Annotated in this window: 41 protein-coding genes and 7 pseudogenes (2 of these 48 cut by a window edge); 30 read left to right on the top strand and 18 right to left on the bottom strand. The window is 58.7% G+C overall.

The window, feature by feature from the left end:
- A pseudogene (locus ACYZTM_RS29310) lies at positions 1 to 203 on the top strand (MFS transporter) (it extends 966 nt beyond the left edge of the window).
- Positions 204 to 206: 3 nt separating this feature from the next.
- Here ACYZTM_RS29310 and pssA read toward each other — a convergent pair.
- The gene (gene pssA, locus ACYZTM_RS29305; protein WP_461986163.1) at positions 207 to 1,550 is read right to left on the bottom strand and encodes a CDP-diacylglycerol--serine O-phosphatidyltransferase; all 1,344 of its coding nucleotides are present in this window, start codon (positions 1,548 to 1,550) and stop codon (positions 207 to 209) included.
- Between the two features lie 245 nt (positions 1,551 to 1,795).
- Between pssA and ACYZTM_RS29300 the strand changes: the two genes are divergently transcribed.
- Together ACYZTM_RS29300 and ACYZTM_RS29295 are read left to right on the top strand one after the other, a co-directional pair.
- On the top strand, positions 1,796 to 2,359 hold the full coding sequence (locus ACYZTM_RS29300; protein ID WP_461989254.1) for a TetR/AcrR family transcriptional regulator: 564 nt from the start codon (positions 1,796 to 1,798) through the stop codon (positions 2,357 to 2,359).
- Between the two features lie 56 nt (positions 2,360 to 2,415).
- Positions 2,416 to 2,892 (top strand): nuclear transport factor 2 family protein, encoded by a 477-nt coding sequence (locus tag ACYZTM_RS29295; RefSeq protein ID WP_461986161.1) that lies wholly within the window; start codon positions 2,416 to 2,418, stop codon positions 2,890 to 2,892.
- A 145-nt stretch (positions 2,893 to 3,037) separates the two neighbouring features.
- On the opposite strand, the gene sfnG is transcribed toward ACYZTM_RS29295, so the two are convergent.
- Positions 3,038 to 4,132: a dimethylsulfone monooxygenase SfnG gene (gene sfnG / locus ACYZTM_RS29290; RefSeq protein WP_131062131.1), complete on the bottom strand. Its 1,095-nt coding sequence runs from the start codon at positions 4,130 to 4,132 to the stop codon at positions 3,038 to 3,040.
- 355 nt (positions 4,133 to 4,487) lie between these two features.
- On the opposite strand from sfnG, the gene ACYZTM_RS29285 reads away from it, so the two are divergent.
- Together ACYZTM_RS29285 and ACYZTM_RS29280 are read left to right on the top strand one after the other, a co-directional pair.
- Complete coding sequence (locus ACYZTM_RS29285) at positions 4,488 to 5,726, top strand: acyl-CoA dehydrogenase family protein (RefSeq protein ID WP_461986159.1); 1,239 nt, start codon at positions 4,488 to 4,490, stop codon at positions 5,724 to 5,726.
- Between the two features lie 196 nt (positions 5,727 to 5,922).
- Positions 5,923 to 6,702 carry a TSUP family transporter gene (locus ACYZTM_RS29280; RefSeq protein WP_109631768.1) on the top strand — a complete coding sequence of 260 codons (780 nt, stop codon included), beginning with the start codon at positions 5,923 to 5,925 and terminating at the stop codon, positions 6,700 to 6,702.
- Here the strand turns inward: ACYZTM_RS29280 and nudC are convergent.
- From nudC to ACYZTM_RS29265, 3 genes and pseudogenes are all read right to left on the bottom strand, one after another.
- On the bottom strand, positions 6,670 to 7,500 hold the full coding sequence (nudC, locus tag ACYZTM_RS29275) for an NAD(+) diphosphatase (protein ID WP_461986157.1): 831 nt from the start codon (positions 7,498 to 7,500) through the stop codon (positions 6,670 to 6,672). The genes ACYZTM_RS29280 and nudC overlap by 33 nt on opposite strands.
- Before the next feature lie 6 nt (positions 7,501 to 7,506).
- On the bottom strand, positions 7,507 to 8,319 hold the full coding sequence (locus ACYZTM_RS29270) for a crotonase/enoyl-CoA hydratase family protein (protein ID WP_461986155.1): 813 nt from the start codon (positions 8,317 to 8,319) through the stop codon (positions 7,507 to 7,509).
- A gap of 195 nt (positions 8,320 to 8,514) precedes the next feature.
- A pseudogene (locus ACYZTM_RS29265) lies at positions 8,515 to 8,616 on the bottom strand (class I SAM-dependent methyltransferase); the annotation flags it as partial.
- 277 nt (positions 8,617 to 8,893) lie between these two features.
- Between ACYZTM_RS29265 and ACYZTM_RS29260 the strand changes: the two are divergent.
- From ACYZTM_RS29260 to ACYZTM_RS29250, 3 genes are all read left to right on the top strand, one after another.
- Positions 8,894 to 9,424, top strand: a complete 531-nt coding sequence (locus ACYZTM_RS29260) for a tetratricopeptide repeat protein (protein ID WP_461986153.1) — start codon at positions 8,894 to 8,896, stop codon at positions 9,422 to 9,424.
- Positions 9,425 to 9,490: 66 nt separating this feature from the next.
- Positions 9,491 to 9,976, top strand: coding sequence for an RNA polymerase sigma factor (locus ACYZTM_RS29255; protein ID WP_256656986.1), 486 nt, complete (start codon positions 9,491 to 9,493; stop codon positions 9,974 to 9,976).
- Positions 9,973 to 10,740: an anti-sigma factor family protein gene (locus ACYZTM_RS29250; RefSeq protein ID WP_461986151.1), complete on the top strand. Its 768-nt coding sequence runs from the start codon at positions 9,973 to 9,975 to the stop codon at positions 10,738 to 10,740. The genes ACYZTM_RS29255 and ACYZTM_RS29250 overlap by 4 nt, the downstream gene beginning before the upstream one ends.
- Before the next feature lie 171 nt (positions 10,741 to 10,911).
- Here the strand turns inward: ACYZTM_RS29250 and ACYZTM_RS29245 are convergent, their stop codons facing one another.
- Positions 10,912 to 12,213, bottom strand: a complete 1,302-nt coding sequence (locus tag ACYZTM_RS29245) for an ATP-binding protein (protein WP_131062124.1) — start codon at positions 12,211 to 12,213, stop codon at positions 10,912 to 10,914.
- 3 nt (positions 12,214 to 12,216) lie between these two features.
- Positions 12,217 to 12,918 carry a response regulator gene (locus ACYZTM_RS29240; RefSeq protein WP_109631796.1) on the bottom strand — a complete coding sequence of 234 codons (702 nt, stop codon included), beginning with the start codon at positions 12,916 to 12,918 and terminating at the stop codon, positions 12,217 to 12,219.
- A gap of 260 nt (positions 12,919 to 13,178) precedes the next feature.
- Here ACYZTM_RS29240 and ACYZTM_RS29235 point away from each other — a divergent pair, with 260 nt between their 5' ends.
- From ACYZTM_RS29235 to ACYZTM_RS29215, 5 genes are all read left to right on the top strand, one after another.
- Complete coding sequence (locus tag ACYZTM_RS29235) at positions 13,179 to 14,336, top strand: efflux RND transporter periplasmic adaptor subunit (RefSeq protein WP_131062123.1); 1,158 nt, start codon at positions 13,179 to 13,181, stop codon at positions 14,334 to 14,336.
- Positions 14,337 to 14,350: 14 nt separating this feature from the next.
- Positions 14,351 to 17,449: an efflux RND transporter permease subunit gene (locus ACYZTM_RS29230; protein ID WP_131062122.1), complete on the top strand. Its 3,099-nt coding sequence runs from the start codon at positions 14,351 to 14,353 to the stop codon at positions 17,447 to 17,449.
- 192 nt (positions 17,450 to 17,641) lie between these two features.
- Complete coding sequence (locus ACYZTM_RS29225) at positions 17,642 to 18,283, top strand: DUF1345 domain-containing protein (RefSeq protein WP_131062121.1); 642 nt, start codon at positions 17,642 to 17,644, stop codon at positions 18,281 to 18,283.
- Positions 18,284 to 18,359: 76 nt separating this feature from the next.
- Positions 18,360 to 19,199 carry an AraC family transcriptional regulator gene (locus ACYZTM_RS29220; protein ID WP_131062120.1) on the top strand — a complete coding sequence of 280 codons (840 nt, stop codon included), beginning with the start codon at positions 18,360 to 18,362 and terminating at the stop codon, positions 19,197 to 19,199.
- A 49-nt stretch (positions 19,200 to 19,248) separates the two neighbouring features.
- Positions 19,249 to 19,863 (top strand): LysE family translocator, encoded by a 615-nt coding sequence (locus tag ACYZTM_RS29215; RefSeq protein WP_461986147.1) that lies wholly within the window; start codon positions 19,249 to 19,251, stop codon positions 19,861 to 19,863.
- A 328-nt stretch (positions 19,864 to 20,191) separates the two neighbouring features.
- On the opposite strand, the gene ACYZTM_RS29210 is transcribed toward ACYZTM_RS29215, so the two are convergent.
- Positions 20,192 to 21,448: an IS256 family transposase gene (locus ACYZTM_RS29210; protein ID WP_461964636.1), complete on the bottom strand. Its 1,257-nt coding sequence runs from the start codon at positions 21,446 to 21,448 to the stop codon at positions 20,192 to 20,194.
- A 33-nt stretch (positions 21,449 to 21,481) separates the two neighbouring features.
- On the opposite strand from ACYZTM_RS29210, the gene ACYZTM_RS29205 reads away from it, so the two are divergent.
- On the top strand, positions 21,482 to 21,895 hold the full coding sequence (locus ACYZTM_RS29205) for a hypothetical protein (protein ID WP_461986145.1): 414 nt from the start codon (positions 21,482 to 21,484) through the stop codon (positions 21,893 to 21,895).
- 71 nt (positions 21,896 to 21,966) lie between these two features.
- Here the strand turns inward: ACYZTM_RS29205 and ACYZTM_RS29200 are convergent, their stop codons facing one another.
- The 3 genes from ACYZTM_RS29200 to ACYZTM_RS29190 all read right to left on the bottom strand — a co-directional run bounded on the left by ACYZTM_RS29200 (position 21,967) and on the right by ACYZTM_RS29190 (position 27,371).
- A complete protein-coding gene (locus tag ACYZTM_RS29200) occupies positions 21,967 to 24,201 on the bottom strand; it encodes an autotransporter outer membrane beta-barrel domain-containing protein (protein ID WP_461986144.1) in 2,235 nt (744 codons plus the stop codon).
- 217 nt (positions 24,202 to 24,418) lie between these two features.
- The gene (locus tag ACYZTM_RS29195; RefSeq protein WP_461986142.1) at positions 24,419 to 26,446 is read right to left on the bottom strand and encodes a hypothetical protein; all 2,028 of its coding nucleotides are present in this window, start codon (positions 26,444 to 26,446) and stop codon (positions 24,419 to 24,421) included.
- Positions 26,447 to 26,543: 97 nt separating this feature from the next.
- Positions 26,544 to 27,371, bottom strand: a complete 828-nt coding sequence (locus tag ACYZTM_RS29190) for a hypothetical protein (RefSeq protein WP_461986140.1) — start codon at positions 27,369 to 27,371, stop codon at positions 26,544 to 26,546.
- Positions 27,372 to 27,587: 216 nt separating this feature from the next.
- On the opposite strand from ACYZTM_RS29190, the gene ACYZTM_RS29185 reads away from it, so the two are divergent.
- The 5 genes and pseudogenes from ACYZTM_RS29185 to ACYZTM_RS29165 form a co-directional block, all read left to right on the top strand.
- A complete protein-coding gene (locus tag ACYZTM_RS29185; protein ID WP_461986138.1) occupies positions 27,588 to 28,616 on the top strand; it encodes a LacI family DNA-binding transcriptional regulator in 1,029 nt (342 codons plus the stop codon).
- A gap of 154 nt (positions 28,617 to 28,770) precedes the next feature.
- A pseudogene (locus ACYZTM_RS29180) lies at positions 28,771 to 29,551 on the top strand (sugar phosphate isomerase/epimerase family protein).
- Positions 29,544 to 30,503, top strand: a pseudogene (locus ACYZTM_RS29175) (sugar kinase); the annotation flags it as partial. The pseudogenes ACYZTM_RS29180 and ACYZTM_RS29175, both read left to right, overlap by 8 nt.
- Before the next feature lie 147 nt (positions 30,504 to 30,650).
- Positions 30,651 to 31,436: pseudogene (locus tag ACYZTM_RS29170) on the top strand (MFS transporter); the annotation flags it as partial.
- Positions 31,436 to 31,546, top strand: a pseudogene (locus ACYZTM_RS29165) (bifunctional glyoxylate/hydroxypyruvate reductase B); the annotation flags it as partial. The pseudogenes ACYZTM_RS29170 and ACYZTM_RS29165, both read left to right, overlap by 1 nt.
- 129 nt (positions 31,547 to 31,675) lie before the next feature.
- On the opposite strand, the gene ACYZTM_RS29160 reads toward ACYZTM_RS29165, so the two are convergent.
- The 4 genes from ACYZTM_RS29160 to ACYZTM_RS29145 form a co-directional block, all read right to left on the bottom strand.
- Positions 31,676 to 32,863, bottom strand: a complete 1,188-nt coding sequence (locus tag ACYZTM_RS29160; RefSeq protein WP_461986136.1) for a pyridoxal phosphate-dependent aminotransferase — start codon at positions 32,861 to 32,863, stop codon at positions 31,676 to 31,678.
- A 43-nt stretch (positions 32,864 to 32,906) separates the two neighbouring features.
- Positions 32,907 to 34,532: a methyl-accepting chemotaxis protein gene (locus ACYZTM_RS29155; protein ID WP_461986134.1), complete on the bottom strand. Its 1,626-nt coding sequence runs from the start codon at positions 34,530 to 34,532 to the stop codon at positions 32,907 to 32,909.
- A 366-nt stretch (positions 34,533 to 34,898) separates the two neighbouring features.
- Positions 34,899 to 36,041, bottom strand: coding sequence for a glycerate kinase (locus ACYZTM_RS29150; protein WP_461986132.1), 1,143 nt, complete (start codon positions 36,039 to 36,041; stop codon positions 34,899 to 34,901).
- Positions 36,042 to 36,265: 224 nt separating this feature from the next.
- On the bottom strand, positions 36,266 to 37,378 hold the full coding sequence (locus tag ACYZTM_RS29145; RefSeq protein ID WP_461986130.1) for a sugar diacid recognition domain-containing protein: 1,113 nt from the start codon (positions 37,376 to 37,378) through the stop codon (positions 36,266 to 36,268).
- A 170-nt stretch (positions 37,379 to 37,548) separates the two neighbouring features.
- On the opposite strand from ACYZTM_RS29145, the gene ACYZTM_RS29140 reads away from it, so the two are divergent.
- Complete coding sequence (locus ACYZTM_RS29140) at positions 37,549 to 38,859, top strand: MFS transporter (RefSeq protein WP_131061883.1); 1,311 nt, start codon at positions 37,549 to 37,551, stop codon at positions 38,857 to 38,859.
- Positions 38,860 to 39,121: 262 nt separating this feature from the next.
- Here the strand turns inward: ACYZTM_RS29140 and ACYZTM_RS29135 are convergent, their stop codons facing one another.
- Both ACYZTM_RS29135 and ACYZTM_RS29130 read right to left on the bottom strand, forming a co-directional pair.
- Positions 39,122 to 39,484 (bottom strand): DUF6124 family protein, encoded by a 363-nt coding sequence (locus ACYZTM_RS29135; RefSeq protein WP_131061884.1) that lies wholly within the window; start codon positions 39,482 to 39,484, stop codon positions 39,122 to 39,124.
- A 465-nt stretch (positions 39,485 to 39,949) separates the two neighbouring features.
- Positions 39,950 to 42,685, bottom strand: a complete 2,736-nt coding sequence (locus tag ACYZTM_RS29130; RefSeq protein WP_461986127.1) for an Ig-like domain-containing protein — start codon at positions 42,683 to 42,685, stop codon at positions 39,950 to 39,952.
- Between the two features lie 380 nt (positions 42,686 to 43,065).
- Here ACYZTM_RS29130 and ACYZTM_RS29125 point away from each other — a divergent pair, with 380 nt between their 5' ends.
- From ACYZTM_RS29125 to ACYZTM_RS29115, 3 genes are all read left to right on the top strand, one after another.
- The gene (locus ACYZTM_RS29125) at positions 43,066 to 44,451 is read left to right on the top strand and encodes an IS4 family transposase (RefSeq protein ID WP_461986125.1); all 1,386 of its coding nucleotides are present in this window, start codon (positions 43,066 to 43,068) and stop codon (positions 44,449 to 44,451) included.
- A 327-nt stretch (positions 44,452 to 44,778) separates the two neighbouring features.
- On the top strand, positions 44,779 to 45,216 hold the full coding sequence (locus ACYZTM_RS29120; protein ID WP_461986123.1) for a hypothetical protein: 438 nt from the start codon (positions 44,779 to 44,781) through the stop codon (positions 45,214 to 45,216).
- A complete protein-coding gene (locus ACYZTM_RS29115; RefSeq protein ID WP_461989252.1) occupies positions 45,176 to 45,547 on the top strand; it encodes a reverse transcriptase domain-containing protein in 372 nt (123 codons plus the stop codon). Before ACYZTM_RS29120 ends, ACYZTM_RS29115 begins: the two co-directional genes overlap by 41 nt.
- A gap of 126 nt (positions 45,548 to 45,673) precedes the next feature.
- Here the strand turns inward: ACYZTM_RS29115 and ACYZTM_RS29110 are convergent, their stop codons facing one another.
- Entirely contained in the window at positions 45,674 to 49,582 is a 3,909-nt protein-coding gene (locus ACYZTM_RS29110; protein ID WP_461986121.1) for a hypothetical protein, read from the bottom strand.
- Positions 49,583 to 49,761: 179 nt separating this feature from the next.
- Between ACYZTM_RS29110 and ACYZTM_RS29105 the strand changes: the two are divergent.
- The 7 genes and pseudogenes from ACYZTM_RS29105 to malQ form a co-directional block, all read left to right on the top strand.
- Positions 49,762 to 49,923: pseudogene (locus ACYZTM_RS29105) on the top strand (LysR family transcriptional regulator); the annotation flags it as partial.
- Between the two features lie 69 nt (positions 49,924 to 49,992).
- Entirely contained in the window at positions 49,993 to 51,006 is a 1,014-nt protein-coding gene (locus tag ACYZTM_RS29100; RefSeq protein ID WP_461986119.1) for an aldo/keto reductase, read from the top strand.
- A gap of 191 nt (positions 51,007 to 51,197) precedes the next feature.
- On the top strand, positions 51,198 to 51,470 hold the full coding sequence (locus ACYZTM_RS29095; RefSeq protein ID WP_131061886.1) for a type II toxin-antitoxin system Phd/YefM family antitoxin: 273 nt from the start codon (positions 51,198 to 51,200) through the stop codon (positions 51,468 to 51,470).
- On the top strand, positions 51,467 to 51,793 hold the full coding sequence (locus tag ACYZTM_RS29090; protein ID WP_131061887.1) for a type II toxin-antitoxin system RelE/ParE family toxin: 327 nt from the start codon (positions 51,467 to 51,469) through the stop codon (positions 51,791 to 51,793). The genes ACYZTM_RS29095 and ACYZTM_RS29090 overlap by 4 nt, the downstream gene beginning before the upstream one ends.
- A 540-nt stretch (positions 51,794 to 52,333) precedes the next feature.
- A complete protein-coding gene (glgA, locus tag ACYZTM_RS29085) occupies positions 52,334 to 53,920 on the top strand; it encodes a glycogen synthase GlgA (protein ID WP_131061888.1) in 1,587 nt (528 codons plus the stop codon).
- Between the two features lie 15 nt (positions 53,921 to 53,935).
- Positions 53,936 to 55,732 carry a malto-oligosyltrehalose trehalohydrolase gene (gene treZ, locus ACYZTM_RS29080; protein ID WP_461986116.1) on the top strand — a complete coding sequence of 599 codons (1,797 nt, stop codon included), beginning with the start codon at positions 53,936 to 53,938 and terminating at the stop codon, positions 55,730 to 55,732.
- Positions 55,729 to 57,671, top strand: partial view of a 4-alpha-glucanotransferase gene (gene malQ / locus ACYZTM_RS29075; protein WP_461986114.1) — the 5' portion only. It continues 136 nt past the right edge of the window; the window shows 1,943 of its 2,079 coding nt (coding positions 1-1,943); its start codon is at positions 55,729 to 55,731; the stop codon falls past the right edge of the window. Before treZ ends, malQ begins: the two co-directional genes overlap by 4 nt.

The raw sequence follows: 57,671 nt of genomic DNA, 5'->3' as shown, positions 1-57,671 counted from the left end.
TCGCCGCCTTGGCCGCCAACGCGGTGGACGCCTCGGAACAAGGCGCCACCGCTGGCTCGATTGGTGCCGCGCAAGGCTTTGGCGTGGTCATCGGACCGTTGGCGGCGACGCTGATCTACGACATCGAACCGCGCCTGCCCTATCTGGTGGCCGCTGCGCTGTTGCTGCTGGTAGCGGTGTGGCCACAGCCCCGGCAGCACTGAGCCTTACAGAATGCGATAGAGCAATCGCTCGATGCGTACCCGACTGACGCGCTTGAGGAACTTGGCCACCGCCGCCGGGTATTCCAGCAGGGTTTCCAGGTCCTGATAGCGCTGGATACGCGTGGTGTTCTGGAAAATCTCGCCCAGTTCTTTACTGCGCGGTTCCAACAGTTCGCCTTTCGGGTCGTCGATCAACAGTGCGTTTTCCAGATCGAGACGGAACGCCCGTGGATTGAGGTTATTACCGGTCAGCAAGGTGTAGCGCTGGTCGATCCACATGCCTTTGAGGTGGTAGGTGTTGTCGCCGTCCTTCCACAAATGCAGGTTCAGCTTGCCGCTGTCGATGCTGTGCTGATGGCGTTTGGCGAAGCGCCGCAGGCTGATCTCGTAGAGATACGGCAGCGCCGCGATCACCTTGAACGGCTCGCTCGGCGGGATGAAGAAGTCATTGGCGGTCTTGTCGCCGACCACGATATCGATCTTCACACCACGGCCCAGAGCCCGGTTGATTTCCCGGGTCACCGCCAGCGGCAGGTTGAAGTACGGCGTGCAGATGGTCAACTGATGCTGGGCGCTGGCGATCAATTCGCAGATCACCCGGCTTAACGGGTTGTTCTTGCCCACACCCAGCAACGGGCTCACCGACAAACCACCCTTCACCGTGCTGCCGGCCGTGGTGTCGTACGCCGCGTGCTTGAGGCGGCTGCGCAAGTCACCAATATCGTTGCGCAGGCTGCGGGTGGTCGGCAGGTTCGGCAGGTCGAGGCGATGCACCGCTTTGGAAGCGACCAGGCCATGCTGAATCAGGTGCTGCATGGAATCGGCCAGCGCGTGGTTCTGCAGCAGGTGATAACGGTCGTAGCGGTATTTGTCGAACTTGTGCAGGTAAACGTTGTTCAGGCTCGCGCCGCTGTAGATCACGCAGTCGTCGATTACAAAGCCTTTCAAATGCAGCACGCCAAACAGCTCACGTGTCTGCACCGGCACGCCGTACACCGGCACTTCACTTGCGTGGGTGCGCGTCGTTTCCTGATACCAGGCCGAGTTGCCCGGTTGTTTACCGGCGCCGATCAGGCCGCGCTGGGCGCGCAGCCAGTCCACCACCACGACCACGTCCAGATCCGGACGTGCCAGTTTGGCGGCGTGCAACGCATCAAGGATTTCCTGACCGGCCTCGTCCTGTTGCAGGTACAGCGCGACGATATAGATGCGCTGGGTGGCACTGGCGATTTTTTCCAGCAGGCAACGACGGAACTCGGCAGCGCCGGAAAGAATGGTGACGGCATCGGCGGTCAGCGGAAAACTGCGCAGTTTAGGCAGCAGAGAGCGTTTGAAAAGCGACGGCATAGGGCTCGCAAAGGGTCAATTCCGAATAGCCCGAGAGCTTACACCATGGATCAGCTTGGGTCTTGTGAGCGTCTGTAAAGACGCCTTCGCGGGCAAGTCGAATCGTCGCACCGCTCGCTCCTACACAGATCGCATTCCTCTGTAGAAGCGAGCGGTGCGACGATTCGACTTGCCCGCGAAGGCGATTTCACAGAATGAAAAATATCAGCTTGACCAAGGAGAACGATCGTTCTACTGTTCGCCACATGAACGAAATCACTAGCAACGACACACGAGACATCATTCTGGATGTCACCGAAAAGTTGATCTACAAAAGTGGCATCGCTGCCACCGGAATGGACCTTCTGGTGAAAACCGCCGGCGTCTCCAGAAAGAGTATCTACCGCTACTTCGCCAACAAGGAGGAGTTGACCGTCGCCGCCCTGCAACGCCGCGACGTGCGCTGGATGCACTGGTACAAAAGCGAGGTCGATCAGGCTGAAACCCCGGCAGACCGCCTGCTCAACCTGTTTACCGTGCTCAAGGCCTGGTTCGCCTCCGAAGGCTTTCGGGGTTGCGCGTTCATTAACACCAGCGGTGAAACCGGCGACCCGCAGGACCCGGTTCGCCTGGTCGCCAAAGACCATAAGCAAAAGCTGCTCGACTACGTGTGCGAGCTCTGCACCGAACATGGCGCTACCGACCCGGAGAAGCTGGCCAAACAGCTGCTGATCCTGATCGACGGAGCCATTACCGTGGCGCTTGTCATGGGTGATCACAGTGCCGCCGATAATGCGCAATGCATGGCGCGAAAGTTATTGGACCTGTAACACTTTAACCAAGCCCGACAACTTGCTTGAACTTTAATTTGAGAGGGAGACTTTAAATGTCCAACACCGACGTTCGTCCGCCATTGCCGCCCTTCACCCGTGAATCGGCCATCGAAAAAGTTCGCCTGGCCGAAGATGGCTGGAACTCCCGCGACCCGGAACGCGTGTCGCTGGCCTACACCCTGGACACCCAGTGGCGTAACCGCGCCGAGTTCGCCTACAACCGCGAAGAGGCCAAAGGTTTCCTGACCCGCAAATGGGCCAAGGAACTGGATTACCGCCTGATCAAGGAACTCTGGGCCTTCACCGACAACCGCATCGCCGTGCGTTACGCCTATGAATGGCACGACGATTCGGGCAACTGGTTCCGTTCCTACGGCAACGAAAACTGGGAGTTCGCCGAGAACGGTTTGATGGCTAACCGGTTTGCCTGCATCAACGACATGCCGATCAAGGAAAGCGACCGCAAGTTCCACTGGCCGCTGGGTCGTCGCCCGGATGATCATCCGAGTTTGTCCGACTTGGGTCTGTAAACACAGTCCCCTATAGGAGCGAGCGGTGCGGCGATCCGACTTGCCCGCGAAGGCGATGTATCAGGCAACTTATTTGTTGACTGTGAATCAGCCTTCGCGGGCAAGTCGGATCGCCGCACCGCTCGCTCCTACAGGGGTTGGGTGTTCAGGCGACTGCGGGTTGCTGCTTAGCCGCTGCTTTTGCTTCAAGCTCGCGCACTAACGGCAGCACCCGCTTGCCGAAATACTCCACCTCTTCCTGGAAGTGCAGGAACCCCGCCAGCACCAGGTCCACGCCCACCGCTTTCAACGCCACGATGCGCTCGGCAATCTGTTGCGGCGTGCCGATCAAGTTCGTCTTGAAACCATCGTTGTACTGCACCAAATCCTCAAACGTCGACTTGGCCCAGTTGCCCTCGCCCTCTGGCGATGCCCTGCCCGCTTGCTTCGCAGCATCACCAAAGGCATTCACCGCTTCCGGATCGGCCTGATCGATGATTTGCGCCAACACTGCCCGCGCTTCTTCTTCCGTATCCCGTGCGATGACAAACGCATTCACTCCGACTTTCACCGAGTGATTGTTGGCCGCCGCCTTAACGCGAATGTCGTCGACCTGAGCCTTGATGCCTTCAGGCGTGTTGCCATTGGTGAAGTACCAGTCCGACACCCGCGCCGCCATGTCCCGGGCTGCGCGCGAACTGCCACCCTGGAAGATTTCCGGCTGGCCCAGTGGCTTGGGCTTGAGGCTGTAGTTGTCGAAGCGGTAGAAGTCGCCGCGAAAGGTGAAGTTGTCCTGACTCCAGATCCCTTTGAGCGAGCGGATGAACTCCTCTGAACGACGATAGCGTTCGTCGTGCTCCAGCCAGTGTTCACCAATCGCCTGGAATTCGCCCTTGAACCAGCCGCTGACAATATTCACCGCCACCCGACCATTAGTCAGCTGATCGATGGTCGCCAGTTGCTTTGCCGCCAGCGCCGGTTGCCAAGGTCCCGGCAGGATCGCCGCGATCACTTTCAGTTTGGTGGTAGCGGCCAGCAATGCATGGCTGAAGGCGACCGATTCGTGCTGGAACTCGGCACCGTAACCGGCGGTGAATCGAATCTGGGTCAGGGCGTATTCGAACCCGGCCTCTTCGGCCAGTTGCGCCAGTTTGCGGTTGTAGTCGATGCCCCAGTGGGTGCGTTGTTCGATTTTGCTGACCACCAGCCCGCCGCTGACGTTTGGCACCCAGTAGGCAAATTTGACGGCTTGCTGACTCATTGGCATGTCCTCGGGACGTTGGGAAGTCCTTGGGTCAGAGCAGCAACCGTGCCAGTGCTGAATTGTGGTTGGTGACAACACTGCCTCAAGCCAAGTGAAATCCCTGTGGGAGCGGGCTTGCTCGCGAAAGCGGTATGTCAGCTAACGAAGATGTTGAATGGCACACCGCATTCGCGAGCAAGCCCGCTCCCACAGGGATCCGGGTGTGTCTGGGGCAATTTGCTGATGCAGTGTTGGCGCAACAACAGCTGCGGTCGGGACAAAACCGGGCAAGCCAGCAATGGCGGGGCTTTGAATTTCGGCATGGACCGTGCAATCCCCCTTGGCATCCACTGCCGTTCCAAGGAACCATCCCATGACCGAACACCAGGTAATCAATCCTCTGTCCATTGGCACTGACTATGAGGCTCTGGCCTCGAGATTCCACCCGATATTCCAGCGCATCGCCGCCGGTGCCGTCGAGCGCGAGCAGACCCGCAGCCTGCCATTCGAGCCGATTCAATGGCTCAAGGAAGCCGGGTTCGGCGCCGTGCGGGTTCCGGTGGAATATGGCGGTGGCGGCGCGTCGCTGCCGCAGTTGTTCGAGTTGCTGATCGAGCTGGCCGAAGCCGATTCCAACGTGCCCCAGGCTTTGCGCGGGCATTTCGCCTTTGTCGAGGACCGCTTGAACTCACCGACGGGGCCGGGTCGGAACCTGTGGTTCAAGCGCTTTGTCGACGGTGACATCGTCGGCAATGCCTGGACTGAAATCGGCAGCGTGACGATCGGCGACGTCATCACCAAAGTCTCGCCCCACGGCGATCAGTGGCGGCTCAATGGTGAGAAATTCTACAGCACTGGCAGCCTGTTTTCCGACTGGATCGACGTGTATGCCCAGCGCAGCGACACCGGCGGCGATGTGATTGCCGCGGTCCGCACCCGCCAGCCCGGGATCGTGCAAAGCGACGACTGGGACGGTTTCGGCCAACGCACCACCGGCAGTGGCACCTCGCGATTCATCAACGCTGAAGTCGACGCCGAGAACATCATCGACTTCGCCACCCGGTTCAAATACCAGACCGCGTTCTATCAGTTGGTGTTGCTGGCGACCCTGGCCGGGATCGGCCGTGCGGCGTTGCGCGACGTGGCTCATCAGGTCCGCGAGCGCAAACGTATTTACAGCCATGGCAATGCTCAGCACGTCAGCCAGGATGCGCAGGTTCAGCAAGTGGTCGGTGACATCGCCGCGTGGGTGTACGCCGCCGAGGCGAGTGCTTTGACGGCTGCGCAACCGGTGCAACGTGCGTATCTGGCGCGGTTCTCGGGTGATGAAGTGCTTGAGCGGGCGGCGAATGTCGCGGCGGAGATCGAATCGGCCAAGGCGCAGGTCGTGGTTTCAGAGCTGATCCTGCGAGCGACCACGCAGTTGTTCAATGCGCTGGGGGCCTCGGATGTACGCGAGGGTAAATCGCTGGACCGGCATTGGCGCAATGCGCGGACGGTGTCATCGCACAATCCGCTGATCTACAAAGCGCGGATTGTCGGGGACTGGACGATCAACGGGACTGAGCCGCCGTTTGTGTGGCAGATCGGGAATGGGCCGCAGGGCAAGTGATTCGTCGTCAGGGATGACGCCTTCGCGGGCAAGTGGATCGCCGCACCGCTCGCTCCTACAAGGGAACGAACATCCCTGTAGGAGCGAGCGGGCGGCGATCCGACTTGCCCGCGAAGGGGCCGGACGGGTCGCCGCAAAGGGCGGATATGCGTAAGATGTCGGCCCTTACCCGCACCCCGCCGAATAAGCCGATTCCATGCCTTTCGAACTCAGCGTTGACCTCACCACCCTGGCCATTCTGGCCTTCGTCGCCTTCATTGCCGGTTTCATCGACGCCATTGCCGGTGGCGGCGGTCTGCTGACCACTCCGGCGCTGTTAACCGCCGGCCTGCCGCCGCACCTGGTGCTGGGCACCAACAAACTGAGTTCGACCTTCGGCTCCGCCACCGCCAGTTTCACCTTCTACCGGCGCAAGCTGTTCCATCCCCGCCAGTGGGTGCACGCCATTGTCGGCACCTTGGTCGGTGCGCTGACCGGTGCTGTCGTCGCGCATTACCTGCCAGCCGAATGGCTGAACAAGATGCTGCCAGTGATCGTCTTTGCCTGCGGCCTGTACCTGTTGTTCGGTGGCACGCCGAAAGCGCCACTGGACAGCGACGCACCGATCAAGAAAAAGTGGCAATCGACCCAAGGCTTCAGCCTCGGTTTCTACGACGGTGTGGCCGGCCCGGGCACCGGCGCGTTCTGGACTGTCAGCAGTATGTTGATGTATCCCATTGACCTGGTGAAGGCCAGCGGCGTGGCGCGCAGCATGAACTTCGTCAGCAACATTGCAGCGCTGTCGGTGTTTGTGTTTTCCGGGCAAGTGGACTGGATCATCGGCCTGAGCATGGGCCTGTCGGTGATGGTCGGCGCGTTTTTTGGGGCTCGCACCGCCATCAGCGGCGGCGCGAAGTTCATTCGCCCGGTGTTCATCACCGTGGTGCTGGGCTTGACCGTGCGATTAGCCTGGCAGCACTGGTTCAGCGTGGCCTAAGCGCCGCGCCACGTAGACGTCGATGAGGTAACGGGCAATCGAGCGTGACGCCGGCAATGGCGGCAACGCTTGAACGCTGAACCACTGGGCGTCTTCGATCTCGTCTTCCTGGCAGACAATCTCTCCCCCGGCGTACTCGGCGTGAAAACCGAGCATCATCGAATGCGGGAACGGCCAGCACTGACTGCCCAGGTACTGGATGTTTTTGACCTCGATCTGCACCTCCTCGAGCACCTCGCGAATCAGGCAGTCCTCGGCTGACTCACCCGGCTCGGCAAACCCCGCCAACGTGCTGTACACCCCTGGTACAAAGCGTGGGGAACGCCCCAGCAGAATCTCGTCACCACGGGTGATCAGCACAATCATGCTCGGCGAGATGCGCGGGTAATAACGCAAATCACACGGCTCGCAGTACATCGCCCGCTCACGCGGCACCTGATGGGTTGCCTGACCGCAATTGCCGCAAAAACGGTGCTCGCGATACCACGTCCCGATTTGCGCGGCGTAGCCGAGAACCTTGTAGACCGTGTGATCGCCTTCGAGCATGAATGCCCGCAAGCCTTTCCAGTGGCAGCCCGGTACTTCGCTGTGGCTGCGCAGTTCCAGCAGGTAGACCGGTTCGCCATCCAGGTGACCGATGCCATGTTCGGCAAGGATCGACAGGTCCTGACACTTGAGCCATTCGCGAGGGAACAGCGCGCCATTGTCATCGAACAGAAAGCCTTCGGGGCTGCGAGCCACGGCCCAGCCGCCGGGTTGATCGGTATCCAGTACTGCGGTGGTCCAGCGTGAAATCATTTTTAATCAATCCAGAAATTCGGGTTTCTGTTTGCTCATATGGGCGGCCATGGCCACGCGCAAATCGGTGGATTGCAGCATGGCGGCGTTCCATGTGGCGACGTATTCAAGGCCGTCGTCGATGCGGTGGTCGCGCATGTAGCTGATCATCTCTTTGGTGCCGGTGACCGCAATCGGCGACTTGCTGGCGATTTCGCGGGCAATGCCCATCACACCTTCCAGCAGGCTGGCATTGTCGCTGTAAACGCGATTGACCAAGCCGATGCTGCGCGCTTCCTCGGCGCCGAAGGCGCGGCCAGTGTAAGCCAGTTCACGCAGCATGCCGTCACCGATGATCCGCGGCAAGCGTTGCAACGTGCCAACGTCGGCGGCCATGCCGATGTCGATTTCCTTGATCGAGAATTGTGCGTCCTCCGCGGCGTAACGCATGTCGCACGCGGCAATCAGGTCGATAGCGCCGCCCAGGCAATAACCCTGAATCGCTGCCAGCACGGGCTTGCGGCAATTATCGACGGCGTTGAACGAGGCTTGCAGGGCGAGGATCTTGCGGCGCAGCAGGCGGGCATTGCGGCCGACGTCCTTGCCCAGTTCATTGGCCACCCCGGCCAGCATCATCAGGTCGATGCCGGAGGAAAAGTGCTTGCCGGCGCCGCTGAGGACTACCACCCGCGCTTCATCGGTGTCGTCGATCCACTGGAAAATCTCGATGATCTCGCTCCAGAACGCGGCGTTCATCGAATTAATCTTTTCCGGGCGGTTGATCTGCACATGGGCGATTTTATTGGCCAGTTCGACGGTGAACGCGGTGTACTGAGACATGGCTGTGATCCTTTTACCGGGCAAAAAAATGAGGTCCGGACTATAACAAGGCATTGCCTGGGGGAGTAAGGCAGCGGTTCGGCCAAAAGCGGGACTGGCGTTGGATTCTCGACTGTCTGGGCCGGCCTCATCGCGAGCAGGCTCACTCCTACATTGGATCTGTGGCGTTCAAAAGTCCCCTGTCGCACCGCCGATTCAACGGCCCTTCACCGCCACAAACGCCACCGTTTCATAAGGCACCGTCACCACCTCCTTCCCGCGCAATTCAGGCTCCCCGGCAATCAACGCCTGCAACTGGTCGAGTGCTGTCGAGCATGCGTTTCGATTTGAGCTTTCCCTGCAATTATCGTCAGAAGGAAATGAATAATTGTTCACGCTGCGGTGTTCTCCTTTCAGCGCCCCATGAGTATTGTCCGTGAGCAATCTGTTCCAACGTTGCTGACGTTCGATAAAGCAAGGGTTCGGTCTTCGGCGGCCTGCATGCGGTAATTACGGCCCACGCGACAACAGCTTGCGCCGGATGCTGCCGGGGCGTGGTTTAAACTGGAACGAATTAACCCGTGGAGCATCGTTCATGACTCTCCGTTTTGCTGTTTTCACTGCCCCGTTGCTGCTCGCCGTTGCCCTGTCCAGTTCGCTGGTCCTGGCCGATGGCGACGATGATGCCCCGGCCAAGCCTGACTGCCCCAAAGGGCAGGTGTTCGACACCCAGTCGCAGAAGTGCGTCATGCAAACCAGCAGCCTGGTCCCGGACGCCGACCGCACCGACTACGCTTATCGCCTGGCCAAGGACGGTCGTTACGAAGAAGCATTGGCGCTGCTCGACACACTCAAGAATCCGAATACTGCCAAGGCCCTGAACTATCGTGGCTACGCCACGCGTAAACTGGGGCGCACCGACGAAGGCATCGGATATTACCTGCAATCGGTCAAACTCCATCCGCAGTATGCGCAAGTGCGTGAATACCTCGGCGAAGCTTACGTGGTCAAAGGTCGACTGGACCTGGCGCAAGAGCAGTTGCAGCAGATCAAATCGATCTGTGGCAGCACGTGCGAGGAATACCAGGACCTGGCCGAAGCCATCAACGATTCATCGAAAACCTGACACCCCGAACAGACGGAGGTCGCCATCGCCAGCGATGAGGCAATACGGGCAGAGCTGGGCCAGCATTTGGCGCGTTTATGGCGTTACGGCCTGCTGCTGTCCCGGCAACGGCATGTGGCCGAAGACCTGGTGCAAGCCACCTGCGTTCGCGCGCTTGAGCGTGCCGGGCAGTTTGTCCCCGGCACCCGCATGGACCGCTGGCTGTTGAGCATTCTGCATTCGATCTGGCTCAACGAAGTGCGCGCCCGGCGGGTGCGCCAGGGTCAGGGTCTGATCGATGCCGAGAGCCAGTTGTCGTTTGACGGAGAGTCCGTGGCGCAGACCCATGTACTCGCCGCCCAGGTCATCCGCCGCGTCGACGCCCTGCCCGAGGCGCAGCGCGAAACGGTTTACCTGGCTTACGTCGAAGGCCTGTCGTATCGCGAGGTCGCCGAGGTGCTGCAAGTGCCCATCGGCACCGTCATGAGCCGCCTCGCCGCCGCCCGGGTGAAGCTGGCCGAATACCCGCCATTGCACACAGTACCGAACCCTTTTACGGGAGAACGTCGATGAACGAACACGCGACACCTTCGGACGAGCAACTGGTGGCGTACCTCGACGATCAACTTGATGTCGACCAGCGCACCCGCATCGACACGGCCATTGCCGAAGACTCGACACTTAACCTGCGCCTGCAATGGCTTGCCCGCAGCAGCCTGCCGTTCAAGGAAGCCTACGACGAACTGACTCAACAAGCGCCCGTCGACCGCTTGCAATCGATGCTCGACACCTTGCCTTCACCTGAACGCCCGGCACTGAATCGACGCTGGTTTCTCGCCGCTGCCGCAAGCCTGGTGGTAAGCGGTGTGGTGGCGGATCGATTGTTCCTTGGCTGGCAATCGAGCCAGCAAAAGAGCAACTGGCGCGGACTGGTCGCCGACTATATGTCGCTGTACGTGCCGCAAACCCTGGAACACTTGCCCGTCGATGAAGCTTCGCAACGGGCGCAGTTGCGCACCATCGACGCGCGTCTGGGCCTGAGCCTGACGCCTGCGCAACTGGCCCTGCCACGGTCCGAATTGAAGCGCGCGCAAATCCTCGAATACGACGGCATGCCTATCGCGCAGATAACTTATCTGGATCCGGCCCATGGTCCGATTGCCTTGTGCGCCAAGCGTTCCAACAGCGGCAGCCGGCATTTCGCCCATGAGATTCGGCACGAGATGAATGTGGTGTATTGGGCGGACATGGAACATGCGTGGATGCTGATCGGGCATAACCCGGCGGCGGAATTGGAGAGCATGGCGAAGTTGTTGCGCAGCCGGCTTAGCGCGTAAGGCTGCCACTAACGTTGTAGCAGCTGTCGAGCCTGCGAGGCTGCGTTCGAGTGCGGAGCACTCGCCAATCCGGTACACGCGGTTTTCCTGATAGAACCGGTTGCCTGATTTTGCGACTGCTTCGCAGCCGGACGCAGCCTCGCAGGCTCGGCAGCTGCTACACAGAGTGCGTCAGGTTGAGGTGGGCAGCCACAACCGGAAGCGCGCGCCACCCAACGGTGAAGGCTCCACGGTCAGTGTCCCGCCCTGCGCTTCCAGCGCTCGACGACTGATCGCCAGCCCCAGACCAAACCCTCCTGTGGCCCGGTCACGGCTGCGGTCCAACCGATAAAACGGTTCAAAGATCCGCTCCCGCTCGTCATCGGGAATGCCGATACCGTCGTCATCGACCCAGATCTCACACCCCTTCGCGCACACCTGAACGCCAATCTGAATGCGCTTCTCGCAATAGCGCATGGCATTGCGCAACAGGTTCTGAATCGCGCGAGCCGTCAGTCGCGGGTCCAGCACAAAGCGTTCAAGTTGGCCATGCAGCAGCACGTCGATCACGATTTCGGGAGAATCGAGCTCTTCATCGACGCTGCCCAGAATGCTGTCGATGAACTCATCCAGCGACACTTCGACCTGTTCCGGCGAGCGCACCGGGTTCTGCAATCGGCTGTAGGACAGCAGTTCCAGCACCAACTCATCCAGTTCACGGATGTGCGCGACCAGCCCTAAAAGCCGCTCGCGACTGGCGGCCGGTAAGTCGTCGGACAGCGCCAGGGCCAGGCCGAAATCCAGGCGCGTGAGCGGTGTGCGCAGTTCGTGGGAGACGGCGTTGAGCAGGTCGCGCTGCTGGTTGAGCAGGTTTTCGATGTCGCCGGCCATGGTGTCGAAGACGTTGGCCAGGCTGCCGATGTTGGAATGCGGGGAAATCTGTGTGCGCTCGCCGAGGTGGCCTTTGCCGAAACGCTCGGCGGCGCCTTTGAGGCGTTCCAGGTCACGCCAGTGCGGGCGTAGCCACAGCAACAGGCAGGCGAGCATGGTCGCCCCGATCAGCACGTTGATGCTCCAGTACAACAGGCTGACGTCCATCGGGTCCGGCGGCACGACCATTTGCACGACCGTCGTCTTGTTCAAAGGAGCCACTGCCAGGGTGCGCCAGCCCCAGTCGCCGATGCGCACGACCTTCTCGTCGCGCTGCAAACGTTCTTGTTCATCGAGGGTGAAATCAGGGTCGTCGTTGCCGGTCAGGACGATGTGCAGCGGGGAGAATTCCTTGTCCATCTCGCTCGCCAGCGCCGGCCATTGCGCTTCGGGCACGGCGCGGAACTGTTTGACGATCAGGGTTTGCAGCCCGCGCGAATAATCGAGGTTGTAGGTGACAAACCGCTCATGAAAAACCTTGATCACCAGGTCCGGCACCAGGTAAATCGCCGCGCTGAACGAGACAATGGTCACCAGGTACAGGCGAAACAGGATCCTGAACATCTCTCAGCATTCCCACTCGGAACGGCTGAACAAGTAGCCCTTGCCCCACACGGTTTTGATCTTGCGCGCCTCGCCCGCGTGGTCGTCGAACTTGCGCCGCAACTTGGAAATCGCCACGTCCACCGAGCGGTCGGTGCCGTTGAATTCGATGCCGCGCAGGCGTTGCAGGATCTGGTCGCGGCTCAGCACTTCGCCGGCATGCCGGGCCAGCACCACCAGCAGGTTGTATTCACCGCTGGACAGCTCGACGAGTTGTTCGCGCCAGGTCACGGTGCGCTCCGACAGGTCGATGCACAGGTTGCCCATGAGGATGCGGTCGTTGGCGGTCTGCGGTTCGCTGAGGCTGCTGCGGCGCAATAGCGTGCGCACGCGGGCCAGCAGCACACGGGGCTCGCAGGGTTTGGTGACGTAATCGTCGGCGCCCATTTCCAGGCCCAGCACCTGGTCGTGGCTGTCGTCCCGGGCGGTCAGCATCAGGATCGGCAGCGTGGCCGAATCCGCCCGTAGCAAGCGGCAGACTTGCAGGCCATCGAGCCCCGGCAGCATCAGATCGAGGATCACCAGGTCCGGCGGATTGACCCGGGCCCGCTCGCGCACGTGGTCGCCACGGCTGATCACACTGACGCAATAGCCATTGCGTTCCAGGTAGCTGGCAATCAGTTCGGAGAGCGCGGTGTCGTCTTCGACCAGGAGGATGTTGGGCATGGGGTGTTTCCAGAAAGTGCAGTGGCGACCTTTAGGGCTTCTTCGCGGGCAAGCCTCGCTCCTACAGTAAATGCGTTATTTCGAAACTGGCGCATGACCTGTAGGAGCGAGGCTTGCCCGCGAAGCGGTCGCCAAGGATATACGCCCCTGTACGCCTATGAGTAAAACCCTTACACAATTTCACACAGCACCAACAAAGCTTCACCGCTACTCTCCTCGCCTCCCCGTAGGATGCGGGCAGTCATTATTGGGGTATTTACATGTCAAAGAACCTGCTTGCCAAGCTCAGCCTGGTGGCTCTGGCGTTGACGCTGAGCGCTTGTGACAAGTCCTCGAGCGCCGAAGAACAGGCGCCTCTGGCCACGGTCCGCGTTGAAACCGTCGAAGCCAGGCCCCTGTCGATCACCAGCGAGTTGAGCGGGCGTATTGCTGCGCCACGGATTGCCGAAGTCCGCGCCCGGGTTGCCGGCGTCGTGTTGCAACGCGCCTTTCGTGAAGGCAGCGACGTGAAAAAAGGCGATGTGCTGTTCCGTATCGACCCGGCACCGTTCAAGGCAGACCTGGACAGCGCCGAAGCCGCGCTGCGCAAGGCTGAAGCCAATGCGTTTCAGGCAAAGCTGCAAGAACAGCGTTATGCCCAGTTGATCGAAGGCAACGCCATCAGCGGCCAGGATTACGACAACGCCCGGGCCAGTGCCCGGCAAACCGCCGCCGATGTCGCTGCCAGCAAAGCCGCCGTGGATCGGGCGAAACTCAACCTCGGTTACGCCACCGTCACTGCGCCGATTTCCGGACGCATCGGCCGTGCGCTGGTCACCGAAGGGGCGCTGGTCGGGCAGAACGAAACCACGCCGCTGGCACTGATTCAGCAGCTGAATCCGATTCACGCCGACCTGACCCAATCGACCCGCGAACTCAACGACCTGCGCCGCGCCTTCCGTTCGGGCCAGTTAAAGGAAGTGGGTCAGGGTCAGGCCAAAGCCACGCTGATTCAGGATGACGGCAGCCTCTACCCGCTGCCGGGCAAGTTGCTGTTCACCGACATCACTGTCGACCCGGGCACCGGCCAGATCATCGTGCGCAGCGAATTCCCCAACCCGGACCTCGACTTGCTGCCGGGCAGCTTCGTTCGTGTACGCCTGGAGCAAGCGGTCAATCAGCAAGGCATCAGCGTGCCGCAACGGGCCATTCAGCGTGACAGCGCCGGTGTTGCCCAGGTGTTGGTGCTCGACGCCGAGCAGCGCATCGGCCAGCAACCGGTAGAACTGGGCGCCGTGCAGAATGATCGCTGGATCGTCACCACAGGCCTCAAACCTGGCGACCGCATCGTCACTGAAGGCCTGCAACATGCCAAGCCCGGTGAAAAAGTCCAGATCGACAACACCCCTCTTCCACTTGCCCAGGTTTCTGGTCAGTAAGCAGGACGCTTTTTATGCCGCAGTTCTTTATCGATCGCCCGGTATTCGCCTGGGTGGTTGCCCTGTTCATTCTGCTGGCCGGTGCGCTGGCCATTCCACAGTTGCCGGTGGCGCAATACCCAGACGTCGCTCCGCCGCAGATCGAAATCTATGCCGTGTACCCCGGCGCCTCGGCTCAAACCATCGATGAAAGCGTGGTCAGCCTGATCGAGGAAGAGCTCAACGGCGCCGATCACCTGCTGTATTTCGAATCGCAAAGCAGCCTCGGCAGCGCCACCATCAAAGCCACTTTTCAGCCGGGTACCAACCCGGAGATGGCCCAGGTCGACGTGCAAAACCGTCTGAAAGTGGTGGAGTCGCGCCTGCCGCAAGCGGTCAATCAGCAAGGCTTGCAGGTGGAGAAAGTCTCCGCCGGTTTCCTGTTGTTGATCACCCTGACTTCCAGCGACGGCAAGCTCGACGATGTGGCGCTCAGTGATTACCTGGCGCGCAACGTGATGAACGAGATCAAGCGTCTGGACGGTGTCGGCAAGGCCCAGTTATACGGCGCCGAACGGGCGATGCGCATTTGGATCGACCCGCAGAAGCTGATCGGTTTCAACCTGACGCCGGCCGACGTCAACGCCGCCATCGTCGCGCAGAACGCTCAAGTCTCGGCCGGCAGCATCGGCGACTTGCCGACGCGCACCACGCAGGAAATCACCGCGACGATTCTGGTGAAAGGCCAATTGTCGACGCCGGAAGAGTTCGCTGACATTGTCCTCAAGGCCAATCCCGACGGTTCCAGTGTGCGCATCAAGGACGTGGCGCGGGTCGAGATCGGCAGCGAGCAATACCAGTTCGGCACGCGCCTGAACGGCAAGCCTTCCACCGCCGTCAGCGTGCAGTTGGCGCCGGGGGCCAATGCGCTGAGCACCGCGACCCTGGTGCGAGCGAAGATGGATGAACTGGCGCGCTATTTCCCGGCGGGCGTGGAATACAAGATCCCATACGACACCTCGCCTTTCGTCAAAGTATCGATCACAAAAGTGGTTTACACCCTCGGTGAAGCGATGCTGCTGGTGTTTGCGGTGATGTTCCTGTTCCTGCAGAACATCCGCTACACGCTGATCCCGACGCTGGTGGTGCCGGTGGCGCTAATGGGCACGTTTGCGACCATGCTCGCGCTGGGCTTCTCGATCAACGTGCTGACCATGTTCGGCATGGTGCTGGCCATCGGCATTCTGGTGGACGACGCCATCGTGGTGGTGGAAAACGTCGAACGGATCATGGCCACCGAGGGCCTGTCGCCCAAAGAGGCGACGCGCAAGGCTATGAAGCAGATTACCGGGGCGATCATCGGCATCACTCTGGTGCTGGTGGCGGTATTTATTCCAATGGCGTTCATGCAGGGTTCGGTCGGGGTGATTTACCGCCAGTTCTCGCTGTCGATGGCCACTTCGATCCTGTTCTCGGCGTTCCTGGCGCTGACCTTGACCCCGGCGTTGTGCGCAACGCTGCTCAAGCCGATTGCCAAGGGCGAGCATCACGAAAAATGCGGTTTCTTCGGCTGGTTCAACCGTGGTTTCGAACGATTGACCGCGCGTTATCAAGGCTGGGTCGCCTATGCGCTGAAACGCACCGGTCGTTATCTGCTGATCTACGGCGTGCTGCTGATCGGTCTGGGCCTGTGCTTCAGTCGCCTGCCGTCCTCGTTCCTGCCGGTTGAGGATCAGGGCTACACCATCACCGACATTCAGCTACCACCGGGGGCGAGCAAAAACCGCACGGTGCAGGTCGTGGAGCAAATTGAAGCCCACAACGCCACTGAACCGGGCGTTGGCGACAGCACGGTGATCCTCGGTTTCAGTTTTTCCGGCAGCGGACAGAACGCCGCGCTGGCATTTACCACGCTGAAGGACTGGTCGGATCGGGGCAGCGACGACTCGGCGAGCTCGATTGCCGACCGTGCCAACATCGCGCTGAGCCAGATCAAGGAAGCCGTGGCCTTCTCGGTGCTGCCGCCGCCGGTTGACGGTCTCGGCACCTCCAGCGGTTTCGAGTTCCGCTTGCAGGACCGTGGCGGCCTCGGTCATGCCACACTAATGAAAGCGCGCAGCGATTTACTCGCCGCAGCCGAGAAAAGCCCGATCCTGATGAACGTGCGCGAAAGCGCGCTGGCCGAAGCGCCGCAAGTGCAACTGGAAGTCGACCGCAAACAGGCCAACGCGCTGGGCGTGTCCTTTGCCGACATTGGCAACGTGCTGTCCACGGCGGTCGGTTCGGCCTACATCAACGACTTCCCCAATCAGGGGCGGATGCAGCGGGTGGTGGTTCAGGCCGAAGGCGATCAGCGCAGTCAGGTGGCCGATCTGCTAAAGATCCACGTGCGTAACGATGCCGGAAAAATGGTGCCGTTATCGGCGTTTGTCCAGGCGAAATGGACCCAGGGCCCGGCGCAGTTGACGCGTTACAACGGCTATCCGGCGATCAGCATTTCCGGCGAGCCGTCGCCCGGTCACAGCACCGGGGAAGCCATGGCGGAGATCGAGCGGCTGGTTGCGCTGGGGCCTGCCGGGTTGGGTCAGGAATGGACCGGGCTGTCTTTGCAGGAACGTTTGTCCGGCACCCAGGCGCCGATTCTGCTCGGGTTGTCGCTGTTGATCGTGTTCCTGTGTCTGGCGGCGTTGTATGAAAGCTGGTCGATTCCGACCTCGGTGTTGCTGGTGGTGCCGCTGGGTGTGCTCGGCGCCGTGCTGGCGGTAACGCTTCGCGGAATGCCCAACGACGTGTTCTTCAAGGTCGGGCTGATCACCATCATTGGCCTGTCGGCGAAGAACGCGATCCTGATCATCGAATTTGCCAAGAGCCTGTACGACGAAGGCCATGACTTGATCGACGCCACACTGCAAGCCGCGCGCCTGCGACTGCGGCCGATTGTGATGACGTCGCTGGCGTTCATTCTAGGCGTGGTGCCGTTGGCGATTGCCACGGGCGCCAGTTCGGCCAGCCAGCAAGCGATCGGTACGGGGGTGATTGGCGGAATGATCACGGCGACGCTGGCGGTGGTGTTTGTGCCGGTGTTTTTTGTGGTGGTGATGAAGCTGGTCCGCAAACGCCATAAAGTCACCTAAACAACACACATCCCTTGTAGGAGCGAGGCTTGCCCGCGAAGAGGCCGTTACATTCAGCCTGGAGGTCGACTGACATTCCCTCTTCGCGGGCAAGCCTCGCTCCTACAGTGTCTATCGTCGGCCTGAACGTTATGGCCACAACGCATGACGCTGGGCTAAGGTGTTTGCATAACCCCGGCCCATCGAGCACTCATGCCCTTCCTCGCCCGCACCCACCCTCGCCTGTCCGCCGCCGCCACCCTGGGTGTCGCGGCAGGCATTCTGGCTCCGGCCGATTCGGTCATCAGTAAAATCCTCATTGGCTGGAATGTCGGGGTCTGGACTTACCTGATCCTGATGTTCTGGCTTGCCGCACGCGCCAAGGCGCCCGACGTGAAACGCATTGCCGAGGTCGAAGACGAAAACGCCGGGTTGGTGTTGCTGGTGGTGTGCATTGCAGCACTGGCCAGCCTCGGCACCATCACCTTCGAACTCGCCGGGAGCAAGGAGCTGGAAACCGCGAGCAAATTGCTGCGCTACGGCTCCACTGCGCTGACGGTGATCGGGTCATGGTTGCTGATTGGGGTGATTTTCAGCGTGCATTACGCCCGTCTGTTCTACACCTGGGACGGTGAAGACCTGGCGTTGCGCTTTGCTGAAGGTCTGGAAACCCCCAATTACTGGGACTTTCTGTATTTCTCTTTCACCATCGGCGTGGCGGTGCAAACTTCGGATGTGGGCGTGGCGACACGGAGCATGCGCAAGATTGTGCTGGCGCAATCACTGATCGGTTTTCTGTTCAATACGGCGATTCTGGGGTTCTCGATCAACATCGCTGCAGGGTTGTTTGGCTAACCGTTGCACAAACGTTCTAGTCATTATTCCCGGCGCGGGCGTTAAATAAATCGGCAATCCGTCTCGCAGGTGCAGCATGACCACTCACAATTGGCTCGATTTGGTCCAGGACGGCGACACCGGCATCGAGCCCCTGCGCGCGCATTTCGAGGGTCACGCTTACGATCCGCACTGGCATGACAGCTACCTGGTGGGCGTGACCGAGCAAGGTGTCCAGCAGTTCAATTGTCGGCGTGCCAGGCACCAGAGCACGCCGGGAAAAGTGTTTTTGCTCGAGCCGGGGGACATCCATGACGGTGAAGCCCCCACTGAAGGCGGCTTCACCTATCGGATGCTTTACATCGACCCGTTGTGGCTGGAGCGCGAATTGAGCGGTCTGTTTGAAAACGCACCGCTCAACGGTCAGTTGAGTTTCGCCAACACCCTGACCAGCGACCCTGGACTGGCCCGGACTACCTGTCTGGCATTTGAAACCTTGCATGGCGGCGAACTGAAGATCGTGCGCGAGACGGCGCTCGACGGTTTGCTGGAGCGTTTGACCAGTCACCTGCACTGGCGCACCCGCTATGGCGAAGACCCGCGTCTGCCGCTGGTGGCCCAGAGGGCTCGGGAGTACCTGCACGCCAACGCTCAATACGACATCGGCCTTGACCAGCTCGCCGCTGCAACAGGCGTCGACCGCTTCCGCCTGACCCGTGCGTTCAAGGCGGCCTATGGGCTAGCGCCCCACGCCTATCTGGTGCAACTGCGCCTGTCCAAGGCTCGGCGAATGCTCGCCAGCGGCGCGCAACCGGCGGCAGTGGCGATGGAGTTGGGTTTTGCCGATCAAAGTCACTTGGGGCGCTGGTTCGTCCGGGCTTATGGGTTGACGCCAGCGCTGTACCGCAAGCGCTGCTCAAATGTTCCAGACGCTTGAGGCAGATATTGTGAGGATCGACTCCTGAATCATTTACGGAGCCGCTTCCATGCCGTCCACTGTCCCCACGCTGTTACCTTTCTTGCTGTTTGCTTTTGTTGCCTCGATCACGCCGGGGCCGACCAATATTCTGGTGTTGAACAACAGCGCCCGGTATGGCTTCAAAGCCACGCTGCCCCTCATCTTGGCCGCCTGCGCCAGTGCTGCATTCATCGTTCTGTTGGCGGGTTGTGGCATCGGTGAGTTCCTCAACCGTTTTCCAGCTTTGCAAGGCATCCTGCATTGGCTTGGTGCCATTTGGCTGAGTTATCTGGCTTGGCAGATATTTCATTCAGCCCGTGAACGAACCGTTTCCAGCCAAAGCAATCAACAGCGTGCTGGTGCGTGGACTGCCGCGAGCTTGCAATGGATCAATCCCAAGACCTGGATGATGGCCATGACGGTCGTCAGTGTGTTTGCCGCCAAAGGTGCCGACCTTTTAACCAGCGTGCTGACTCTGAGTGTCATATTTTTCCTGGTAGCCCTGCCCTGTCTGTGTCTTTGGGCAATGCTTGCCGTGGGCACTCAACGGTGGATTCGCTCGCCCCACGAGATTCAATGTTTCAACCGATCAATGGGATTGGCACTGGGAGGATCGGCCTGGTTGAGTTTTTTGATTGGATAGCTGGAGCACAGTCTGTCAACACGCAGAAAAATCACATTCCTGCCGATTTGTAAACTGTCATGTATGACAGTTTACAAGGCCGAGCTATAAGCGCTTTTATAGAATATCCCGGAAGTTGTATTTACCTGGATACCTCTCGTCATGACTGTGGAGACCGAATTAATGAACATGCTCACAAATAGAAGCAGGCAAAGTGTAAAGACCGGTAGCTGTCGCGGAACAATTGGGAGTGGAGTGCCATTTAGCGCGAGCTTGGTAGAGCTCAAGGCGCTAACCTTTCCGCCCCCCCATGGAGGGTGTCCCTGATTTTGTGTAAACGGGATTTCTATTAAACCGTTAACAGCCGATCTTCAAACTGGATACTGAAGCGATTCAAAGCCGCTTTCCAGTCCCGGATCGGCATTGTCCACTTTTTGCTGATGTTGTTCAGCGCCAGATAAAACAGCTTCATCACCGCCTCGTCGGTCGGAAATGACGCACGCGTTTTGATCACTTTACGCAGACTCATGTTGATCGATTCGATGGCATTGGTGGTGTAGATCACCTTGCGAATTTCGGCTGGATAGTCAAAAAACGGAATCACCCGAGCCCAGTTTCGTCGCCATGACAGGCTGATCGATTGGTACTCGGCGTCCCATTTGGCTTCAAATTCGCAGAGCCGTTGCTCAGCCAGCTCGGCGGTGGCCGAGGTGTAAATCAGCTTGAGGTCAGCCGCGACTTCCTTCTGCCGTTTCCACGATACGAAGTTCAAACTGTTGCGCACCATGTGCACGATGCACAGCTGAACGACGGCTTTTGGGTAAACCGTTTCAATCGCCTCAGGGAAGCCTTTGAGGCCGTCCACGCAGGCGATGAAGATGTCCTGCACGCCCCGATTCTTGAGTTCGGTCACCACTTGCAGCCAGAATTTTGCGCCTTCGGTTTGAGCGATCCACAAGCCCAGCACCTCTTTGTGACCCGCCATGTTGACGCCGATGGCCAGATAAACCGCCTTGTTGCGCACGGCGCCGGCATCGCGCACTTTGACGTGAATGCAGTCCAGATAGAGGATCGGGTACAGCGCGTCCAGCGGCCGCGCCTGCCAGAGTTTGACCTCATCACTCACCGCGTCGGTAATCGCCGAGATCAGGCTGGGAGAGACCTCGGTGCCGTACATTTCCTGCAAGTGCGCCTGAATTTCTCTGACACTCAAACCGCGAGCGTACAGCGAGATGACTTTGTCATCGAAGCCCGTCCAGCGGGTTTGATGCTTGGCCACCAACTGCGGCTCGAAGGACGCCTGCCGGTCGCGAGGGATGTCGAGCGGCAGTTCGCCGAAGTCGCCCTTCAGGGTTTTACCGCTGTGACCGTTGCGCGCATTGGCGGCGGTGTTGGTGATCGTCGCGCTTTTGTCGTGCCCCAGGTGTTCGGTCATCTCGGCTTCAAGGGCCCGCTCGACCAGCATCTTGGTGAGCTGTTTGAGCAGGCCGTTTTCGCCGATGAGATCTTCGGGCTTTTTGTAATTGGCCAACAGACTGTCGGCCAGTTTAACCAGCTCAGGATCAGGCTTGACTCGTTTGGCTCGCTTGGGTTTTGACTCGGTCATTGGATTTCCTTGGGGTAGGCAGTCTCCTGCCAAATGACCGTTTACACAAAACTAATTACACCCTCCCCCCATGGCGCAGCACATGTTATGTTGGCCCGGCAACGCGGCCCCGCACCGTCTTACATCACCAAGGAACTAAATCTGTCCTTCACCCAGGGGTTGAACGACGGCTCCTATGTCATAACGCCGCAATCCCATGAGGTGCGGTTATCGTTCGTGGATTATAGTGATCAGGCAAGCCCGGTTATCTATACGCAAGTCAGTGGAACAGCAGATCTTGCATATGATGACGCTACAGGTGTTTTATCTGGCACGCTGACTAATGTAGTCGTAGAAAACGACGATGATGATGACGACAAAAAAAAGCTAACTATTGATGTTACGTTTGTCGCGAAATCCAATGGTGCGATTATTGGCACCACTAACGGTATCGCTCGGGCTGCCTAGCGGCATGAAGAATACCCTCACTTAAAAAAGGAAGCCTTGGCTTCCTTTTTTTATTACTACAACTCACATTTTTAAAAACCGTATCGAAGACCAATACTTGCACCCATCGGTCGCTCGATATTTTTACCGTTGCTGTAATCAACATCCATGTGCATTTGCAGGCTGTTATTCAGTGCTAGAACGACACCAGCGGCCAGCTCCCCCCTTGATCCGGACAGGTCGTTGTCAAACACATAGTTGTTAACTCTGACTTCATTATTTGTTACGAATTCGTGAGCCAACGCGGCGCGCACATAGGGTTGCACTTGCATTCCGCTTTTCAGAATGAAATTGCGTCCTGCGGTCATCCCCGCCTCTCCCAACAATGAGCGCGTGCGGTCGCCCTCCGCTTGCAGGTCATTATCCAGCGAAAAGGTTTTGCCCTGAATAACGACAGCTGACCATTTGGTATAAGGTTCGAGGAAGTAGCCCCCGGCAATCTTTATGTTTCGACCGAACTCGATAGAGCCGCCTGCGCCCATAGAGTCATAGTCACCTTTAGCTCTGCTGCCATCGCTCATACCGACCTTTGCATCATTACGGAAGCGGTTGACCTTCACCACGCCGTCAAAGTAGTAACCGCTGTCAGCCTGAATCCAGGTAGTGTATGCACCAACGTAGTCACTGCTGACCGTACCCGAAGTGCCGCCATTGAGGTTCAGGTCGGAATCGCTATGCCCCCCCATAATCCCCACCAACCATTTGCCTTTTCCAATCGGGAGCGGCGCATCGGCACCCAACGTGAAGCCGCGCTGAGTTTGCTGATACCCGACGCCTGAACCATCAGACACAATGTATTTATTGCCATAAGTACGTCCCCAGGCGCCCGCGTCCCCACCCTTGAAGCGCAACTCTCCCATGCGCGAACGCAACGACATGAGTTCGGCGTACCACACGGTCGGCGCCGTGTTGAACAAGGCCTTCACCGTGCGTGTGGCCGGACTGACCGTACGGGTACTCGGATCAAGAATCCAGTCGTCGCCACTCTTCGCCAAACTGTAGGAAAAGGTTCCGAGGTCTACGGCTCTGTCGACAAAGAACTGCGCATCGCCGCCTGCCGTCTGCACCACCCGAATGGGTTGCCCGGCAGCGGGTTCGACACCGCTGCTGCTGATCAACAGTTCATGTCGACCGCTGGCAGTCCCGGTAACGTTCAGTAAGTCGGTCTGGCCGGTGGCGAAATTCGTGCCCAGTTCGAATCGACCATTACCTGCAAGCTCAACCACATCCAACTGATAAAAAGCGTCATCCGCACCGAAGCGAACTGTGCCGCCGTTGAGCATCAATTTATTGATCTGACTGTCTTCTACGAGTACCCAACGGGCGCTGTCGTTGATCGTCGCGCTGGAGACATTTTCCAGTCGACCTGTCAGCGACGAGTTTTGCTGTAACGTCAGATCAAGGGTGCTGCCCGCTTCATTGACGAAGTTGCCGGTTAATGTGCTGTTGCTGACGGTTACCGAAGTCGTTGCGCCGCCCCGGACATCCACCAGCGTCTCGTTGCCAGCCAACAGAAGGGCGTTATCGAGGGAAATGGTGGCTGTAGAAGAACCGGCGTTGGCGAAGTCAACGAGGATGGCGGAGCCGGTGTGCCCCTGCACGGTCGTATTGACCAACGACAGAATCACGGGTTGAATCGCCGAAGTGTCGAGCCCGAGAATTATCCCTTCCTGTCTACCGACAAAGGTGCTGTCGGTTGCGCTGGCCTGGCCGCTGAGAAGTCTCAACCCGTAGCTGGTAGCACCGGTGCCCTGAATCGTTGAGTCCGTGACGTGCAACTCGCTGAATCCACTCACCAGAGCCCCACCGGTCTCACCACTGATCGTGCTTTTACCACTCACGGTTGCCGAGGAGCCGGTCTGGCTACTGAACTCGCGCACAACCTGCAGCCCGACGCGATTGCCGGTAATGGTGCTGTTGTCGATAGTGGCTTGACTGTTACTCAGCATGACTGCCGCCGGACCGCTAACACCTGAGACTGTCGCCCCGCTTAAATTAACAAGGGAGCCATTGCGAGCTGTAATTTGTTGGGTTGAACTTCCGGTATTCACGTTGAGTGTCGAACTGTCAGAGTTGATGAACAGTGTTTGTGCACCATTGACATTTAATGTGGCACTCGAACTGAGATCCCAGCGCTCCGGTGTGCCACCGGTAATGGTTTCGTTGCCCCCGACAATGGGGGCTGCCAGGGAAAACGGGGTGAAAAACATCACCAAAGGTAAGTAAAAGAGCTCTCCCTTGGAGATAAACGAATACATGCTACGCATAGTAGACACCTGCTTGATTAAACGGGATAGCTGTCACTCGCGAATAGGGAGGCCAGCCAAACAAAGGGTGCTAGGCTAGCGTGGAATTACGTAGAGCTATGTAGGACTAATCCTCATTTTGAAGGCGAAACACCCTTGTCGGCCTAAGACATCTAATTTCACAATGAAGTGAAACAGTGCGACAAAACTGTCTTGCCGCACTGCACAGCGTTGATAATTATGGGCTTGGGATTGGATTCGCTTCCTCACAGTATTGCCCCGAGCCATTGGTCAACACTATTTCATGTATGGCTTCCGCCGAAGGCGGAGTGTCCGTAGTACCTGTCCGAGTAATCGTATAACTGAGCACTGCATTAGCACGGTTTGCCGGTTTAAAATGATCCTCATAAACACCGATATGGATCAGACTTCCTTCATTTGGAAAAACGCCTGAAATCAAAAGATCTGCAGTTGTTTCCGTACCAGGAACCAGTATTGGAGGATTTGTATTGGTATACGCCGCGTAAGACAACGTAATCGTTTCACCATCAACCGTGTATGTGCTTTTAGGGATAATAACTGCGAGGTTACGTCTATTGGTGCCATCACCTGGTGGTATAAAGTTCAATGTCGGGCAACTGATCCTTCGCGCAGAGCCCTGAAGGCCTTGCACTTGGGGCATCGGCGTTTGTATCGGAAAATCGGCGACCGGGATATTTTTAGGAGTAGAGACTACAGGGTTGGGATTATCTAAAGCAGACAGTTCCCACCGCAAAATCTTCGTCCCGCTGTTTTGCTCAAAAATTGTTTCCCATGGAAGTGTTCGTGTGATCTCCGTTCCTTCTTGCCCTGGACTTAAGCGGATTACATCCCCCACTTGGGCAGTTCCATATAATATTTTAATGAACCAGCCTTCCTGAGTGACTGGCAAGGTAAACAGGGTAAATGTAATCGTTGCATCTTTGCCGAAATCCGACTCCAATATTTCATCGGTCGATCCGTCTTCAGTTTCTAGTGTAGGAGCAGTCAAGACAGGGTTGACCGGATCCGGCTCATTCGGATTTGTCGGACCAGGGTAATAAATATTGACATTAATATCATCGTTATTGCCGCCGATGTGACGCGCCCCCCTGAACATCGCATAACTGATATTTGTTTTTTCGTCACCATCGGTGTCGCCATATACTTTTTTAATTATAGCGAAATCAACACCCTCCCAAGTCAACTTACCGCCGACACTTTGATCTACTCTCTTCTCGCCAAGAGATTCTATCCCCCAAAATACCTGGATTGTGTCAGAACCTGCATTGGGTGTTGGTACATCAATGACAGCATCGACCCCCAGCGCACAGTCAGCCAAGTCAATCAGGCCATCGCCATCTTCGCCATTCGCCAAGGGCACCACGGGTTTTGCAAATACGGTGGGATCAGTAAGACGCCTGATTTCGCGAGAACTGGGACTGGATTTTTTACTGATGTTGCCTGCCGCATCCGTAACAACATACACACAGACGTTGTAACCCTCCGCAGAATTTACGAACACGTTAATGGGTATGGTGACTTCATAAGTTGATGGCAACAGGTCTTCAAACACAGGCGGGTCGCGCTCTACATCAGGGGCTGCACCCCAGAAAACCTTAATCCGGTCAGTGGGGAGATAAGCGGTGCCATACGATGCGGCCTTGATTGTGATGCCGGTTGGATTATTACCGATGTACTCCTCATCGATAGGAGCAGCCGGGGGTAGGTCAATAGGAAATGAAGCCGCGCCAGGGGATCGGTTGGAAGCAGGTTCCTTGATTCTATACGGCGCCGTCCGGTCAATGGCGTAAGTCGCAATTAAAGAAGTACCTGGGTTTGCTCCAGCGTATAAATAAATATAACGAACTTCATATTCCGTCGGCGTTTCGGGGTCACGGTCCTCCACGAGGTGTGTCACCGGAATATAAAGTTTTAAAGGCCATACTCGATTGGCAATAGGCCCTAGCAGTGTCAAAGGTACAAGTTTTTCCCAGGCCGTAGCTCCTTTTTTGCGAATTTCCACCTCGTATTCATCGTCGGCGTCTTCAGGATCTGTAGGTTGCGGGATTGTATATTCAAGAGGTGCAGTAAGCTTTGCCACGGGGATCCGTAGATCGGGGAGCAATGTCTGTTCTGTAATAGTGACGGCGGGAGGAGGGTCAGCAAAAACACCATCGGACTTCCGATAACGGCTTAACAAAACATTTTGTCGGGATAACTTAGCCTTTTCAACTATCGCGTTCATTTTTATCGTCTCCGTGCTTCACAATTGATTGCGATACGACTCCAAGAAGGTTTAGGCCTCTTCGTATGCTTCTTCACTGCATTATTTCCATACGTGCTCAAGGCCCGCATGGAACTTCCTCGCCTGAGATAATCCGGTCGACCCTTACCAGTCCTGTTTTCGATTGGCCTAGCAACCTTGTGCCGCGGTATACACGATAATTAACAAGCGCGGATGCATTAATTACCATCGGCTTGATATGAATATCGTAGGGCGCGACAACTTCCAAGAACCCCTCCCGAATATCCTGCTCACTCAGATTCGCTCGCGTTATTTGTTTGAAGGCGCGTCTAAATTGTATACCGCTTCCATTTAGAGTGGCGTAAGCTCTCCATGTCACTACGCAACGATCTCCAGCTTTAAATCCCGTCAGTGGCGGAATCTTCACCGTCACCCCTTCCCAGATGGGTGGCTGAGTACTGCAATTTAAATAGCTATAGGCATTGGCATGGGGAAAGGTTGCCACCGGCAGGTCCTTGTTTACCGGGGTGTGGTCGACAGTCAGCGTTCTTTGAAAAGAGCGCGCCGGGTTGCCAACAGGATTGGTTTGTTCATACCACAAATTTCCGGGACCATTAGTTCGTAAATGCTCTGGGCCGATATGAACAATAAACTCAGGCCTGATATCTTCTGGACCATAAAATTTCTCTACCTTTACTAATGGGTGGCCTGGCTGATCAAAGAAAACACGCAGAGTGTCTACCTCGCCCGGTATTGTTACCGGGTCCTGCCAAAGAGGCACGACAACATCGATTCCCTCGGCTAATAATTCAAAAGGAATGTAACCCTCAGGATCATCTTCTGAATCGGCGACTCCAATTACCTTCGGCGGGTCAAAGGTCGAAGGCACGCTGAAATATGTGTATTTAGATCCCTGTCGAGCCATAGCTGATCGCCCTGAAGCAAAAGTAAGTGGTGAGATAAATTAGGCACCCATAGCGACAACGTGGCTACTGTCAGATCTGACAGGCATCACGACCGTTCGTCGGTTATTCTTAAACATCTGCCCTACAGTAGCCTTGACGGTCTTGATGGAATGGTGCTCTCTGAAACCGGTTTCACGACTCGTTTCGTGAGAACTATTCCAATAACAAGGTCGCCCATGAACGATTTCTCCGCCGCCCAACGCAGCCGCGTCACCATGCTCGACGTCGCCGAACACGCCGGTGTGTCCAAAGCCAGCGTCTCGCGCTTCATCGGTGACGACCGCGCCCTGCTCTCCGATGCCATTGCCCTGCGCATCGAGCAGGCGATTGCCCAACTCGGCTACCGACCCAACCAGATGGCCCGCGGCTTGAAGCGAGGGCGCACTCGCCTGATCGGCATGCTGGTGGCCGATATCCGTAACCCTTATTCGATAGCCGTGATGCACGGGGTGGAAACCGCCTGCCGCCAGCACGGTTACAGCCTGGTGGTGTGCAACACCGATCGCGATGACGAGCAGGAGCGCCAGCATCTGGCGTTGCTGCGTTCGTACAACATCGAAGGCTTGATCGTGAACACCCTTGGCCACCACCGCGATGAGTTGCGTGAACTGCACCGGGAAATGCCGATGGTGCTGGTGGATCGCAAGGTCGAGCAGCTTGAAAGTGATCTGGTCGGTCTGGACAACCCGGCCGCCGTGGAAATGGCCATCGCCCATTTTCAGGAGCGCGGTTATTGCGATGTGCTGATGGTGACTGAACCGTTTGACGGCACCAGTTCGCGGATTGAGCGGGTCAGCAGTTTCAAGGCGCAGATCGGGCAGCGTCCGGCGCTGACCGGCGCAGTGGTGGAAACCGGTAGTGATTTGACTGCGCAGCTGAAAACCTTCCTCGACACACCTGGCTCGGGGCCGAAAGCGCTGTTCTGTGCCAATGGCATTGCGGCGCTGGCCGCTACCCATTCCTTGCGTGAGTTGCAGTGCAATCTGTTTGAGGATGTCGGGGTGATCGCGCTGGATGATCTGGATTGGTATCCGCTGGTGGGCAGCGGGATCACGGCGCTTGCCCAGCCGACGGCGGAGATTGGCGCGAGTGCGTTTGAGTGTTTGCTCAAGCGGTTGCGCGGAGATGACGGGCCGGTGCGGACGATGGATTTTGCGGCGCGGTTGGTGGTGCGTGGGTCGACCGCGTTGCGTGTTGCAGTTTGAGGACGCCTTCGCGGGCAAGCCTCGCTCCTACAAGAGCACCGCATACCCCTGTAGGAGCGAGGCTTGCCCGCGAAGAGGCCCTTAAAAGCCCCACATAATTTAAGCAGCCATTTTTTTTGAACAAAAATGAAACCGGTTTCAGAGGTGCAAAACAATGAATAAACCACCCGTCTCCATCAGCCTGTCGAGCTACGGCGCCGACCTGGTACGCCAACGCGGCCAAGGCAGTTTTACCGCCGTGTTGGCTGCAGCCAGCGCCACACACATTGAATGGCGCGAAGAGCTGCTCACCGATGAAGACCCGCTGCAACTGGCCGACGCTACTCAATCCCAAGGTCTGGAAAGCATCTATTCGTCGCCAATGGAATTGTGGCTCGCCGGTCAATCGAAACCCAATCCTGAATTGCTCATCACCCTCCGGCGCGCCGAAACCTTCGGCGCCAAATGGCTGAAAGTCTCCCTGGGTTACTTCACCGACAACAACGATCTCCAGGCCTTGAACCGAATCCTCGCGCAAAGCCCGGTGCAGCTGCTGGTGGAAAACGACCAGACCTTGCACGGCGGCCGTATCGAGCCGTTTCAACGCTTCTGGCGAAGTCGAGCAGCACAACCTGCCGATCAAAATGACCTTCGATATCGGCAACTGGCAATGGCAGGACCAGTCCGCCGCCAGCGCTGCGCGGTTGCTCGGCCGGCATGTTGGCTACGTGCATTGCAAAGCCGTTGCACGCCGGGCCGACGGCAAACTGGTCACCGTCCCGCCGGCTGCCAGTGACGTACATCTGTGGGAACAACTGCTGCGGCACATGGCCCAAGGCGTTATGCGGGCGGTGGAGTATCCGCTGCAAGGCGATGACTTGGTGCAGTTGACCACCGACCACGTGGCCACCCTCGCCCGCCTCGGCCAATCCCGCCTGGAGCATGCTCATGCCTGAGTTCGATATCCTCTCGTTCGGCGAAACCATGGCGATGTTTGTCGCCGAACAGAACGGTGACCTGGCGTCCGTCAGCCAATTTCACAAGCGCATTGCCGGGGCCGACAGCAACGTCGCGATCGGCCTGTCGCGGCTGGGTTTCAACGTGGCGTGGTTGAGCCGGGTGGGTGCCGATTCGCTGGGGCGGTTTGTCGTAGACACTTTGGAAAAAGAAGGCCTGGACTGCAGTCATGTCGCAATCGACCCGGTGCACCCGACCGGGTTGCAGCTCAAGTCCCGCACCGAGGATGGCAGCGATCCGGCGGTCGAGTATTTCCGTCGCGGTTCGGCGGCCAGTCATTTGTCGGTGCAGTCGATCTCCCCGTCATTGCTCAACGCTCGGCATTTGCACGCCACCGGTATTCCTGCGGCGCTGTCGGCGTCTGCCCGGGAAATGTCTGTTGAACTGATGACCCGCATGCGCAATGCCAGGCGCAGCGTGTCTTTCGACCCGAACCTGCGCCCGAGCCTGTGGGCCAGCGAGCAGCTGATGATCAGCGAAATCAATCGCCTAGCCGCCCTCGCCCATTGAGTGTTGCCTGGGTTGAGCGAAGGCCGCTTGCTGACGGGGTTTGAAGACCCCGCGGATATCGCGGCGTTTTATCTCGATCAGGGTGCAGAAGCGGTGGCCATCAAGCTCGGGCCGCATGGCGCGTATTACCGCACGTATCAGGATGAGGGGTTCGTCGCGGGCGTGCCGGTGGCAACGGTGGTCGACACGGTTGGGGCTGGCGATGGATTTGCCGTCGGCATGATCAGCGCGTTGCTGGAAAACCACAGCTTTGCCGATGCCGTGCAGCGGGCCAACTGGATTGGCAGCCGTGCGGTGCAGAGTCGGGGGGATATGGAGGGGTTGCCGACCCGGCTTGAAATGTCCGTCGAGTTTGAGTCCGCCATCGCGAGCAGGTCGAATCGTCGCACCGTCACTCCCACAGGGGATTTGTGTTTGACCTAGATCCAATGTGGGAGTGAGCCTGCTCGCGATGAGGCCCGCACAGTCACTGAAGATTTGTAACCCGTTACCTGCTGCGACAAAAACAACAAGCTCAGGAGCACCATCATGAAAACCGCATCACTCGCCGCCCGCCGCTGGTGGTACATCATGCCCATCGTCTTCATCACCTACAGCCTGGCGTATCTGGACCGCGCCAATTACGGGTTCGCTGCCGCCTCCGGGATGGCCGCCGACCTGATGATCACCCCGGGCCTGTCGTCGATGCTCGGCGCACTGTTCTTCCTCGGTTACTTTTTCTTCCAGGTGCCGGGTGCGATCTATGCGCAGAAGCACAGCGTGAAGAAGCTGATTTTCGTCAGCCTGATCCTCTGGGGCGGGCTCGCCACGTTGACCGGCATCGTGTCCAACGCCTATTGGCTGATCGTCATTCGCTTCATGCTCGGCGTGGTCGAAGCCGCGGTGATGCCGGCGATGCTGGTGTACCTGTGCCACTGGTTCACCCGTGCCGAACGCTCGCGGGCCAACACTTTTCTGATCCTCGGCAACCCGGTGACCATGCTCTGGATGTCGGTGGTGTCGGGTTACCTGGTGCAGCATTTCAGCTGGCGCTGGATGTTCATCATTGAAGGTTTGCCGGCGGTGCTGTGGGCGTTTATCTGGTGGCGTCTGGCGGATGATCGTCCGGCACAGGCCAAGTGGCTGACTGACCAGGAGAAGCAGGACCTGGAAAGCGCCCTCGCCGCCGAACAGGTCGGCATTAAAGCGGTGAAGAACTACGCTGAAGCCTTCCGCTCGCCGAAGGTGATCATCCTCGCGTTGCAGTTTTTCTGCTGGAGCATTGGGGTCTACGGTTTCGTGTTGTGGCTGCCGTCGATCCTCAAGGCCGGCGCGCAGAGACGCGGGAGGCGATGGCAGGGTGTGCGGTGGATAATCTGCTGGCTGCGTTGGCTGGGGAGCGGCCTGCAAATTTGGTGAATGTTGGGGCGTGGCCCGAGGCGTAAGATTTTTGTCGTCTGTTAGGCAGCCTTCGCGGGCAAGCCTCGCTCCTACAGGGATTTTGTGAACACCACAACTCCAGTGTAGGAGCGAGGCTTGCCCGCGAAGGGGCCAGCACAAACAACACAAAGCTATCAGGCTCGCCGGGCCTCCAGAAGGTCCGCCGCACACAACGCAATCCGCCGGCACGCATCCGCCAGTTTCACTTGATCCACCACCAACCCGATCCGGATATGCCCCGCCGCACTCGGTCCGAACGCCTCTCCGGCAAGCACCGACACGCCGTAACCCTCCAGCAAGCGCTCGGCGAAGCCTTGAGCGCACAACCCGGTCAAACGTACATCCACCATCACAAACATCCCGCCATCCGGCCGGATCGGGCGAATCCCTGGGCAACCACTCAACCTGGCGCACACCAGATCGCGGCGCTGGCGATATTCCTCACGCATCAGCGCCACTTCCGGCAAGTCTTCATCCAGCGCCACTTGCGCGGCTTTCTGCACAAAATCCGGGATGCCGAACAGCATGCACAACGATAAATGCACCAGGTGCTCGGCCAGCATTTTCGGGCCGATCGACCAACCGACGCGCCAGCCGCTCATGGCGTGGGATTTGGACAGGCTGTTGATCGTCGCGGTGCGTTCGGCCATGCCCGGCAGGCTCGCCGGGCTGACGTGTTCACCCTCAAACAACAGATCACTATAGACCTCGTCACTGATCAACCACAGATCATGGCGCACGCACAACGCCGCCAGCGCTTGCCAGGTTTTCAAGGACAGGCTGGCGCCGGAAGGATTGTTGGGGCTGTTGAGCAACAGGACCCGGGTCTTCGGCGTGATCAGCGCCGCCACATCCGCCGGATCAACGCGAAAGCCGTTCTCCGGCCGCACCGCCACCGGCACCACTTTGGCGGCGCAGGCGCCGAACACGCCTTCGTAGGTCACGTACATCGGCTCGGCGACGATCACCTCATCACCCGGATCGAGCAGGCATTGCGCGACCGAATACACTGCGCACTGCGCCCCTGGAAACACGATCACATGATCGGCGTCCACCGTCTGACCACTGCGCTGTCGATGGCGCCGCGCGATGCTGCTGCGCAATCCGCGACTGCCGCGCACCTCCGGGTAATGCGTGTCGCCGGCCCGCAAGCTGTCGATGGCCGCCTGGACGATGGGCGGCGGCGTGTCGAAATCCGGATCGCCGATCGACAGCAGCAGCACATCGATTCCTTGCTCGCGCATTTCCAGCGCTCGGTCATGAATCTGCCAGGCTGCCGCTCCGTCGCCGGCGATTCGTTGGGTCAAGGCTGAATAGCGCATGTGTTTCTCCTGTCGCGCGCGGACTCCCAGACTCAACCCTATCTCAAATCACGAAACGCGCCACCATCGCATTCAAATCCACCGCCAGACGCGACAGTTCATGCGTTGCGGCGCTAGTCTGATTGGCACCGGCGGCGGACTGGGTGGCGAGGTCGCGGATGTTCACCAGATTGCGGTCGACTTCGCGGGACACCTGGGCCTGTTCTTCCGACGCGCTGGCGATCACCAGGTTGCGTTCGTTGATCAAGTGAATCGACTGCGTGATTTGCTCCAGCGCCACACCGGCGGCGCGAGCCATCTCCAGCGTGCTTTGGGTGCGTTGATTGCTTTGCTGCATCGACGAGACGGCTTCGCCCGTGCCGTTCTGGATGCCGGCTACCATTTTTTCGATTTCCTGGGTCGATTGCGCGGTGCGATGGGCCAAGGCCCGGACTTCGTCCGCGACCACGGCAAAACCCCGTCCCGCTTCACCGGCACGGGCCGCTTCAATCGCAGCGTTGAGGGCCAGCAGGTTGGTTTGCTCGGCGATGGCGCGGATCACGTCCAGCACTTTGCCGATGTCGCGACCCTGAGCGGCCAGGCCTTCGATCATCAACGAGGTGTTTTGCACGTCGTGGGTCATGGTCTGGATCGCATCGACGGTTTCCACCACGCGGTCGCGGCCTTCGCGCGCGGCCTGGGTCGACTGATTCGAAGCTTCGGAGGTCGACACGGCGTTGCGAGCGACTTCTTCCACGGCGGCGGTCATTTCGTTGACTGCTGTCGCAGCCTGTTCGATTTCGTTGTTTTGTTGTTGCAGGCCGCGAGACGCTTCCTGAGTCACGGTACTCAACTCTTCAGCCGCGGCACCCAGTTGCGTCGCGGAGCCGGCGATCTGTTCGATGGTTTTGCGCAGGTTGGCCTGCATGACGGACAAGGCGCCGAGCAAACGGGCCGGTTCATCCTTGCCGTCAATCTCGATGGCTTTGCTCAGGTTACCGCCGGCGATGGTTTCGGCGGCCTGCACGGCGCGATTGAGCGGCGTGACGATGCTGCGGGTCAACAGCCAGGCCAGCAGCACGGTCATGAGCGACGCCACCACCGACACCGCAATGATTCCGTTCACGGCGCTGTTGTAGTTTTCTTCAGCGATAACACCGGCAGCCTTCGCCCCGTCAGTGTTGTAGGCCACCAGTTTATTGAGCTGTTCGCCCATCAGGTCGGTGCCTTCCTTGATCCGCGTGTTGATCAAGGTGCGCATCTCATCCACCTTGTTCTGGCGCGACAGGTCCATCATCTCGCGCTGCGCTTGCATGTATGTGTCCATCGTTGCGCTGAACACTTTATATAGCGCGGCTTCGTCCGGGACCGCCGGCAACTCGGCATAGCTGGCCTGTGCCTTGCGCGCCTTGTCGGTGAGCACGCCAATCCGGGTTTCAGCCTCCTGCAAACTGGCCGGCTCGCGGTTAACCAGAATCCGGAACGACAAAATGCGCATGCGCAGGATATTTTCGGTGACATTACCCAGGAAGGCGACGCTGGGCAGTTGGGTGCTGCCCATATCGACCGAGGCCTGGCGAATGATCGACATGCGATTCACCGCAAACACACCCAGCACGATGACGAGCAAGGCAATGAAGGCAAAACCCAGGAAAGCTCGAGGCGCGATATTCAGTTTACGCAGGGACATAGGATGGTACTCGGGAGATTGAGGCGGCGAGCGTCCTTGCGGGGATTGCTGAGTGGCGGGCGTTGGCACGCGCGGGGTCAGCCGGGCGCCACTGTTGTAATAGGTTTGTGTGCGCCTATTGGGTGTATCGGCTGGGGATGAGGTTTTTCGCGGGGAATTGAGAAAAATATTTTGCGGCGTTGAAAGTGTTTCAATGCTGAAACACAAATCCCTGTAGCAACTGCCGAGGCTGCGTTCGGCTGCGAAGCAGTCGTAAAACCAGACAACGCGGTCATTCAGGCAAACTGCGTACATCGGATTGGCGAGGACTTCGTCCTCGAACGCAGTCTCGCAGGCTCGGCAGCTGCTACAGGAATGGATTGAACTTCAGGATTTGCGAGCAGCGATCCGCCAAACCCGTGCGATATCACTGGCACGGTCTTGCAACAACCGCGGCGCCTCGGCACAGGCCTGTTCCAGGGTCATCGGGCCACTGGCTAACGCAAACGCCGCATCGATGCCATGCGCATACAAATCCTGATACCCCTCGCCCAAGGTCCCCGCGATCACAATCACCGGCACACCCTGCTCTCGGGCGATACGCGCCACGCCAAACGGCGTCTTGCCGCGCAAGGTCTGCGCGTCGAAACGCCCTTCACCGGTGATCACCAAGTCGGCGCCCTTTACCGCGTCAGCCAGCCCGACCAACTCGGCGACGACTTCCACGCCCGCCTGAAACTGCGCACCAAGAAACGCCTTGGCCGCAAACCCCAGACCACCCGCCGCGCCGCTGCCCGGTTCTTCCTTGACGTCTTTACCCAGCGCCTGTGCGCACAGCCCGGCGAAGTGTCCAAGGGCAGCATCCAACTGCTGAACCTGCTCGGGCGATGCACCTTTCTGCGGACCGAAAATCGCTGAAGCACCGTGAGGACCGCACAGGGGATTGTTGACGTCGGCCGCGATGTCGACGCGTACGTTGGCCAGGCGCGGATCGATTTCACTCAGATCGATCCGAGCCAATTGCGCCAACGCCAAACCGCCCGGCGCCAGCGTTTGCCCTTGGGCGCCCAGCAACTTCACGCCCAGCGCCTGCATCGCCCCGGCGCCGCCGTCGTTGGTAGCGCTGCCGCCAATGGCCAGAATCACCCGTTGCGCCCCGGCATCCAGCGCCGCACGAATCAGCTCGCCGGTGCCGAACGTGCTGCTGACACACGCATCGCGTTGCCCCGGCGGTACCCGTTGCAGGCCGCTGGCTTCGGCCATTTCGATGATCGCGGTGTGGCTTTGCGGCAACCAGCCCCAGGCGGCATCGACGGTCACGCCGAGCGGTCCGCGAACACGGGTCTTGCGCAACTCACCTTCGCACGCCGCCAGAATCGACTCGACCGTGCCTTCGCCGCCGTCGGCCATCGGGCATTTGACCAGTTGCGCATCGGGCCAGACCTGCGCCAATCCCAGGGCAATGGCATCGGCCACGCCTTGGGCACTCAGGCTGTCCTTGAACGAATCGGGGGCGATGACGATTTTCATGCGAATTCTCCAGTTCCAATGCGTTCCATGCTGCCAGCAGCCCCGAACAATAACGCCGGTCCGCTGCACAAGCGGGTGTGGCGTTTATTGTTCATTTCCACAAAGCCGGGTTTGATGGTGATTGGGCTGGCCTCTTCGCGGGCAAGCCTCGCTCCTACAGGGGGGGCGGCGCTCTTGTAGGAGCGAGGCTTGCCCGCGAAGGCGTCCTTACAATCGCCACCTCTCTAATCAGTTTGCGGCAGAAGCTGAACGCCAAGATACAGCGCAAGCATGCCATCCAGTTTCAACGGATCAACCCCACTCAACTCGGCAATCCGCTCCATCCGATAACGCAAACTGTTGCGATGAATCCCCAACGCATCGGCACACGCCTGGCTCTGCCCGTCGTGTTCGCACCAACTGCGCAAGGTCGCCAGCAGTTGGCCGTTGCCGTCCTTGGCGATGACTTTGCGCAGTGGCTTGAGCAACTCATCCAGCGCGTCATCATTGCGGTGACGCCACAGCATCACTGGCAGCCGATAACGGTTGAGCGTCAGCAAGCGCGAACGCGGCAACACATCGCGCCCATAGGCCAGCAAGTCGCCGACCCGTCGATAGCAACGACGCAACCCAGACAACCCATCTGCCTGCCCGCCCACGGCAATGCGCAAAATGTTCCAGCCCAGACCGTCGAGCTTCTCCAGCAGCCGATCATTCTCGATCGCCTGACTTGCCGGCCGGCACCACAGCAACGACGACTTCGCCGAACTCACGCACCAACTGTCCGGGTAACGCGAAGTCAGCCAGGCACTGAGCGCATCCACCGTCTGCCCGGGACCGTGCTCCCCACCCAATTCGAACAGATAAGGCACCCGCGTCATTTGCGGTTTCAGGCCCAACTGCTGCGCTTCGTCCAGCAAGCGAGGCGAATCACCCGCCTCGCTCAGCAGCAACGCCAACAGATCATCGCAACGCTGCCGGCGCCATTGCTGCTCGGCCTGCTGATTGCGCTGGCCCACCAGCATCTCGGCGGTCATCCGCACCAGCTCGGCATAGGTGCGCAATTGCTCGGGCTCTCCGGTAATCCCCAGCACGCCGATCAAGCGCTGATCGAGCAACAGCGGCAAGTTGATCCCCGGCTGCACGCCTTTCAGATGAATCGCGGTTTGCGCGTCGATTTCCACCACCCGCCCGTTGGCCAGCACCAATTGCGCGCCTTCATGGCGGGTGTTGATCCGCTCCGGCTCGCCGCTGCCGAGGATCAATCCCTGGCTGTCCATGACGTTGACGTTGTACGGCAGGATGGCCATCGCCCGGTCGACGATGTCCTGGGCCAGGTCGTGATCGAGTTCGAACATATCGGGATCCTTGGAAGCGTGATGGGTCGTGGTTGTTCACCCGCACAGGGCTGGGTTGCAAACCCTGTGCTCAGGCACAAAGACAGCCACCCCGAGGGTGGCCGAGACTCTCTGGGCGATCAACGTTACCCTGCGCATCGCAAAAAATCATAATAAAGAGAGAGCCCGCCATGTCACAGAGCGCCGCCGCTACCCAGGCCATCGTTGACGACAAAAACGCCGTCTACAAACGCATTACGCTGCGTTTGATCCCCTTCATTTTCATCTGCTACCTGTTCAACTACCTCGACCGGGTCAACGTTGGATTCGCCAAGCTGCAGATGCTCGACGCACTGAAATTCAGCGAAACCGTGTACGGCCTCGGGGCCGGGATCTTCTTTATCGGCTACGTGCTGTGCGGCGTGCCGAGCAACCTGGCGTTGACCAAATTCGGCCCACGGCGCTGGATTGCGCTGATGATGATCGTCTGGGGCACGCTCTCGACCTGCCTGCTGTTCGTCACCACCCCGACCGAGTTCTACACCTTGCGCCTGTTCACCGGCGCGGCCGAAGCCGGGTTCTTCCCGGGCGTGGTGCTCTACCTCTCGCAGTGGTTCCCGACCTTCCGCCGTGGCCGCATCATGGCGCTGTTCATGTCGGCGATCCCGGTGTCCGGCCTGCTCGGCAGCCCGTTTTCCGGCTGGATCCTCAACCACTTCGCTGCCGGCCAGGGCGGTTTGGCGGGCTGGCAGTGGATGTTCCTGCTGCAAGGCATTCCGACCGTGATCCTCGGCGCCCTCGCCTACTTCCTGCTGAGCGACAGTTACGCCAATGCCAAGTGGCTCACCCCTTTCGAGCGTTCGGTGCTGGAAGCCGACCACGCTGAAGACCTGGCCAACAAACCGAAAACCACCACCGACTCGCTGCTGGACGTGTTCAAGAACCCAGCGATCTGGGCGTTCGGTTTGATCTACTTCTGCATCCAGAGCGGCGTCTACGCGATCAACTTCTGGCTGCCGTCGATCATCAAAAACCTGGGCTTCAGCGATAACCTGGTGATCGGTTGGTTGAGTGCCATTCCTTACCTGCTGGCGGCGCTGTTCATGTTGATGGTCGGTCGCTCGGCAGACCTGCGCAAAGAACGCCGCTGGCACTTGGTAGTGCCGATGCTGATGGGCGCGGTCGGTCTGCTGATCGCCGTGAACTTTGCGACAACGCCGGCCATTGCAATACTCGGCTTGACCATCGCCACCATGGGCGCCCTCACCGGCCTGCCGATGTTTTGGCCAGTGCCGACGGCGCTGTTGAGTGCGGGCGCGGCGGCGGGTGGATTGGCATTGATCAACTCCATGGGGCAAATGGCGGGCTTCCTGAGCCCGTACCTGGTGGGTTGGGTCAAGGACAGCACCGGTTCGACCGATGCAGCGCTGTATCTGCTGGCGGGGGTGATTGTTTGCGGAAGCTTGCTGGCGTTGCGCATGACGCGGACGTTGCGGGTTTAAGGCTTCACTTCACCACGCGTAATCACCAACAAAAACGGCCCTTTCGGGCCGTTTTTCATTTCGCATGTGCAGACACACAACTATTGTGGTCAGTCCGGCTTTTGTGGCGAGGGGATTTACCCCCGTTGGGTTGCGAAGCGACCCCAAACCCTGAGATCGCGGTGATTCAGACAAACCCAGCACACAGGATTTACGACTGCTTCGCAGCCGAACGGGGGCAAGCCCCCTCGCCACAGGTCAGCGCACTCTTAACAAATCTGCGCTAACCCTGCGGACCAACGTTTTCCAGCACCCGGTTCGCCGCAATCTCCGCCACCATGATGCTGTTGGAAATACCCAAAAGCGCATAACGCGACTCCCCCTCCAAATGATCCACCAACTGATGAACCATCACATCGACCGAGGCCAACGTCTCGACCAGATAAACCGCCAGGGTCTCGGTCGTGGCATCCGGGTCCACGGAAAACAGGGTGCTGCGGGTGCGCGGGGTGGCTTTGATGTCGGCGTTCGACGGGAAGTGGAAATCGAGCGCTCGCTCGGCGGCTTCGTTGAGTTTTTTGGAATCGGCGGTTTCGTACGGGGAAACGTCGTCCGCTTCTGGTGGGTTTGGTGTTGGTTTGAACATAGATGAAACTCCAGATATTGAAAGTGGAGCCATCACCCTCGCTACCAGACGAAGGGTGGCGGCCATACGAAGGTTGGTAGACCGGTTATCTGGCAACCCGGCGCGCCCGAGGGCGCCCTACGCATGGCCACCATATAAACAGAAGACGATAAAAATCCCCTGCCACTAGGTGCGCTATGCGCCGGATAACCGGGCTACCAAACCCGATCGCTGTTCTTCAGCGACGGGGAAACGATAGAGCCCAGGCCTAAGGCGCACAAGCCGGCGGATTCTGGCGCAGTCGTAGGCAACGGCGCAAGGATGTGTAGCCTGAGAGAGTGTCTGGAGATGTCGATTAAACATCTCCGTTTAATTCTCCATTTCAGATCAGTCATTAAGGACAGACAGCGTAAATAGATCTGTCCCCTTAACTTCTGGCGGGTAGTGGTTGAGGTGGATTAACGTTTTTCGTACTAACCCCTGGAGCTAATCGTTGTTTGGAATGAAGGCGAGTGAGCCGATCCGTTCGACGTGGTGGAAGGTGTACCTATGCCATGTATTTTGGCGGGAGTTTACGGAGTGGGCTTTGTAGCTTGCGCCGTTGTAATACTCGAGTTCGCAGCGTGTGTCAGGGAGGTCTTGTGTGGGGGGGTTATATTTGGCTTGGAGGCTCTGAATATAAAGGTTCCGTGTAGGGTCGAGAGAGGATGTTGGGGGGACGATGGCGCGTGAGGCCATCGCCCATTGTATGTATGCGTGGTAGTCGCGAAGATCAGGAGAGTAGAGGCAGCGATATACGTTGGAAGTGGTGACCTGGTATTCCTTGGTTTGATGTTGGTCGGTGACGTAGATCGTGGCCGAACCATTTCCTTCACTGCGCACCCGGCCATTGCTATCGACTGATGCAATGTTGGGGTTGGAGGACCTGTAGGTGTATGGCGGCGTGCCGCCGGTTGGGACGCGGGTGTCGGCGGTGCCGGCGGGGTCATTTCCGGTGAGGGTCCAATCAAGCCCTGTGCCCTTGATGGAAATGTTGAAGCCGTCGAGGACCATTGGGGTCAGTTCCAGCTCGAGCGCTGGGACCAGGGTCAAAGTTCGCTCCGCAGAGCTCTGCCCCGAGCCGTACAGTGCCTTGGCGATGAAGCGGTGGACTGCCAGGCTCAGCTCGTTCATCGGAAGTGTCCATTCCCCCATCACTGGGTCAGCAGTGGCCTGACCTTTGGACGTAGGGCCATCGAAAATCTCCACTTCCTGCCCTTTGCTGGCCGTGCCGATCAGCGTGATGCTGGTTTCGGTCGTCGTATCGCCATTGGGGATTTCCTCACCGCTGGGTAAACCTGTAACCGAAGTAATCTCCGGCTTCAGATCTACCAGTGCCTCGACGGTGTACCCCTGCAACGGAAACGTCACCATCATGACCGGATCAGGCTCCTTGCCAAAGTTCACACCAAACGTGAGGGTCACCTTCGAGCCGTCGCCGAGGGTTTGGAGCCACGCCTTGGCCGCGGCCGTGATCAGCCCCGAAGCGGAAGCATGTGGCGCCCCTTCCCAGACCACCAGGCTAATTGGACTCCCCGTCTTGTCGAACCCGTCATAGCGCAACCACACACAGTGCCCGGACACCTGAAGCAACCACGCGGCCACCCTCAACTGAGCGGTGTTCTGCATCTCGGCGACATTCAGGACACCCTCCGCTGTCGCGCCATCGATTGTCGGCATCGGCAACCGCGTATCGCCATCCGCAATTCGGTTCACACTCAACAACAGCGACCCGGACCGGCCTACCACAACTCCGCCCCGAATCAGCTCCCAACACAACTGCGGCACCTTTCCATGCCATGCCCCAAGAAACGCAACATCAAGAGTAAAAACGGCCTGATGGTTCTGATCGAGCGGCAATGCTGGAAACGCCGGAGAACCCGGCAACGGGTTGAGCACCACCAATTGCGCCTGATCCCCAGGCAACGACGCCGCAAAGGCAACTTGGACCGTCACACCTTGTGGGTAAGCGAGTGGGTCGACGGGGTTGGCGGCAGGGACTGGTGGGTCCAGGGTAATCGTTGCCTGCCCGACAACCCGCGCCGTCGCGGGTTTAGAGCGGCCCACCAAGGTCGTGCCGTTGAACAGCTCATACGTCACCGTCACCGTGCGCCCGGCCTCGACCTTGTCGTTTGGCACCTCCAGCACACAGATTTTTTTCTGTCCGAACTCGTCGGCCTCGACTGTCCCGGACACCCTCACGGTCACATCAGGCCGTCCGCTCAAGGCCGCGATGTAGAGGGCGTTGACGGTGTAACCCACCTGAAAGCGCGCATCGGTGGTCAGGATGATCAGCAGCAACGGATTCCCACGCAGTTTCTCCAGGTCAATGACGCTCAAGTCATCACCGGGATCGTTCAGTTGCTCGCGTAGCAACGCCGCCGGCAACTGGGTGCCAGCCAGGTCTTCATCCACAGTTTCCGACGCCGACCACACCGCATCGGTGTCTGGCGTGTTGCCGAGCTGGTCGGTGACGGTGTAGGAAAAATCCAGCTTGCCGCCCGGTCTGACCGCGCTTTCCAGGTAGGCACGGGTCACGGTAAAACACACGGTGATCGGGTCCGCCGAACCCGGATTCGGCGGCTGCGGCGCCTCATCCGCGCCGACCTTGTAGGTCATGATTTCGCCGTTGCATTTCAACGTGATCGTGTCGTAGGCCCGGCAGTACGGGTAGGACAAGCACACCTGCGCGCTGACAAAGTCGGCGCCGACGCCGTTCTTGATCGCGTCGGGCAGCAGCAACACCAGCTCGGAATGCCCGTCGATATCGGGGCGGGTGTCTTTCAGGCCGGGGCGGATCTTGTTGTAGAGCAGGATCAGTGGCTCGGAAGTGCCGATGTTCTGACTGCCGCGTTTAATGATGTAAAAAAGCACGTTGAAGCGGTCGGGATGCAGTCGTCCCTTGGGGATGCGCAAGGTCGTGATCGCGTTCACATCGGTGATGATTTGGTTATCGAGGAACGTGGTCTCGCCCTCCAGCCACAACTCCATGACATCGCCGGGATCGACCGTGCCCGACAGCGCCGGATCCACCTGAACGGTCGCGCCTAAGCCATCGATGACCAGGTCATAAATCACCAGCGAGATGCCGATATCTGCGCCGATAACCGGTTGGGTGGCGCCCTGCACGCGGGGGCGATCCAGCACAAGGACGGTGTTCTCGGGGGATTGGGCGGTGGTCATCGCTGAGGTTCCGGCACGTTGGGAGGTGGCTGGAGCTATGAGATAGCGGATTGAGAAAGGCGGCTACTGTCAGATCTGACAGTGGCGACGAGTGGTCATGCGTTTGGACAGTGTTTGAGGCGGGTAGAGATAAAGTCTGACGACCAATAGGTGCGTCGCTTTACGGCACGGCGAAACGCCCGATGCGATGCACCGGGCGTTGGGGGTGAAACAAATATAAGGTTATTTCGGGACTGGACTGACGAACAAATAAATCTGTCCCGAATGGCACTTACTTAGCAGCTAACCAATTGAGCTGAAAGCAAAAAATGAAGAAGGGCTGGTCTTGGTCTACGGTGATAGTTGCGAACACACCCCGATAAACCAAGGACACAGCCCCAATGAATCGTAGACGTGAAATTCTCCAGCATCAACAGCAACGTTTTCATCGACACGCTTCGAACTGTGATGCCTATGCGTTTTTCAATCTGCTCACTGCTCCTGAACTGTTGCAGCGAGTCGAGTCTGCACTACCAGAATATCGGGAGCGCCTGTTTCCGCCGACTGAAACGCTGTCTATGTTTCTGGCTCAAGCGATGAGTGCCGACCGTTCCTGCCAGAACGCCGTCAACGATTTGTCCATTAAACGGTCTTGTGGCGGCATGAAGCCCAACAGCACTCGCACGGGCGCCTACTGCAAAGCCAGAAAGCGCCTGCCTGTGGAAATGGTTTCCACGCTAGTCAGGCACACTGGTGCTTCGATAAGTGATAACGCCCCCTCATCGTGGCGCTGGATGGGACGGCCTGTACGCTTGGTGGACGGTACGACGGTCAGCATGCCCGACACTGCGGCCAATCAAGGAGCCTATCCGCAGTCACGCGGTCAGAAAGTCGGTCTGGGTTTTCCCCTGTGTCGCGTGGTTGGCATCGTTTGTCTTTCCAGCGGCGCCGTTTTAGATGCCGCCCTTGGACGTTTCCGAGGCAAGGGCGGCGATGAACAGACGCTGCTCAGATCAATGCTCGACACGTTGAAAACAGGCGACATTTTGTTGGGCGATGCTTACTACGCGACCTATTTCCTCTTGTGCGAGTTGCAACGAAGAGGTGTCGATGGCGTATTCGAACAATATGGCGCTCGACGGCGCAGTACGGACTTTCGCCTGGGTCAAAGTCTCGGTTCGGAAGATCATTTGATCGAATTGAAAAAACCCGAAAGAAGGCCGCCCTGGATGAGTCAGGCGCATTACGAACAGGCGCCTGAAAGACTGACAGTGCGAGAGCTGAAGGCTGGCGGAAAGACGTTGGTGACCACGTTGCATTGCCCGAAGCAGACACCCAAAACCGCCCTCAAATCGCTGTACAAGGGGCGATGGCATGTCGAGCTGGATTTGCGAAATCTCAAAGCTACGCTGGGACTTGGAAAGTTAAGCTGCAAAACCCCAGGCATGGCAGTCAAGGAGCTATGGGTCTATCTGTTGGCACACAATCTGATCCGAATGCTCATGGCACAATCAGCGCTATTAGCTGACTGTTTACCTCGCGAACTGAGCTTCAAACACAGCCTTCAGCTATGGCTGGCGCTGCGACAATATGGCAGCCCTGAAGATGAGAATGGCCTGTCGAATTTATTGATGTTGATTGCTCAGAGACGCGTCGGGAATCGGCCTGGTCGTATCGAGCCGCGGGCCATAAAACGAAGACCTCAAGCCTACCCCTTGCTGACCAAACCACGTCGGTCAGCAAGGGCAGATGTCAGGAAAAACGGGCACGCAAAACATGTTAAGTAAGTGCCATTCAAATCTGTCCCCTTAACTACGGCCTGAGCGCAGTGCCTTTCCGATGTGCGCTACTCTCACTCTTAGCTTAAGGCCGACACGACATCTCATGTCCATCTGGACAGGAGTAATCACTCGTGGCGTTCGATAATAAAGCGATCCGCTTTATCTAGGATTGACTGGATAGGATCAGCCTAATGAACAGCGTGGCCATCCTCTTTTGCTTCTGACCTGAGCTCCGGATCAGGACCGTCAACCACTCCACAGCTGCTTCAACATAAAAAATGACAGCCCCATCCATTCATGACCTCGTGGACCACGACGTACTGACCGCGGCTTTTGACTGGTCATGTCACCGCCGCCGTCAATACGGACGCGGCGGATATCTGGTCATTCAGAAGAGACTGGCCGGCTGAGTCTCATCGACTCCGAACCGAACTGCTTACCGGGACCTACCGGTTCGCCCTGCTGAGCCGCATTACATCGGCCAATGGCAACGACATCGATCTATGGTCGGCGCGCGATGCCCTGGTGTTGAAGTGTCTGGCGCTGGTCTTGTCCCAACACTTACCTCGCTCCCCACGCTGCTTTCATCTGAAAACACAAAGCCTGCAGAGAACCGGCGTCAAGGCCGCTCACGAGAGTATTCAAGCTGCGCTCACCGAGCACCGTTTTGTCTTCAGAACCGACGTTAAGTCTTACTACGCCTCGATGTCGCATCAGCGCCTGATGGCCGATTTGGCTGAGCCGGTGCGCGATCCACACTTGCTCCATTGACTGGCTCAGTTTCTGTCACGTACCACTGAGCGCGGGGGTTTTATGGGAGCATACCCGAGGTATTCCGCTGGCGTGCTCACTCAGCCCGCTGCTGGGCGGCTTCTACTTGTACCGTTTGGATGTGGCCTTGACCCGGCCGGACGTGTTCTATTTGCGCTATATGGATGATGTGCGGGTACTGACGCCGACGCGCCATAAGCTGCGTCAGGCTGTGCGCGTGGTCAATCAGCTGTTTGAGGCGCTTGAGTTGCACCAGCATCTCGACAAAACCTACATCGGGCCCATCGAACGGGGCTTTACCTTCCTGGGTCGGCATTATCCCGCCCAATAGCCTCGTGTGCTAGGCTATAAACATCGAAAAAACGCCTGCTTTAGGAGCAAGCCTCAGCCACTTCCCCTGACGGGGAAGTGGCTGAGGTGGGTGAACGTTTTTTCGTATCAACTCCTCGCTAGGTTGTCATTTAAGGGGGATACTTATGGCTGGGTTTGAAGTGGCGCCGCTGTGTGCGATGTACCAGTAATTTCCTCGATCGCTCGTCAAAAAGAGGTCTTGATCGGTTGGGTACGCGTATGACGATTCTCCGGTCTGATAACTTCCTCCGGTGGGGTCCCGGAATTTGATTCTGATGAGTGCAATCCGCGGGTCGTTCGGGACGAAGAGAGGTGTACCGCCTACGCTGTTGATCCAATTTCGAGAGGCGGGGTATCTGAGGGGTGTTGGGCTACGAAGGGCACGGATGACATTGGTGCTGCTCGCTGTGAATGATTTGGTTTGAGGCGGATTGCTTTTATCGGACACTGTTATGGTGGCGGTGCCATTCCCTTCGCTACGTACCCGACCATTACTATCGACTGATGCGATGTTGGGATGGGAGGACCGGTAGGTGAAGGGCGGGGTGCCACCGGTTGGGACGCGGGTGTCGGCGGTGCCGGCGGGGTCATTTCCGGTGAGGACCCAATCGAGCCCGGAGCCTGCGATCGAAATGTTGAAACCGTTGAGAACCATTGGGGTCGGATCCAGAAACAGTTCCCTCGTAACCGTCAAAGTCCGTGGCGGGGTGGAGACCTGACCACTGCCATACAACGCTTTGGCGGTGAAGCTGTGCGACGCCACCGACAGTCCGGTCACCGAATGCGTCCAGATACCGTTGCTTCCCACATTCGCGATGCCTTTGGGAGTCGAGCCATCAAAGATCTCGACTTTCTGACCCGCGCTCGCGGTCCCGCTGAGCGTCACACTGGTGTGAATAGTGGTCTCGCCATTGGGTATCTCAATATTTTGCGGGTCTTTAACTGAGGTGATTTCTGGCCTCACCTCCGACGCAACCGTCAAAGTCCGTGGCGGGGTGGAAACCTGGCCACTGCCATACAACGCTTTGGCGGTGAAGCTATGGGACGCCACCGACAGTCCGGTCACCGAATGCGTCCAGATGCCGTTGCTTCCCACATTCGCGATGCCTTTGGGAGTCGAGCCATCAAAGATCTCGACTTTCTGACCCGCGCTCGCGGTCCCGCTGAGCGTCACACTGGCGTGAATAGTGGTCTCGCCATTGGGTATCTCAATATTTTGCGGGTCTTTAACTGAGGTGATTTCTGGCCTCACCTCCGACGCAACCGTCAAAGTCCGCGGCGGGGTGGAGACCTGGCCACTGCCATACAACGCTTTGGCGGTGAAGCTGTGCGGCGCCACCGACAGTCCGGTCACCGAATGCGTCCAGATGCCGTTGCTTCCCACATCTGCGATGCCTTTGGTAGTCGGGCCATCAAAGATCTCGACTTTCTGACCTTTGCTGGCGGTCCCGCTGAGCGTCACGTTGGTGTGAAGGGTGATGTCACCATTGGGAATCTCAACACTTTGCGGGTCTTTAACTGAGGTGATCTCCGGTCTTACCTCCGTCGCAACCGTCAAAGTCCGTGGCGGGGTGGAAACCTGGCCACTGCCATATAACGCTTTGGCGGTGAAGCTGTGGGACGCCACCGACAGTCCGGTCAGCGAATGCGTCCAGATGCCGTTGCTTCCCACATCTGCGATGCCTTTGGTAGTCGGGCCATCAAAGATCTCGACTTTCTGATCTTTCGTGGCGGTCCCGCTGAGCGTCACACTGGTGTGAAGGGTGGTCTCGCCATTGGGAATCTCAACACTTTGCGGGTCTTTAACTGAGGTGATCTCCGGTCTTACCTCCGTCGCAACCGTCAAAGTCCGTGGCGGGGTGGAAACCAGGCCACTGCCATATAACGCTTTGGCGGTGAAGCTGTGGGACGCCACCGACAGTCCGGTCTGCAAATGCGTCCAGATGCCGTTGCTTCCCACATCTGCGATGCCTTTGGGAGTCGGGCCATCAAAGATCTCGACTTTCTGACCCGCGCTGGCGGTCCCACTGAGCGTCACACTGGTGTGAATAGTGGTCTCGCCATTGGGTATCTCAACACTTTGCGGGTCTTTAACCGAGGTGATTTCTGGCCTCACTTCGATCAGGGCCTTGACGGTGTAGGTTCTGATCGGGAATGCCAGCGCCTGCGCTTCGTCCTGACTGCGACCCAGCGCCGCCTTGAACTCGACTGTCAGCGTCGAACCGTCCTTGAGCTCCATCAACTCGGCATAAGGCGCCAGCGCTTCAAAAAAACCGTTATCAATCCACCCCTGATTGGTAAACGCAAAAGGCGCCGCCCAAATCACCTGATGATAAGAATCCCCATTGGCCTTGGTCCCGCTCAATGTCAGCCACACATACTGCCCCAACGCAATAAACGGCCAGTCGCTGAACCACATCAACCCTGCGGCGGTGAGGTCCTTGAGGTGCAACTCGGGACCTTCACCGTTGTTGGCCGCTTGTTTGAGTTTGGGGCTGTAGGCATCCCCCAGCACCAGCGGCAACACGTTCAGCGTCAACGGCTTGGAGGGTTGCGCTGACGCACTTCCACGGGTGATGGTGAAGATCACCGTGATGGGTTTGCCCAGACTGAACGGGATCAGCCACGTCGGTAAGGCGATGCTGAACCCGATTTCAATGATCGGCCGTGGCACAGTGGTGTGGCTGCCTTCGGCCGGGGTGCCGGGTGCGCCGGTCCAGGTCACGCTGAGCAGATCGGTGGGCAACAAACCCTCTGTGGGAATGATCGCCGTCAGGGCTTGCTGGGCTGCCAGCGGATCGAGGCTGGTGTTGTTCGGCGCCTGCTGAATGCTCGGCCGTTCCAGTTCAATCGTCGCCTCCCCGACCACCAGCGCCGTCGCTGTTCTAGAGCGGCCCACCAAGGTCGTGCCGTCGAACAGCTCATACGTCACCGTCACCGTGTAGCCGGCCTCGACCTTGTCGTTGGGCACCTCCAGCACAACGATCTTTTTCTGCCCGAACTCGTCCGCCTCGACCGTCCCCGACACCCTCACGATCACATCAGGCTGTCCGTTCAAGGTGGCGGTGTAGAGGGCGTTGACGGTGTAACCCACCTGAAAGCGCGCATCGGTGGTCAGGATGATCAGCAGCAACGGATTCCCACGCAGTTTCTCCAGGTCAATGACGCTCAAGTCATCACCGGGATCGTTCAGTTGCTCGCGTAGCAACGCGGCCGGCAACTGGGTGCCAGCCAGGTCTTCATCCACAGTTTGCGACGCCGACCACACCGCATCGGTGTCTGGCGTGTTGCCGAGCTGGTCGGTGACGGTGTAGGAAAAATCCAGCTTGCCGCCCAGTCTGATGGCACTTTCCAGGTAGGCCCGGGTGACGGTAAAACACACGGTGATCGGGTCCGCCGAACCCGGATTCGGCGGCTGCGGCGCCTCATCTGCGCCGACCTTGTAGGTCATGATTTCGCCGTTGCATTTCAACGTGATCGTGTCGTAGGCCCGGCAGTACGGGTAGGACACGCACACCTGCGCGCTGACAAAGTCGGCGCCGACGCCGTTCTTGATCGCGTCGGGCAGCAACACCACCAGCTCGGAATGCCCGTCGATATCGGGGCGGGTGTCTTTCAGGCCGGGGCGGATCTTGTTGTAGAGCAGGATCAGTGGCTCGGAAGTGCCGATGTTCTGACTGCCGCGCTTGATGATGTAAAAAAGCACGTTGAAGCGGTCGGGATGCAGGCGGCCCTTGGGGATGCGCAAGGTCGTGATCGCGTTCACATCGGTAATGATTTGGTTATCGAGGAACGTGGTCTCGCCCTCCAGCCACAACTCCATGACATCGCCGGGATCGACCGTGCCCGACAGCGCCGGATCCACCTGAACGGTCGCGCCTAAGCCATCGATGACCAGGTCATAAATCACCAGCGAGATGCCGATATCTGCGCCGATAACCGGTTGGGTGGCGCCCTGCACGCGGGGGCGATCCAGCACAAGGACGGTGTTCTCGGGGGATTGGGCGGTGGTCATGGCTGAGGCTCCGGCACGTTGGGAGGTGGCTGGAGCTATGAGATAGCGGATTGAGAAAGGCGGCTACTGTCAGATCTGACAGTGGCGACGAATGGTCATGCGCTTGGACAGTGTTTGAGGCGGATAGAGATTAAGGGTGATGACCGGTAGATAGGTACGTCCACTTTTCGCTCCTTTTCGCTGACGATGTTCAGGCCGGACGGCTGGTGACGCTGTGCGATGACTGGCAAGGCGAAAACCTGCCGTTCAATTTGCTGTGCCCGCACCGGGTGCAGGTCTCGGACCGAATCAAGGTGTTGCAGACGTTCTTGCAAGAACGTTGTCATGCACTGTGTCGATAATTTCACTTTTCTGCGCACAGGCGTTCTGGTATTTGATTGAAGCTTTCCCACCGGTAAAAGGATTTCGTCATGAGCTATCGCACGCTGGGTCATTCGGGTTTACAGGTGTCGACCCTGACACTGGGCACCATGATGTTCGGCGAACAGACCAGCACCGAAGATTCCCTGCGGATCATCGATAAGGCCTGGGACCAGGGCATCAATTTCATCGACACGGCGGACGTCTACACCGCCGGCCGTTCCGAAGAGATCGTCGGTGAAGCGATTGCCGGCAACCGCCATGAATGGGTACTGGCGACCAAAGTCGGATTCGGCCCGGTGGACGGTGTGCCGAACCGCAGCGGATTGAGCCGCAAGCATATCTTCAATGGCCTCGACGCCAGCCTGACGCGTTTGGGCACTGACTATCTTGACATCTATTACCTGCACCGCGAAGACCACAACACGCCGCTGGAAGTGACCGTGTCGGCGATTGGCGACCTGATTCGCCAGGGCAAGATTCGTTATTGGGGGTTGTCCAATTACCGTGGCTGGCGGATTGCCGAGGTGATTCGCGTGGCCGATCAACTGGGCGTCGACCGGCCGGTGATCAGTCAGCCGCTGTATAACATCGTCAACCGTCAGGCCGAGACCGAGCAGATCACCGCCGCGCAAAACTACGGGTTGGGCGTGGTGCCTTACAGTCCGCTGGCTCGCGGTGTGCTGAGCGGCAAGTACGCACCCGACGTGAAACCGGACGCCAACAGCCGCGCCGGTCGAGCTGACAAACGCATTCTGGAAACCGAGTGGCGGGTGGAGTCGTTGCGTATTGCCCAGCAGATTCAGCGGTACACGCAAGAGCGTGGTGTGGGCATTGTTGAATTCGCGATTGCCTGGGTGCTGAACAATGGCGCCGTGACGTCGGCGATTGTCGGGCCGCGTACCGAGGAACAGTGGGATGCGTACACCAAGGCGCAGGCGGTGAAGATTACGGCTGAAGATGAGGCGTTCATTGATTCGCTGGTCACGCCGGGGCATTCCTCGACGCCAGGGTTCAATGATGTGAGTCATTTTGTGTCAGGGCGTAAACCGCGTACGGCATGAGCATTTTCGCTAGCGGGCTCGCACGCTGGATCTGTGTCATTTACACATCCCTGCGGCGGCGAGCCCACTTGCGAAGTCATCAGCCGTAATGACCAGGTAGAACCGGAATCAATAAACGCTGGTCAGCAGAACCTGACTCAGGACTGAATTAAGACTAAACTCGGTCCTATTCAATCCAGCGAGGCTCACCCATGAAGCTTTCATCTCAAATCAAGCCGATCAGTTACCTGAAAAGCCACACTGCTGAAATCGTCAAAGCACTCACAGAGAGCCGCGAGCCCTTGGTAATCACCCAAAACGGTGAAGCGAAGCTTGTGGTCATGGACGTAAAAAGTTTCGAAGAGCAGGAAGACACCATGGCCTTGCTTAAGCTCTTGGCGATGGGAAATCGTGAGGTAGAAGACGGCAAGTTTCGCGATGCCGAAGATGTCTTTGCAGACCTGGACAGGGCTGACCATCAATGAGTTTAAAGGTCGTCATTCTTCAGTCTGCCGAGATGGACCTGAAAGAACTTCGTATTTATCTCATCCAACAGTTCTCTACCCAAACCTGGCAAAGCACCTATGCCGATCTGAAGGCCGCCATCCGCAATTTGGGAATACAGCCCTATTCAGGATTGATTCCGGAGGAAATCAAGAAACTTAATCTCAGCCAATATAGGCAAATCCTGTCAGGGATGAACCGGATCATCTATGAGATTCGAGAGCAGACGATCTATGTCCACATCATTGCTGACACCCGAAAGAGTCTGCCTGCACTGCTGATGAAGCGGCTGCTTCAAGGGTAACCGTTGACCAGCGAGCTGGACACAGCAAAACCGCGTTGACGGAAAGGCTCAGGGCGTGATGGTGTCCTCAAACCCAACACATCTCGCACCGCAATGGTGCACCCCTCCTCAACCCACGCCCATTTTCGTGACTCCCCAGTCTCGTTTTGACCCATCCTGAAAAATAAACCTGCCCTTCGTCGGTGCGTTCCCCCCTCAAAGCGCTGTGCCTTTAACCTTTTTCCACCGATTGTCGAACAATTTCGCCACTTGACCTTTCCCGCTCTAGGATCTGGCCTAGACTCATTTTCGCGAGGTGAAACCGGCCAGTCATCTGGTGGTAAGAAACTCGAAACTTTTGGTCCTGACAGGGGGTCAGGTTAAAGGTAGGGCCACAGCGACTGGTGCATTCCTTGCAACGGCCCCTCCACCCTTTCTGCATTAGCGCATGGGGCAGCATTGCTCACCGATGCGAAGCGCGTTTGCGCCCGGCCACAGGATTTGGCCACGAACACCGTTTGTGCCTGACCTGGAATTAGATCAACAACACGGGAGATTCATATGATTAGTGCGGCTTTAGATATTCAGGGAGAGCGTGCTCATCAGCAGGTCGGCGAATCGAGCGTCGTGAATGCTCCGAGCGCCCAATCGATCAGCGTATCGGGCACCAAGGCGCTGACACCGGCTGCCAGTCAGAATCCGAACAGAAAGAAAGTGTTGTTCGTTACCTCCGAGATCGCCGACCTGGTCAAGACCGGCGGTTTGGGTGACGTTTCCGCAGCACTGCCCCGGGCGATGGCTCAACTGCACGATGTGCGGGTGCTGATCCCCGGTTACCCGCAAGTGCTGCACAGTGAAAATCCGATCCATATCATCGGTGAACTCGGTGGGCACGCTGCATTGCCTCCCTGCAAGATCGGGCGCATGGACATGCCGGACGGTCTGGTCATTTACGTGTTGATCTGCCCCGAGCTCTACGAGCGCGAAGGTTCGCCTTACGGCGCCAACAATGGCCGCGACTGGCCGGACAACCACATTCGCTTCGCCCGCCTGGGCCTCGCCGCCGCCGATATTGCCGCCAATCTTGCACAAATTCACTGGTGCCCGGATCTGGTGCATGCCCATGACTGGCCGGCTGGGCTGGCGCCTGCCTACATGCACTGGCGTGGACAGCGTACCCCGACGTTGTTCACCATCCATAACCTGGCCTATCAAGGTGTCACCAGCCTCGGATCCTGCCCGGAACTCGGTATTCCAAACCATGCCTTGCAGCAGGAAGGCATGGAGTTCTACGGCAAGATGTCATTCCTCAAGGCCGGCATGGCCTATTCGAGCCACATCACCACCGTCAGCGCCACCTACGCTCAGGAAATCACCACGCCGGCCTTCGGCTGTGGTCTCGACGGCTTTCTTGCCGCCAAGACCCAGCAAGGTCTGCTCAGCGGTATTCCCAACGGCATTGATGAAAGCTGGGACGCCGCCACCGACCCGCACCTGTTCCGCCCGTTCAGCATCGGCGACTGGGAAGGCAAAGCAGTCAACGCCGCCCATGTCCGTGAACTGTTCGGCCTGGAAGACTCCGAAGGCCCACTGTTCGCCGTGGTCTCGCGTCTGGTCTATCAGAAAGGTCTGGACCTGACCGAAGGGGTTTCCGAATACATCGTCAACAACGGTGGCCAGATCGCGATCATCGGTCGTGGCGAGCCTGAAGAAGAACAGGCCATGCGTGAACTGGCGCTGCGCTTCCCCGGGCAAATCGGTGTGCGTATCGGCTTCAATGAAACCGACGCCCGTCGCATGTTCGCCGGCAGTGATTTCCTGTTGATGCCGTCGCGTTACGAACCTTGCGGCTTGAGCCAGATGTACGCCCAGCGCTTCGGTTCATTGCCGGTCGCACGCAATACCGGCGGTTTGGCCGACACCATTGAAAACGGCGTGACCGGTTTCCTGTTCGACGAATCCACGGTCGAGAGTTATCAGGAAGCCCTGAGCCGCGCGTTCAAGGTGTTCGCCTTCCCAGGCCTGCTCAGCGCCATGCGTTGCCGCGCCATGGCCGCGCCTTTCAACTGGTGCCAGGCAGTAGAACCCTACGCCGAACTCTACGAAAAACTGGTCGCCAAAGCCTTGGGTAAATCGGGCAAACAGTAAAAGAGGTTTTCAAAGATGCCGTTACGGACCCTTGAGACCTGGCCCCACGGCGCAATCATGCTGGACGCAGAACACACGCGTTTTGCCTTGTGGGCGCCAGATGCGTTTTACGTCAGTGTCGAACTGGAAGATGGACAATCCTTGCCACTACTGCCTCAGGCTGATGGATGGTTCGTGATCAAGACCCGCTGCCCGGCGGGTACGCGTTACCGCTACAACATTGATGGCGAGCTGGAGGTGCCGGACCCGGCCTCCCGCGCACAGGCCGGCGATATCAGCGACCACAGCGTGGTGGTCGATCCCCTCGCCTATCAATGGCAAAACAGCACCTGGACCGGCCGCCCCTGGAACGAGGCCGTCATCTACGAATTGCACGTCGGTGCGCTCGGCGGCTTCAGTGACGTCGAGCAGCACCTGGCGCGCCTGGCAGATTTGGGCATCACCGCAATCGAACTGATGCCGCTGGCGCAGTTCCCCGGCGATCGCAACTGGGGCTACGACGGGGTTCTGCCCTATGCGCCCCAAGCCTCCTACGGCACTCCCGAACAACTCAAACACCTGATCGACACCGCCCACGGCCATGGCCTGGCGGTGATTCTCGACGTGGTCTACAACCACTTCGGCCCGGACGGCAATTACCTGCATCACTATGCCAAGGGATTCTTTCGCGAAGACAAGCACACACCGTGGGGCGCCGCCATCGACTTCCGGCGGCGCGAGGTGCGGGACTTCTTTATCGACAACGCGCTGATGTGGTTGCTGGAATACCGCTTCGATGGCTTGCGTCTGGACGCGGTGCACGCGATTGAGAGCCCGGACTTTCTCCAGGAACTGGCGCAACGGGTTCGGCAACAGACCGATCCGGCGCGGCATGTCTGGCTGACGGTCGAGAACGAACACAACCAGGCCAGCCTGTTGGAAGAAGGCTTCGACGCGCAGTGGAACGATGACGGCCATAACGCCTTGCACGTTTTGCTGACCGGTGAAACCGACGCTTATTACGCCGACTATGCCGACAATCCCACCGAACAACTGGCACGCTGCCTGAGCCAGGGTTTCGTGTTTCAGGGCCACGTGACCCGCCACGGTACAACCCGGGGCGAGCCCAGTGGTCACTTGCCGCCCAGCGCGTTTGTGCTGTTTTTGCAGAACCATGACCAGATCGGCAACCGTGCCTTTGGCGAACGGTTGCATCAACTGGCCCGCCTCGACGCCTTGAAAGCGGCGACCGCGCTGTTGCTGCTGTCACCGATGATCCCGCTGATGTTCATGGGCGATGAGTTCGCTGCCGAAGAACCGTTCCTGTTCTTTACCAGCCATCACGGTGAATTGGCGGAGCTGGTCCGCGAAGGGCGACGTAACGAATTTGCAGCGTTCAGCGCGTTTACTGATCCTCATAAACGCGAATTGATCCCCGATCCCAACGCACAACAGACCTTTGATGCGTCGCGGCCGAAACTGACCGCCACCCGGCAATCGGCCATTCAGGGCCTGTATCACCAGCTGTTGCAGATTCGCCATGACCACATCATCCCGCATCTGCCGGGTGCTCAGGCCTTGGGTGCCGAGGTGCTGGCCGAAGGTGCGGTGACGGCGCGCTGGCTATTGGGTAATGGTCGTCAGCTGCGCATTGACCTGAACCTCAGCGACAAGCCAGTGGTCCACTCCCCACAGGCCGACGCCAGGTTGTTGTTCGAAACTCCACCTCAGTCAGCCGGCCTGTTGGAACAGGGCACCCTTGCCCCGTATTGCGCGCTAGTCAGCCTCACGGCCGCAGCCCCCTTGCTACCCCCGGATGGAGAGCGCCAATGAGTGATGCGCAACTTGAAATACTGGCCAGCCGAGCCGGATTGGCAGTCGACTGGATCGACGCCAACGGCCGCCCGCAGAAAGTCGCCCCATCGGTCTTGCGCAATGTCCTGATCGGACTCGGCCACCCCGCCGGCAGCGCACAGGAAATCGACGCCAGCCTCCTGCAATTGCAGCAAGTGCAACAGACCCGGCGTCTACCGCCGCTGATCACCGCAGACGTCGGCATCGGCCTCGACCTGGCGCATTTCTTTGAACCGGAAACACCGTGCGAGATCCACCTTGAAGATGGCTCATGGCTCAACCTGAAACTGGATGCCGAGGCCGTGCTGCCGGGCCTGGTCCCGGTCGGTTATCAGCATGTCAGCATCGATGGGCAATCATTCACCCTGGCCGTGGCACCGACGCGCTGCTACAGCGTCGGCGATGCTGTCGACAGTCCGATTCCGCGTACCTGGGGCCTGAGCGTGCAGTTGTATTCGCTGCGTCGCCCTGGCGATGGCGGGTTCGGCGATACCCAGGCGCTGGAAGACCTCGCTCGCGTGGCCGGCGAACGCGGCGCCGAGGCGTTGGCGATCAGTCCGCTGCATGCGATGTTCGGCAGCGACACTCAGCGTTACAGCCCGTATTCACCGTCCAGCCGTTTGTTCCTCAACAGCCTCTATGCCGCACCGGGCGCGATTCTCGGCGAGCGCGCGTGGCGTGCCGCGATTGACGCCACCGGCCTGGCCGCCGAACTGCAACAGCTGGAAGAACAGCCGCTGATTAACTGGCCCGTGGCCGCCGAAGCCAAGCATCGCTTGTTGCAGGCCTTGTACGAAGGCTTCGTCCAGGGCGAACACCCGTTGCATGCCGACTTCAGCAGCTTCCGCCACGCGGCCGGTGAAGCTTTGGAAAACCACTGCCGCTTCGAAGCCATTCAAGAAGCCCGCGCCACCAAGGGTGAAACCCTCGACTGGCGCGAGTGGCCGGAACAATGGCGCGACCCGCGCAGCGCCGCTCTCGCCGAATTTGCCGAAGAGAACGCCGGCCGCATCGGCTTCTTTGCCTTCAGTCAATGGCTGGTCACCCGTTGCCTGGAGCGTGCACAAACCGCCGCCCGCAGCGCGGGCATGAGCATCGGCCTGATCGCTGATTTGGCGGTGGGTGCCGACGGCGGTGGCAGTCAGGCCTGGAGTCGTCAGGACGAATTGCTCACCTCGCTGACAGTGGGCGCGCCGCCGGACATTCTTAACCGTACCGGCCAGGGCTGGGGTATTTCCGCGTTTTCCCCTGAAGGCCTGGTGCGTAATGGCTTTCGCGCGTTCATCGAAATGCTCCGCGCCAATTTCGCCCACGCCGGCGGCTTGCGCATTGACCACGTCATGGGCCTGCAACGGTTGTGGGTGATCCCTAATGGTTCACCACCCGCCGATGGCGCCTACCTTTATTACCCGGTGGACGACCTGCTGCGTTTGCTCAGCCTTGAATCCCATCGCCATCAGGCAATCGTCCTTGGCGAAGACCTCGGTACGGTGGCGGATGGTCTGCGGGAAAAACTCATCGCTCGCGCAATCCTCGGCATGCGGGTGTTGCTGTTTGAACAGGACAACGCGCACTTCAAAACGATTCTCGACTGGCCGGACAACGCCCTCGCAACCACCAGCACCCATGACCTGCCGACGCTCAATGGTTGGTGGCATGGCCGTGATATCGACTGGAATGCCCGGCTGGGCCTGGTCGACGCCACGAGTGAAATCGAATGGCGCCACCACCGTGAACGCGAGCGCGAAGGCCTGCGTCGTGTGTTGAGCGAGGACCCGCAGAACTTTCGCGAAGAGTCCCATGAAACCGATCAGGTGCTGGACGCCGCGGTCCGTTTCCTCGGTCATACCCGGGCGCCGCTGGTGTTGCTGCCGCTGGAAGATGCCTTGGGCATCGAACAGCAGGCCAACCTCCCCGG

The organism is Pseudomonas sp. MDT2-39-1 (genome assembly GCF_054898085.1).
This window is presented reverse-complemented; position numbering and strand designations above follow the sequence as displayed.

What these genes read in the sequence shown, in the direction of transcription:
- ACYZTM_RS29130 (WP_461986127.1), bottom strand. Translation starts at nt 42,685, where the DNA reads ATGACCACCGCCCAATCCCCCGAGAACACCGTCCTTGTGCTGGATCGC.
- ACYZTM_RS29285 (WP_461986159.1), top strand. Translation starts at nt 4,488, where the DNA reads ATGACCGAACACCAGGTAATCAATCCTCTGTCCATTGGCACTGACTAT.
- ACYZTM_RS29300 (WP_461989254.1), top strand. Translation starts at nt 1,796, where the DNA reads ATGAACGAAATCACTAGCAACGACACACGAGACATCATTCTGGATGTC.
- ACYZTM_RS29205 (WP_461986145.1), top strand. Translation starts at nt 21,482, where the DNA reads ATGACCGTTTACACAAAACTAATTACACCCTCCCCCCATGGCGCAGCA.
- ACYZTM_RS29185 (WP_461986138.1), top strand. Translation starts at nt 27,588, where the DNA reads ATGAACGATTTCTCCGCCGCCCAACGCAGCCGCGTCACCATGCTCGAC.
- ACYZTM_RS29225 (WP_131062121.1), top strand. Translation starts at nt 17,642, where the DNA reads ATGCCCTTCCTCGCCCGCACCCACCCTCGCCTGTCCGCCGCCGCCACC.
- ACYZTM_RS29090 (WP_131061887.1), top strand. Translation starts at nt 51,467, where the DNA reads ATGAGTTTAAAGGTCGTCATTCTTCAGTCTGCCGAGATGGACCTGAAA.
- ACYZTM_RS29145 (WP_461986130.1), bottom strand. Translation starts at nt 37,378, where the DNA reads ATGTTCGAACTCGATCACGACCTGGCCCAGGACATCGTCGACCGGGCG.
- ACYZTM_RS29235 (WP_131062123.1), top strand. Translation starts at nt 13,179, where the DNA reads ATGTCAAAGAACCTGCTTGCCAAGCTCAGCCTGGTGGCTCTGGCGTTG.
- ACYZTM_RS29095 (WP_131061886.1), top strand. Translation starts at nt 51,198, where the DNA reads ATGAAGCTTTCATCTCAAATCAAGCCGATCAGTTACCTGAAAAGCCAC.
- sfnG (WP_131062131.1), bottom strand. Translation starts at nt 4,132, where the DNA reads ATGAGTCAGCAAGCCGTCAAATTTGCCTACTGGGTGCCAAACGTCAGC.
- ACYZTM_RS29245 (WP_131062124.1), bottom strand. Translation starts at nt 12,213, where the DNA reads ATGTTCAGGATCCTGTTTCGCCTGTACCTGGTGACCATTGTCTCGTTC.
- ACYZTM_RS29260 (WP_461986153.1), top strand. Translation starts at nt 8,894, where the DNA reads ATGACTCTCCGTTTTGCTGTTTTCACTGCCCCGTTGCTGCTCGCCGTT.
- ACYZTM_RS29155 (WP_461986134.1), bottom strand. Translation starts at nt 34,532, where the DNA reads ATGTCCCTGCGTAAACTGAATATCGCGCCTCGAGCTTTCCTGGGTTTT.
- glgA (WP_131061888.1), top strand. Translation starts at nt 52,334, where the DNA reads ATGATTAGTGCGGCTTTAGATATTCAGGGAGAGCGTGCTCATCAGCAG.
- ACYZTM_RS29125 (WP_461986125.1), top strand. Translation starts at nt 43,066, where the DNA reads ATGAATCGTAGACGTGAAATTCTCCAGCATCAACAGCAACGTTTTCAT.
- ACYZTM_RS29210 (WP_461964636.1), bottom strand. Translation starts at nt 21,448, where the DNA reads ATGACCGAGTCAAAACCCAAGCGAGCCAAACGAGTCAAGCCTGATCCT.
- treZ (WP_461986116.1), top strand. Translation starts at nt 53,936, where the DNA reads ATGCCGTTACGGACCCTTGAGACCTGGCCCCACGGCGCAATCATGCTG.
- ACYZTM_RS29200 (WP_461986144.1), bottom strand. Translation starts at nt 24,201, where the DNA reads ATGCGTAGCATGTATTCGTTTATCTCCAAGGGAGAGCTCTTTTACTTA.
- ACYZTM_RS29110 (WP_461986121.1), bottom strand. Translation starts at nt 49,582, where the DNA reads ATGACCACCGCCCAATCCCCCGAGAACACCGTCCTTGTGCTGGATCGC.
- ACYZTM_RS29270 (WP_461986155.1), bottom strand. Translation starts at nt 8,319, where the DNA reads ATGTCTCAGTACACCGCGTTCACCGTCGAACTGGCCAATAAAATCGCC.
- ACYZTM_RS29250 (WP_461986151.1), top strand. Translation starts at nt 9,973, where the DNA reads ATGAACGAACACGCGACACCTTCGGACGAGCAACTGGTGGCGTACCTC.
- ACYZTM_RS29230 (WP_131062122.1), top strand. Translation starts at nt 14,351, where the DNA reads ATGCCGCAGTTCTTTATCGATCGCCCGGTATTCGCCTGGGTGGTTGCC.
- ACYZTM_RS29190 (WP_461986140.1), bottom strand. Translation starts at nt 27,371, where the DNA reads ATGGCTCGACAGGGATCTAAATACACATATTTCAGCGTGCCTTCGACC.
- pssA (WP_461986163.1), bottom strand. Translation starts at nt 1,550, where the DNA reads ATGCCGTCGCTTTTCAAACGCTCTCTGCTGCCTAAACTGCGCAGTTTT.
- ACYZTM_RS29295 (WP_461986161.1), top strand. Translation starts at nt 2,416, where the DNA reads ATGTCCAACACCGACGTTCGTCCGCCATTGCCGCCCTTCACCCGTGAA.
- ACYZTM_RS29215 (WP_461986147.1), top strand. Translation starts at nt 19,249, where the DNA reads ATGCCGTCCACTGTCCCCACGCTGTTACCTTTCTTGCTGTTTGCTTTT.
- ACYZTM_RS29160 (WP_461986136.1), bottom strand. Translation starts at nt 32,863, where the DNA reads ATGCGCTATTCAGCCTTGACCCAACGAATCGCCGGCGACGGAGCGGCA.
- nudC (WP_461986157.1), bottom strand. Translation starts at nt 7,500, where the DNA reads ATGATTTCACGCTGGACCACCGCAGTACTGGATACCGATCAACCCGGC.
- ACYZTM_RS29140 (WP_131061883.1), top strand. Translation starts at nt 37,549, where the DNA reads ATGTCACAGAGCGCCGCCGCTACCCAGGCCATCGTTGACGACAAAAAC.
- ACYZTM_RS29135 (WP_131061884.1), bottom strand. Translation starts at nt 39,484, where the DNA reads ATGTTCAAACCAACACCAAACCCACCAGAAGCGGACGACGTTTCCCCG.
- ACYZTM_RS29150 (WP_461986132.1), bottom strand. Translation starts at nt 36,041, where the DNA reads ATGAAAATCGTCATCGCCCCCGATTCGTTCAAGGACAGCCTGAGTGCC.
- ACYZTM_RS29195 (WP_461986142.1), bottom strand. Translation starts at nt 26,446, where the DNA reads ATGAACGCGATAGTTGAAAAGGCTAAGTTATCCCGACAAAATGTTTTG.
- ACYZTM_RS29240 (WP_109631796.1), bottom strand. Translation starts at nt 12,918, where the DNA reads ATGCCCAACATCCTCCTGGTCGAAGACGACACCGCGCTCTCCGAACTG.
- ACYZTM_RS29280 (WP_109631768.1), top strand. Translation starts at nt 5,923, where the DNA reads ATGCCTTTCGAACTCAGCGTTGACCTCACCACCCTGGCCATTCTGGCC.
- ACYZTM_RS29100 (WP_461986119.1), top strand. Translation starts at nt 49,993, where the DNA reads ATGAGCTATCGCACGCTGGGTCATTCGGGTTTACAGGTGTCGACCCTG.
- ACYZTM_RS29220 (WP_131062120.1), top strand. Translation starts at nt 18,360, where the DNA reads ATGACCACTCACAATTGGCTCGATTTGGTCCAGGACGGCGACACCGGC.